The organism is Roseateles sp. GW821-FHT09G09, assembly GCF_059415965.1.
This window is the reverse complement of sequence record NZ_JBWKOG010000005.1, coordinates 459965-515845: the sequence shown is the minus strand read 5'-3', so window position 1 is coordinate 515845 and position 55881 is coordinate 459965. Positions and strand designations below refer to the sequence as shown.

53 protein-coding genes and 1 riboswitch (2 of these 54 only partly in view) are annotated in these 55881 nt (G+C 68.0%); of the genes, 28 read left to right on the top strand and 25 right to left on the bottom strand.

The window, feature by feature from the left end:
- Positions 1–1966, bottom strand: partial view of a lytic transglycosylase domain-containing protein gene (locus tag AC07O8_RS16380; RefSeq protein WP_495049037.1) — the 5' portion only. The gene continues 119 nt to the left of window position 1, outside the view; only the first 1966 of its 2085 coding nucleotides appear in the window; its start codon is at positions 1964–1966; the stop codon falls past the left edge of the window.
- A gap of 11 nt (positions 1967–1977) precedes the next feature.
- Between AC07O8_RS16380 and AC07O8_RS16375 the strand changes: the two genes are divergently transcribed.
- Positions 1978–2595: a 5-formyltetrahydrofolate cyclo-ligase gene (locus tag AC07O8_RS16375; protein ID WP_495049036.1), complete on the top strand. Its 618-nt coding sequence runs from the start codon at positions 1978–1980 to the stop codon at positions 2593–2595.
- 77 nt (positions 2596–2672) lie between these two features.
- Here AC07O8_RS16375 and AC07O8_RS16370 read toward each other — a convergent pair whose 3' ends face one another.
- Positions 2673–3656 carry a LysR family transcriptional regulator gene (locus tag AC07O8_RS16370; protein WP_495049035.1) on the bottom strand — a complete coding sequence of 328 codons (984 nt, stop codon included), beginning with the start codon at positions 3654–3656 and terminating at the stop codon, positions 2673–2675.
- A 126-nt stretch (positions 3657–3782) separates the two neighbouring features.
- On the opposite strand from AC07O8_RS16370, the gene AC07O8_RS16365 reads away from it, so the two are divergent.
- Positions 3783–4145 (top strand): DUF2917 domain-containing protein, encoded by a 363-nt coding sequence (locus tag AC07O8_RS16365; protein WP_495049034.1) that lies wholly within the window; start codon positions 3783–3785, stop codon positions 4143–4145.
- On the opposite strand, the gene AC07O8_RS16360 is transcribed toward AC07O8_RS16365, so the two are convergent.
- Complete coding sequence (locus AC07O8_RS16360) at positions 4090–4647, bottom strand: TfoX/Sxy family protein (protein WP_495049033.1); 558 nt, start codon at positions 4645–4647, stop codon at positions 4090–4092. The genes AC07O8_RS16365 and AC07O8_RS16360 overlap by 56 nt on opposite strands.
- A gap of 100 nt (positions 4648–4747) precedes the next feature.
- On the opposite strand from AC07O8_RS16360, the gene AC07O8_RS16355 reads away from it, so the two are divergent.
- Both AC07O8_RS16355 and pepQ read left to right on the top strand, forming a co-directional pair.
- The gene (locus tag AC07O8_RS16355) at positions 4748–5341 is read left to right on the top strand and encodes a 5-formyltetrahydrofolate cyclo-ligase (RefSeq protein ID WP_495049032.1); all 594 of its coding nucleotides are present in this window, start codon (positions 4748–4750) and stop codon (positions 5339–5341) included.
- Positions 5342–5349: 8 nt separating this feature from the next.
- Positions 5350–6684 carry a Xaa-Pro dipeptidase gene (pepQ, locus tag AC07O8_RS16350; RefSeq protein WP_495049031.1) on the top strand — a complete coding sequence of 445 codons (1335 nt, stop codon included), beginning with the start codon at positions 5350–5352 and terminating at the stop codon, positions 6682–6684.
- Positions 6685–6689: 5 nt separating this feature from the next.
- On the opposite strand, the gene AC07O8_RS16345 is transcribed toward pepQ, so the two are convergent.
- From AC07O8_RS16345 to ahcY, 4 genes are all read right to left on the bottom strand, one after another.
- Positions 6690–7331, bottom strand: coding sequence for an OmpW/AlkL family protein (locus AC07O8_RS16345; RefSeq protein ID WP_495049030.1), 642 nt, complete (start codon positions 7329–7331; stop codon positions 6690–6692).
- A gap of 129 nt (positions 7332–7460) precedes the next feature.
- On the bottom strand, positions 7461–8300 hold the full coding sequence (gene metF, locus AC07O8_RS16340) for a methylenetetrahydrofolate reductase [NAD(P)H] (RefSeq protein WP_495049029.1): 840 nt from the start codon (positions 8298–8300) through the stop codon (positions 7461–7463).
- A complete protein-coding gene (locus AC07O8_RS16335) occupies positions 8297–9028 on the bottom strand; it encodes a TlyA family RNA methyltransferase (RefSeq protein ID WP_495049028.1) in 732 nt (243 codons plus the stop codon). The genes metF and AC07O8_RS16335 overlap by 4 nt, the downstream gene beginning before the upstream one ends.
- A gap of 22 nt (positions 9029–9050) precedes the next feature.
- Positions 9051–10484: an adenosylhomocysteinase gene (gene ahcY / locus AC07O8_RS16330; RefSeq protein ID WP_495049027.1), complete on the bottom strand. Its 1434-nt coding sequence runs from the start codon at positions 10482–10484 to the stop codon at positions 9051–9053.
- Between the two features lie 114 nt (positions 10485–10598).
- Positions 10599–10697, bottom strand: a riboswitch (S-adenosyl-L-homocysteine riboswitch).
- Between the two features lie 30 nt (positions 10698–10727).
- On the opposite strand from ahcY, the gene AC07O8_RS16325 reads away from it, so the two are divergent.
- Positions 10728–11519: an HAD-IIB family hydrolase gene (locus AC07O8_RS16325; RefSeq protein WP_495049026.1), complete on the top strand. Its 792-nt coding sequence runs from the start codon at positions 10728–10730 to the stop codon at positions 11517–11519.
- Here AC07O8_RS16325 and AC07O8_RS16320 read toward each other — a convergent pair.
- From AC07O8_RS16320 to AC07O8_RS16305, 4 genes are all read right to left on the bottom strand, one after another.
- Complete coding sequence (locus AC07O8_RS16320) at positions 11447–11929, bottom strand: hypothetical protein (RefSeq protein WP_495049025.1); 483 nt, start codon at positions 11927–11929, stop codon at positions 11447–11449. The two genes, AC07O8_RS16325 and AC07O8_RS16320, sit on opposite strands and share 73 nt — an antisense overlap.
- 197 nt (positions 11930–12126) lie before the next feature.
- Complete coding sequence (locus tag AC07O8_RS16315; protein WP_495049024.1) at positions 12127–12336, bottom strand: oxidoreductase-like domain-containing protein; 210 nt, start codon at positions 12334–12336, stop codon at positions 12127–12129.
- 96 nt (positions 12337–12432) lie between these two features.
- Positions 12433–12690 carry a translation initiation factor IF-1 gene (infA, locus tag AC07O8_RS16310; protein WP_067278543.1) on the bottom strand — a complete coding sequence of 86 codons (258 nt, stop codon included), beginning with the start codon at positions 12688–12690 and terminating at the stop codon, positions 12433–12435.
- A gap of 85 nt (positions 12691–12775) precedes the next feature.
- The gene (locus AC07O8_RS16305; RefSeq protein ID WP_297531930.1) at positions 12776–12946 is read right to left on the bottom strand and encodes a hypothetical protein; all 171 of its coding nucleotides are present in this window, start codon (positions 12944–12946) and stop codon (positions 12776–12778) included.
- A 572-nt stretch (positions 12947–13518) separates the two neighbouring features.
- Between AC07O8_RS16305 and AC07O8_RS16300 the strand changes: the two genes are divergently transcribed.
- Together AC07O8_RS16300 and AC07O8_RS16295 are read left to right on the top strand one after the other, a co-directional pair.
- On the top strand, positions 13519–14358 hold the full coding sequence (locus AC07O8_RS16300) for an oxidoreductase (RefSeq protein WP_495049023.1): 840 nt from the start codon (positions 13519–13521) through the stop codon (positions 14356–14358).
- A 145-nt stretch (positions 14359–14503) separates the two neighbouring features.
- Positions 14504–15181 (top strand): hypothetical protein, encoded by a 678-nt coding sequence (locus AC07O8_RS16295; protein ID WP_495049022.1) that lies wholly within the window; start codon positions 14504–14506, stop codon positions 15179–15181.
- 15 nt (positions 15182–15196) lie between these two features.
- Here the strand turns inward: AC07O8_RS16295 and AC07O8_RS16290 are convergent, their stop codons facing one another.
- Together AC07O8_RS16290 and AC07O8_RS16285 are read right to left on the bottom strand one after the other, a co-directional pair.
- Positions 15197–16159, bottom strand: a complete 963-nt coding sequence (locus AC07O8_RS16290) for an AraC family transcriptional regulator (protein ID WP_495049021.1) — start codon at positions 16157–16159, stop codon at positions 15197–15199.
- 10 nt (positions 16160–16169) lie between these two features.
- Positions 16170–17111, bottom strand: a complete 942-nt coding sequence (locus AC07O8_RS16285) for an AraC family transcriptional regulator (RefSeq protein ID WP_495049020.1) — start codon at positions 17109–17111, stop codon at positions 16170–16172.
- Positions 17112–17301: 190 nt separating this feature from the next.
- On the opposite strand from AC07O8_RS16285, the gene AC07O8_RS16280 reads away from it, so the two are divergent.
- Positions 17302–18330 (top strand): aldo/keto reductase, encoded by a 1029-nt coding sequence (locus AC07O8_RS16280; RefSeq protein ID WP_495049019.1) that lies wholly within the window; start codon positions 17302–17304, stop codon positions 18328–18330.
- A gap of 10 nt (positions 18331–18340) precedes the next feature.
- Here the strand turns inward: AC07O8_RS16280 and AC07O8_RS16275 are convergent, their stop codons facing one another.
- The 4 genes from AC07O8_RS16275 to metK all read right to left on the bottom strand — a co-directional run bounded on the left by AC07O8_RS16275 (position 18341) and on the right by metK (position 23219).
- Entirely contained in the window at positions 18341–19438 is a 1098-nt protein-coding gene (locus AC07O8_RS16275) for a DNA glycosylase AlkZ-like family protein (protein WP_495049018.1), read from the bottom strand.
- Between the two features lie 304 nt (positions 19439–19742).
- A complete protein-coding gene (locus tag AC07O8_RS16270; protein ID WP_495049017.1) occupies positions 19743–20765 on the bottom strand; it encodes a GGDEF domain-containing response regulator in 1023 nt (340 codons plus the stop codon).
- Positions 20766–20850: 85 nt separating this feature from the next.
- A complete protein-coding gene (locus AC07O8_RS16265) occupies positions 20851–21921 on the bottom strand; it encodes a GGDEF domain-containing response regulator (protein WP_495049016.1) in 1071 nt (356 codons plus the stop codon).
- Positions 21922–22040: 119 nt separating this feature from the next.
- Positions 22041–23219, bottom strand: a complete 1179-nt coding sequence (gene metK / locus AC07O8_RS16260) for a methionine adenosyltransferase (RefSeq protein WP_495049015.1) — start codon at positions 23217–23219, stop codon at positions 22041–22043.
- 178 nt (positions 23220–23397) lie between these two features.
- Here metK and AC07O8_RS16255 point away from each other — a divergent pair, with 178 nt between their 5' ends.
- The 7 genes from AC07O8_RS16255 to AC07O8_RS16225 all read left to right on the top strand — a co-directional run bounded on the left by AC07O8_RS16255 (position 23398) and on the right by AC07O8_RS16225 (position 31012).
- Complete coding sequence (locus AC07O8_RS16255) at positions 23398–24285, top strand: LpxL/LpxP family acyltransferase (RefSeq protein ID WP_495049014.1); 888 nt, start codon at positions 23398–23400, stop codon at positions 24283–24285.
- 12 nt (positions 24286–24297) lie between these two features.
- Entirely contained in the window at positions 24298–25173 is an 876-nt protein-coding gene (gene dapF / locus AC07O8_RS16250; protein WP_495049013.1) for a diaminopimelate epimerase, read from the top strand.
- Positions 25170–25892, top strand: coding sequence for a DUF484 family protein (locus AC07O8_RS16245; RefSeq protein ID WP_495049012.1), 723 nt, complete (start codon positions 25170–25172; stop codon positions 25890–25892). The genes dapF and AC07O8_RS16245 overlap by 4 nt, the downstream gene beginning before the upstream one ends.
- Complete coding sequence (locus AC07O8_RS16240) at positions 25870–26799, top strand: tyrosine recombinase XerC (protein WP_495049011.1); 930 nt, start codon at positions 25870–25872, stop codon at positions 26797–26799. The genes AC07O8_RS16245 and AC07O8_RS16240 overlap by 23 nt, the downstream gene beginning before the upstream one ends.
- A gap of 13 nt (positions 26800–26812) precedes the next feature.
- The gene (locus AC07O8_RS16235; protein WP_495049010.1) at positions 26813–28510 is read left to right on the top strand and encodes a hypothetical protein; all 1698 of its coding nucleotides are present in this window, start codon (positions 26813–26815) and stop codon (positions 28508–28510) included.
- Between the two features lie 103 nt (positions 28511–28613).
- On the top strand, positions 28614–29801 hold the full coding sequence (locus tag AC07O8_RS16230) for an AAA family ATPase (protein WP_495049009.1): 1188 nt from the start codon (positions 28614–28616) through the stop codon (positions 29799–29801).
- Between the two features lie 29 nt (positions 29802–29830).
- A complete protein-coding gene (locus AC07O8_RS16225; RefSeq protein ID WP_495049008.1) occupies positions 29831–31012 on the top strand; it encodes a class I SAM-dependent rRNA methyltransferase in 1182 nt (393 codons plus the stop codon).
- A gap of 284 nt (positions 31013–31296) precedes the next feature.
- On the opposite strand, the gene AC07O8_RS16220 is transcribed toward AC07O8_RS16225, so the two are convergent.
- Positions 31297–31782, bottom strand: a complete 486-nt coding sequence (locus AC07O8_RS16220) for an Lrp/AsnC family transcriptional regulator (protein WP_495049007.1) — start codon at positions 31780–31782, stop codon at positions 31297–31299.
- A 161-nt stretch (positions 31783–31943) separates the two neighbouring features.
- On the opposite strand from AC07O8_RS16220, the gene glmS reads away from it, so the two are divergent.
- On the top strand, positions 31944–33818 hold the full coding sequence (gene glmS, locus AC07O8_RS16215; RefSeq protein ID WP_495049006.1) for a glutamine--fructose-6-phosphate transaminase (isomerizing): 1875 nt from the start codon (positions 31944–31946) through the stop codon (positions 33816–33818).
- Between the two features lie 465 nt (positions 33819–34283).
- Here the strand turns inward: glmS and AC07O8_RS16210 are convergent, their stop codons facing one another.
- The 7 genes from AC07O8_RS16210 to AC07O8_RS16180 form a co-directional block, all read right to left on the bottom strand.
- Positions 34284–35084: a GIN domain-containing protein gene (locus AC07O8_RS16210; RefSeq protein WP_495049005.1), complete on the bottom strand. Its 801-nt coding sequence runs from the start codon at positions 35082–35084 to the stop codon at positions 34284–34286.
- Positions 35085–35352: 268 nt separating this feature from the next.
- A complete protein-coding gene (locus AC07O8_RS16205; protein ID WP_495049004.1) occupies positions 35353–35613 on the bottom strand; it encodes a hypothetical protein in 261 nt (86 codons plus the stop codon).
- Positions 35614–35879: 266 nt separating this feature from the next.
- Complete coding sequence (locus AC07O8_RS16200; RefSeq protein ID WP_495049003.1) at positions 35880–36128, bottom strand: hypothetical protein; 249 nt, start codon at positions 36126–36128, stop codon at positions 35880–35882.
- A 130-nt stretch (positions 36129–36258) separates the two neighbouring features.
- Positions 36259–38232 (bottom strand): ATP-binding protein, encoded by a 1974-nt coding sequence (locus AC07O8_RS16195; protein ID WP_495049002.1) that lies wholly within the window; start codon positions 38230–38232, stop codon positions 36259–36261.
- A gap of 155 nt (positions 38233–38387) precedes the next feature.
- The gene (locus AC07O8_RS16190; RefSeq protein WP_495049001.1) at positions 38388–38816 is read right to left on the bottom strand and encodes an Hsp20/alpha crystallin family protein; all 429 of its coding nucleotides are present in this window, start codon (positions 38814–38816) and stop codon (positions 38388–38390) included.
- Between the two features lie 28 nt (positions 38817–38844).
- On the bottom strand, positions 38845–39297 hold the full coding sequence (locus AC07O8_RS16185; protein WP_495049000.1) for an Hsp20/alpha crystallin family protein: 453 nt from the start codon (positions 39295–39297) through the stop codon (positions 38845–38847).
- 505 nt (positions 39298–39802) lie between these two features.
- Positions 39803–41359 carry a cryptochrome/photolyase family protein gene (locus AC07O8_RS16180; protein WP_495049108.1) on the bottom strand — a complete coding sequence of 519 codons (1557 nt, stop codon included), beginning with the start codon at positions 41357–41359 and terminating at the stop codon, positions 39803–39805.
- Positions 41360–41781: 422 nt separating this feature from the next.
- Between AC07O8_RS16180 and AC07O8_RS16175 the strand changes: the two genes are divergently transcribed.
- The 12 genes from AC07O8_RS16175 to AC07O8_RS16120 all read left to right on the top strand — a co-directional run.
- Positions 41782–43233, top strand: a complete 1452-nt coding sequence (locus AC07O8_RS16175; protein ID WP_495048999.1) for a c-type cytochrome — start codon at positions 41782–41784, stop codon at positions 43231–43233.
- A gap of 12 nt (positions 43234–43245) precedes the next feature.
- The gene (locus AC07O8_RS16170; RefSeq protein ID WP_495048998.1) at positions 43246–43869 is read left to right on the top strand and encodes a sugar dehydrogenase complex small subunit; all 624 of its coding nucleotides are present in this window, start codon (positions 43246–43248) and stop codon (positions 43867–43869) included.
- Positions 43866–45497, top strand: a complete 1632-nt coding sequence (locus tag AC07O8_RS16165) for a GMC family oxidoreductase (RefSeq protein WP_495048997.1) — start codon at positions 43866–43868, stop codon at positions 45495–45497. Before AC07O8_RS16170 ends, AC07O8_RS16165 begins: the two co-directional genes overlap by 4 nt.
- A 283-nt stretch (positions 45498–45780) precedes the next feature.
- The gene (locus tag AC07O8_RS16160) at positions 45781–47562 is read left to right on the top strand and encodes a glycoside hydrolase family 16 protein (protein WP_495048996.1); all 1782 of its coding nucleotides are present in this window, start codon (positions 45781–45783) and stop codon (positions 47560–47562) included.
- Between the two features lie 215 nt (positions 47563–47777).
- A complete protein-coding gene (bufA2, locus tag AC07O8_RS16155) occupies positions 47778–48065 on the top strand; it encodes a BufA2 family periplasmic bufferin-type metallophore (protein WP_297525446.1) in 288 nt (95 codons plus the stop codon).
- A 7-nt stretch (positions 48066–48072) separates the two neighbouring features.
- Entirely contained in the window at positions 48073–48948 is an 876-nt protein-coding gene (gene bufB / locus AC07O8_RS16150) for an MNIO family bufferin maturase (protein ID WP_495048995.1), read from the top strand.
- A complete protein-coding gene (locus AC07O8_RS16145) occupies positions 48945–49781 on the top strand; it encodes an HvfC/BufC N-terminal domain-containing protein (protein ID WP_495048994.1) in 837 nt (278 codons plus the stop codon). Before bufB ends, AC07O8_RS16145 begins: the two co-directional genes overlap by 4 nt.
- Before the next feature lie 134 nt (positions 49782–49915).
- Positions 49916–50959: a TRAP transporter substrate-binding protein DctP gene (dctP, locus tag AC07O8_RS16140; protein WP_495048993.1), complete on the top strand. Its 1044-nt coding sequence runs from the start codon at positions 49916–49918 to the stop codon at positions 50957–50959.
- Positions 50943–51530, top strand: a complete 588-nt coding sequence (locus AC07O8_RS16135) for a TRAP transporter small permease (RefSeq protein ID WP_495048992.1) — start codon at positions 50943–50945, stop codon at positions 51528–51530. Before dctP ends, AC07O8_RS16135 begins: the two co-directional genes overlap by 17 nt.
- Positions 51527–52888: a TRAP transporter large permease gene (locus tag AC07O8_RS16130; protein WP_431287913.1), complete on the top strand. Its 1362-nt coding sequence runs from the start codon at positions 51527–51529 to the stop codon at positions 52886–52888. Before AC07O8_RS16135 ends, AC07O8_RS16130 begins: the two co-directional genes overlap by 4 nt.
- Before the next feature lie 670 nt (positions 52889–53558).
- Positions 53559–54758 (top strand): reverse transcriptase domain-containing protein, encoded by a 1200-nt coding sequence (locus tag AC07O8_RS16125; protein WP_495048991.1) that lies wholly within the window; start codon positions 53559–53561, stop codon positions 54756–54758.
- Positions 54759–55597: 839 nt separating this feature from the next.
- Positions 55598–55881, top strand: the 5' portion of a protein-coding gene (locus AC07O8_RS16120; RefSeq protein ID WP_495048990.1) for a DNA-processing protein DprA. The gene runs 637 nt beyond the window's last position; the window shows 284 of its 921 coding nt (coding positions 1–284); its start codon is at positions 55598–55600; its stop codon lies off the right edge, out of view.

Below are 55881 nucleotides of genomic sequence, written 5' to 3'. Positions count from 1 at the left end.
TCGCGTTGGACAGCACCTTGCGCACGTAGTCGCGGGTCTCCCAGATCGGGATGTTCTCGGTCCAGATCGCGGCGTCGAGCTGCGGACCGTCGCGCCAGCGGCGCGGCCGGTTCGGGCCGGCGTTGTACGCCGCCGCCGCCATCGCCTGCGAACCCTCGAAGCTGTCCATCACCAGCTTCAGGTAGCCGGTGCCCAGGCGCAGGTTGGTGTCGCGGTCATGCAGCATGTCGGGCCGGAAGTCGACGCCCAGCTTCCTGGCCGTCCACTTCGCGGTGGCCGGCATCACCTGCATCAGGCCCCCGGCGCCGACGTGCGAGCGCGCATCCATCATGAAGCGCGACTCCTGCCGGATCAGGCCGTAGACATAGGCCGGGTCCAGGCCCACCGCCGTCGACTGCTTCAGCACGTCCGCGCGGTACGGCATCGGGAAGCGCTGGGCGAGGTCGATCTCGGTCCTGGTCCGCTCGCTGGTCTGGATGCAGCGCTCCCAGAGCTCGCGCTCGCAGGCCGCCTGCGCGATCGACAGCAGCTCGCGATCCGACAGGCCCCGCAGGCTGAAGTTCCATTCGCGCTGGCCCTCGCTGCGCAGGCCCACGGCGAGCAGCATCAGCGCGCGCTGGATCCCGGGATTGGCCAGGCCCTGCGCGCGCTCCGGCGCGGTCAGGTCGGCGGGCGTCGGCGGCAGCGGCAGTCGCAGCTTCAGCTCGTCGGCGGCCAGCTTGCCGTAGAAGCTCAGCGGCGAGGCGATCGCGCGCAGCGTCTCCTGGGCTTCGCGGCGCTGGGCATCGCCGGATGGACCGGTCGGCGCCAGCTGCTGCTGCGCCTTCGCGCGCCAGTACTGCCAGGTGATGTCCTTCTGGTCCGACGGCTTCATCATCCCGATCGCCGACATCAGTTGCTCCGGGCGGCTCGCGCCCGCATCGCCGCGCAACGCGGCGCGCGCCATCCAGCTGATCGTGTCGTCGCTCCACTCGACCGGGCCGAGCCTGGCCTGCAGTTTCATCGCGCGATCGAAATGCTCGTTGGCCTCGTCCTTCAAGCGCAGCGCGGCCTGTCTGCCGTACTGGGCCCAGAGCCACGCGGACAGGTCGTTGGGCAGCTTCGCGGCCCAGCGGCGCACGTCGTCGTCCGCCTTGTCGTAGTCGGTGGCCAGCAGGCGCATCAGCGCCAGCATCGTCAACTCCGCCTTCGCGCGTGGCGAGGCCGCGGCCTTGCGCTTCAGGTAGCGGTCCGGCTTGTCCATCAGCTCGGCCAGCGCGTCCTGGTCCGGCTTGGACAGCAGGGCCCCGGCCTGCTTCACCGCGCGCGGCTTGTTGGTCTCGACGACCAGACGCAGCTTGCGCCAGACGTCCGAGTCCTTGAACTGGCCGTTCTCGTGCAGCGTGGTCGCCAGCATGTGGCAGCCCTCGTCCGCGTCGCGCTGCGCGAACCAGGCGGCGCGCGCGGCGTCGCGGAGCTCGCGCCCCGGCGGATCGGCGAGCAGCGCGTAGCAGGCGACCTCGCGGTCGTCCTGCATCTTGTAGGCGGCGTGGTCGCGTCGGAAGTTGGTCCAGTCGCGGCGGTGTCCCAGCTCCAGCAGCCAGTCGTTGCGCAGCCGGTCTTCGACGTAGGCGCCCGGCCAGCGGGCATAGAACGCGTTGAGTTCGGGCTGTTGGGCCTCGGACAGGCGGGCGTTCAGCTCCCAGTAGTCGAACCACGGGGCGAGCGGGTGCTGCTGGTCGAAGGCGGCCTGGCGCATCGCGGCCAGCCGCGAGCGGTCCCGGACGCGCCAGGCCTCGCGGGCGTCGGTGACCAGGTCCGGCAGCGGCGGCAGCGCGTTGGGCACGACGTTGAAGGTCGTGCTCGACTGCGCGAGGGCGGGCAGCGCCGTGGCCAGGGTGGCGAGCATCGCCGCGCCGAGGGTCCCGAGGGTCCCGAGGGCGCCGACGGTGGCGAGGGCGGTTACAGTGATCCGAGCGAACTTCATGCCGACCTGCGATGAGTGACTCCCCCACGGCCCCCGAAGCCCCCGGCACGACCGGCAAGACCTGGCCCCATGAGCGGAGCGAGTTGCGACGCGCCTTGCTGGCGCGCCGCCGCGAATGGTGGGCCGGTGCCGAGGCGCGTCTGGCGGCCGACCGGTTGGGCGAGCAACTGCTGCCGTTGCTGCGCCAGCTGGAGCCGCTGACCCTCGGCCTCTATTGGCCCCTGGAGGGGGAATTTAACGCAGCGGCCTGGGCCTCGACGCACAAGCTCGGGGGGGAAATGCAACTGGCGCTGCCCTTTGCGCGTAAAGCCGGCGACCGTGGCCCGGCCTCGATGGATTTCCGGCGATGGGACGGCCAGGAGCCGACGGTGAAGGACGAATGCGGCATTCCCAGTTCGACCGGGCCGGTGCTGGTGCCGGAGGTGTTGTTGGTGCCCTGTCTGGGCTACACGCGCGAAGGCTTCCGGCTGGGGTACGGCGGCGGTTATTTCGATCGCTGGATCGAGGCGCACCCCGGGGTCACGACGATCGGCTTGGGTTGGAGTTGCTGTGAAGCTGCTTTCGAGGTGCAGCCGCATGACCAGGCACTGACCGTGGTGCTGACGGAGCGCGAGCTGATCGCGCCCTGACCTTCTTGCACCCTCTCCCGCTTGCGGGAGAGGGAGGGGTGAGGGCCAGCGGCGGTCGACGTACTGAAGCCTCTTGCTCAGCCCGAGTTCTCATCCACCGGCGGATCCGGCTCGCCGATCGCGCGGCGCGTGAGCGCGGCGTGCTCGCCGATCCAGCGCGCGAATTCCACGACCTCGGGCCGCGCCCGGCCATGCTCCGACATCATGAGCCAGTACACCGTCGGACAGTCCGTGCGACCCGCCTCGCCGAAGGGCTCGACCAGCTCGCCGCGCTCCAGCGCCTCATAGATCAAGGGCAGCCGCGCCAACGCCACCGCCTGGCCGGACACCGCCGCCTGGATCTGCTGATACGTGAAGTTCAGGTACATCCAGCGCCGCGGCTGCAGGTCGGGCGCGCCATGCAGCGCCAGCCAGCGCCGCCAGCTCAGGAACAGGCCGCTGGGCCGCTGGTCGTCCTCCTCGGCCAAGGTGTACTGGCGCAGGTCGGCCGCCTGGCTCAGCGGCGGTCCCTGGCCCTCCTGGGCCTGCTTGGCGACCCACGGATTCACGACCGGCGTCAGCATCTCCCCGAACATGCGCTGCGCTGACGGCGCCACCCGGTTCGGCGCGGCGTAGCGCAGCGCGACGTCGAATTCGCTGTCGTCGATCTCGACGAGCTGATCCAGCGCCGAGACGCGGATGTCCATGTCCGGATGCTCGCGCTGGAAGGCCTCCAGCCGCGGGATCAGCCACAGCGAGGCGAACGAGGCGAAGGTCGTCACGTTGACGACGCGCCGGCCGCGCGTCGAGCGGATCTGGCGCACGGTGCTGTCCAGCCGCTCCAGCATCGGCTCCACCGCCGACAGCAGCAGCTTGCCGTCCGGCGCCAGTTCGACGTGGCGCGTGCCGCGCAGGAAGAGCGTCGCGCCCAGTTCCTCCTCCAGCGACCGGATCTGCCGGCTGATGGCGGACTGGGTCAGGTAGAGCTCCTCGGCGGCGGCGCTGAAGCTCAAACGCCGGGCCACCGCCTCGAAGGCACGCAGCGGACCGACGGCGAGCGGGCGATGGCGGGGCGCATTCATGCGTGAATGGTATCAATCGACGCGACAAGACTCATTGGACCAATGTCCGGGTCAACCCTAGGATTGCACCATGTCCACGAGGAAGGCCGCCAGTGCGCGGACCGCCCGGGGGACAAGGAGTCGATCATGAATGTCATGCAAAAGTCATCAATCCAGGTCAGCCGCGACGACGCTGCGTGGACGTTGTCACAGGGCGAGGCCATGAGCCTGCCGATCGGCCCGGGCCGGCGCGAACTGCATGTGCTCGACGGTCGCGTCTGGGTGACGCAGCGCGGCGACCTGAACCTGCCGGCGCAGGACTTCTGGCTGTCGGCCGGTGAAACGCTGGAAGTGGCCAGCGGCACCGAGCTCGTCGTCGAAGCCTGGCCGACCGCCCGCTTCCAACTGATGGTGCCGCCGCAGGCCTGCGCCAAGCAACTGGCGCGCAGCGTCGTCAGCCGGCTGCCTTCTTTCGGGCAACTGTTCGGCCAGCGCCTGGCGAACGCTTGACCGCGGGAGCCGTCGTCGTGACACCCTTCAGCGCCTTGGCCGGTTTCTCGTTCGTGACGGTCCTCGGCTCGGCGCTGGTGCCGGCGCTCTTCTTCGGCGTCCTGGCCTTCGGCTTCGCGTTGGCGGAGCGCAAGGCCGACTCCATCGCCAGCCGCCCCCAGGGCAGCATCAGCGCGGGCGATTCGAGCGTCTCCTCCGGCGGTCGGAAGTAATTCAGGCTGGCGACCTCCTGTCGCCCGCCCTTGCCGGTCTTCTCGTACCGGAACGGCTCGCAGCCGGCATCCACGTAGCGGGACTGGCTGACCGCGTCCGCCTTCAGGTAGAGCTCGTCGCGGCTGAGGATGGCCACGAACAGGCCGTCCACGTACAGCCCGAAGCCGCCGAACATCCGGCGCGCCAGTACCGGCCCGAGCGGCGCCAGCAGCTCCATGCAGTGATTCGCGAAGTCCGCGCCGGCGCCGGTGATGCGGTGGACGGTGCCCGAGGTGGTGGTGCGTGCCATGGCGTCGACTCTAGATCAGCGCTGGCGCCCTGTCCGCGAGGCGGCCACAATGGTCCGCTCCAGGGCCCGCCGGGTCCGCAAGGGAAGGCGAATGGGCTGGATGGATCCGAACGACAAGCTGCCGATCTCCGAAGACCGCCAGGCGCTGCGCGAGCGCCTGATCCGCGAACGCCTGGACCTGCCGGGCCGCCTCGAGCTCGCCGACGTCGTGCAGAGCGTGCTGCGCGTCTGGCTGGTCGGGCGCAAGGAAAAGCGCATCGCCGCCTACTGGCCGATCAAGGGCGAATTCGATCCGCTGCCGGCGCTGTACCGCTGGAGCGAGGTCGATGGTGACCGCCGCATCGGCCTGCCCGTCGTCGATCGCGAGGAAGGCCGGCTGCGCTTCCACGTCTGGTACCCGGGCTGCCCGATGGAAGAGGACGCCACCGGCATCACCAAGCCCAAGGACACCGAGGCCTTCGATCCGCAGTTGCTGCTGCTGCCCTGTGTCGGTTACGGGCCGGGCGGCATCCGCATGGGTTACGGCGGCGGCTTCATGCTGCGCACGATCTCGCAGATCCAGCCGCAGCCGGTGGTCGTCGGCGTCGGCTTCAGCCACGGCTTCCAGCCGACGCTGACCGCCCAGCCCAACGACGTGCGACTCGACGCGATGCTGACCGAGATGGGTGTCGTCTGGGAGAATTCCCGCGCATGAATGCCGCCATGAGTTCCGTTGACGCCCACGCCCTGAACGCCCTCTACACCGCTCACCTCGCGGAGCAGCAGCGCCGCACCGACCACGCGCTGCAGCGCGGCGGTTTCGATGCGCTGCTGATCGCCTCGGGCATCGAGAAGTTCGCCTTCCTCGACGACCGGCCCTACGTCTTCCAGCCGAACCCCCACTTCAAGCTGTGGGTGCCGTTGATCCGTCACCCCGACAGCTGGCTGGTGATCCGCCCCGGGCACAAGCCGCGTCTCATCTACGTGCAGCCCGAGGACTACTGGCACGTGCCGCCGGAAGCGCCGAGCGGCTTCTGGGTCGAGCACTTCGAACTGATCATCGTCCGCAAGCCGGAGGAGGCGTTGCCCTACCTGCAGGTGCCGGGCACGCTGGCGATCGTCGGCGAGGCGGATGCGGCGCTGGGCGACATCGTGCCGAACAACCCGCCCGAGGTGCTGAACCCGCTGCACCACGCGCGCGCCGTGAAGACCGGGTATGAACTGCTGCGCCTGCGCGAGGCGTCCGCGCTGGGCGCGAAGGCGCACCTCGCGTCCCAACGCGCCTTCCGCGAGGGGCTGTCCGAGGCGGCGATCCACAACGCCTACCTCGATGCCTGCGGGTTCGCCGAGCGCGACCTGCCCTACGGCAACATCGTCGCGCTCAACGAGCACGCGGCGGTGCTGCACTACCAGTACCAGGACCAGCGCGCGCCGGCGCAATCGCTGTCCCTGCTGGTGGACGCGGGCGCGCACAGCTGCGGCTACGCGTCGGACATCACCCGTACGACGGGCAACGGCGACGCCACGTTCCAGGCGCTGATCGATGCGATGGAGGCGGCCCAGCTGCGACTGGTCGACCGCGTGCGCGCCGGCGTCGACTACCGCGACATCCACCTGGCCGCGCACCGCGAGACCGCCGGCGTGCTGCGCCAGCTCGGCATCGTGACGATGGACGAGGAGGCGATGCTCGCGCAGGGCGTGACGTCGATCTTCCTGCCGCACGGCATTGGCCACCTGCTGGGGCTGCAGGTCCACGACATCGGCGGTTTCATGGCCGGCGAGGATGGCGGCACGATCGCCAAACCCGAGGGCCATCCGTATCTGCGCCTGACGCGCGTGCTGCAGCCCGGCATGGTCGTGACGATCGAGCCGGGGCTGTACTTCATCCCGATGCTGCTGGACAAGCTGCGCGCCACGCCCGCCGCGGCGAACGTGGACTGGGCGCTGGTGAAGCACCTGAGCGCGTTCGGCGGCGTCCGCATCGAGGACGACGTCGCCTGCCGCGAGACAGGCGCGCCGGAGAACCTCACGCGCGAGGCGTTTGCGGTGTTGAGCTGAGCTGATCAGAACCGGTAGCCGACGCCCACCCCCACCAGCAGCGGATCGATCTTGAACTTCCCGACGTTCGTTCCCTTGGAGCGGACCTCGGTGTCCATCTGGATTTTCTTCACGTCGACGTTGATCGACCACTGCTTGTCGAGCATGACGTCGAAGCCGGCCTGCGCGGCCAGGCCGAAGCTGTTCTTCTTGAGGCTCGGCGCCAGCGCCGTCTGCACCGCGGGTTCGAAGCGGGCGTCTGAGAAGTTCGTGTAGTTGACGCCCGCGCCGACGTAGGGGCGGAAGCTGCCTTCCGGATTGAAGTGGTACTGCAGCGTCAGTGTCGGCGGCAGATGCTTCACCGAGCCGATGCGCGTGCCGTTGCTGTAGAGCTTGTGACGCTGCGGCACCGTCAGGACCAGTTCGGTCGCCCAGTTCGGCGTCAGGAAATAACTGAAGTCGAGCTCCGGGATGGTCTTGCGGCTCAGCGACAGGCCGAGGCCGGTCTTGTCCTTGTCCGCCGGATCGATGTTCACCGCGCGGGCGCGGAACACCCACGGGCTGCTCTGCGCGTGGGCCGATGGCGCCATCGCGGTGGCCAGCGCGGCGAGCGCCACGCCGACGGCGATCGCTGGGCGGAAGAGGGCGGGGGTGGGGATGTGGGACATGCGGTCACTCCGGGTCAATGGGATGACCGGGATTGAACGCGGACCGCTCCGCGAGCACCTTGACCGTTCACAAGGAACGGCGGCGAACCGGAGCGGTTCCCTGCAACGGCGCGTAGCGCTTGCGCCTTATCAAGCTTTCGCAGCGAGACCGAGGCGTTCACACAACGCCAGCGTGAGCGCGCTCTGGTTGAGCGAATAGAAATGCAGCGCCGGCACGCCGCCGGCGATCAGCCGTTCGCACAGCCGCGTGACGACGTCCAGGCCGAAGGCGCGCACCGAGGCGGCGTCGTCCATGTAGCCTTCCATCTTCAGCGCGACCCAGCGCGGGATCTCGATGCCGTCGCGCTGCGCGAACTGCGCGATCCGCGCGAAGTTGTTGATCGGCATGATGCCCGGCACGATCGGCACGTCCACGCCGATCGCCCGCGTCGCATCGACGAAGTGGAAGTAGGCGTCGGGGTTGTAGAAGAACTGCGTGATCGCGCCGCTGGCGCCGGCGCGCACCTTGTCGGCGAAGAACTGCAGGTCGCGGGCCGCGTAGCGCTGCTGCGGGTGGTACTCGGGATAGGCGGCGACCTCGATGTCCCAGTCCGCGCCTTGCGTCTCGCGGATGAAGCGCACCAGCTCGGCCGCGTAGCGGAACTCGCCCGCCGTCGCCGTGCCGCTGGGCAGGTCGCCGCGCAGCGCGACGACGCGCCGGATGTTCTGGGCCCGGTAGGTGGCCAGGATCTCGGCGATGTTCTCGCGCGTCGAGCCCACGCAGGACAGGTGCGGCGCCGCGTCGAAGCCTTGCGACGCGATGTCGGCGACGGTCGACAGCGTCTTCTCGCGCGTCGATCCGCCCGCGCCGTAGGTGACGCTGAAGTACTGCGGATCGACCGCGCGCAGCTCCTGCACGACGGTCTTCAGCTTCTCGGTGCCGACGGGCGTGTTGGGCGGGAAGAATTCGATGCTGACGGGCGTCGTCATGGTTTCTGGACCCAAATGAAGAATTCGGTGTTGCCGTCGCCGCCGGTGACGGGACTTTCGAACCAGCCTTTGACGACGAGGTCGCGCTTCTCGGCGGCCGCCACGGCCTGCTCCTTGAGCACGGCGTATTGCGCCTTGTCCTTGACGATGCCGTTCTTGTTCAAGGCCTTCGGCCCCAGCTCGTACTGCGGCTTGATCAGCAGCAACGCCTGGCCCTGCGGCTTGAGCCAGCCGACCATGTGCTTGAGCGTGCCGATCATCGAGATGAAGCTCAGGTCGCCCACGACCAGATCGAAGGGCGCGTCGGGGACATAGTCCTTCACGTGCATGCCTTCATGGGCGGTCACGCGCGGGTCCGCCTTCAAGGTCTCATGCAGCTGGCTGTGGCCCACATCGATGCCGGTCACGTGCGCCGCGCCCGCCTTGAGCAGCACGTCGGTGAAACCGCCCGCGCTCTGGCCCATGTCCAGCGCCGTGAGGCCCGCCACCGACACGCCGACCTTGGCCAGCGCGCCTTCGAGCTTGAGCCCGCCGCGCGAGACGTAACGCAGCTCGGCGTCGTCGGTCACGCGCAGCGGGGTGGTGTCGGGCAGGTCCTCGCCGCACTTGCGCACGACGGTCCAGCCCTTGGGGCCTTCCCACTCGACCGCACGCGCGTCGATCAGCCGCTGGGCGGCCGAGCGCGTGGGCGCCAGGCCAAGGGAGAGAAGCAGCTGGTCAGCACGCATGGTCGGATCTCGGGTCGGTCAATCAATAGCGGTAGGTATCGGGCTTGTACGGGCCCGACTTCGACACGCCGATGTAGGCGGCCTGCTCGTCCGTCAGCTCGCTGAGCCGCGCGTTCAGCGTCTTCAGCTGCAGGCGGGCGACGTGCTCGTCCAGGTGCTTGGGCAGCACGTAGACCTGGCCCACGGCGTAGGCGTCCTTGTGCGCGAACAGTTCGATCTGGGCGATCGTCTGGTTGGCGAAGCTGGACGACATCACGTAGCTCGGGTGGCCGGTGCCGCAGCCCAGGTTCACCAGACGGCCCTTGGCCAGCAGGATGATCCGTTTGCCGTCGGGGAAGATCACGTGGTCCACCTGCGGCTTGATCTCCTCCCACTCGTACTTCTCGATCGAGGCGATGTCGATCTCGTTGTCGAAGTGGCCGATGTTGCAGACGATGGCGTTGTGCTTCATCGCGGCCATGTGCTCATGGCGGATCACGCCCTTGTTGCCGGTCGTGGTGACGAAGATGTCGGCCTTGTCGGCGGCGTATTCCATCGTCACGACGCGGAAGCCTTCCATCGCGGCCTGCAGCGCGCAGATCGGGTCGATCTCGGTCACCCAGACCTGGGCCGACAACGCGCGCATCGCCTGGGCCGAGCCCTTGCCCACGTCGCCGTAGCCGGCGATCACGGCGATCTTGCCGGCGATCATCACGTCGGTGGCGCGCTTGATGCCGTCCACCAGCGACTCGCGGCAGCCGTACAGGTTGTCGAACTTGCTCTTGGTGACCGAGTCGTTGACGTTGATCGCGCGGAACAGCAGCGTGCCCTTGGCCGACATCTCCTTCAGGCGGTGCACGCCCGTGGTCGTCTCTTCCGTGACGCCGATGATCTCGGCGCTCTTGCGGGTGTACCAGGTGCCGTCCTCGGCGACCTTCTTCCTGATCGCGGCGAAGAGGATGCGCTCTTCCTCGCTGCCCGGGTTGGCCAGCACGGACAGGTCCTTCTCGGCCTTCTGGCCCAGGTGCATCAGCAGCGTCGCGTCGCCGCCGTCGTCCAGGATCATGTTCGGGCCTTCGCCCGGCGTGCCCTTGGCGCCGAAGTCGAAGATGCGGTGCGTGTAGTCCCAGTAGTCTTCCAGCGTCTCGCCCTTGTAGGCGAAGACGGGGGTGCCCGCGGCGACCAGCGCGGCGGCGGCGTGGTCCTGCGTCGAGAAGATGTTGCACGAGGCCCAGCGCACTTCGGCGCCCAGCGCCTGCAGCGTCTCGACCAGCACGGCCGTCTGGATCGTCATGTGCAGCGAGCCGGTGATGCGCGCGCCCTTGAGCGGCTGCGCGGCGGCGTATTCCTCGCGGATGGCCATCAGCGCGGGCATCTCGCTCTCGGCGATCTTGATCTCCTTGCGGCCCCAGTCGGCCAGCGACAGGTCTTTGATCAGGTACTGGTCTTGGGCCAGCGGCTTCAATTGGGCGTTCATGCGGACTCCTGCGAGGAAGGGCCGTCGACGCCAGCGGTCAGGGCATGGGGAGAAGTGCGGAGGGCAATTGCAGGGGCATTTGCCGCTCGGTCCTCACCCGGCCTGCGAAGGGTCGACGGGTGAGCGCGGTTGCCATTGCCGCGGGCGTGTCGCCGCGCGGCGGTTCCGAGCCTGGCCTCGATGGGATGGGAGGTCGCAACGCTCCTCGGAACAGGGCGCGATTGTAGTCAACAATCGCCTCCCATGCGAACGATTCCCCCGCTCAGCGACTGTCCCCGCGCGACCTGGCTGCCCCTGCGCGGCGTGTTGACGGACATCGACGACACCCTGACGGCGGACGGCGCCGTCGCGCCGGCGGCGCTGGAGGCGCTGCGCCGGCTGCACGCGGCCGGGGTGCCGGTCATCGCGATCACGGGGCGGCCCGCCGGCTGGAGCGAAGCCTTCGCGATGACCTGGCCCGTCCGGGGGATCGTCGCGGAAAACGGCGGGGTGCTCCTCCACCGGGAGGCGGAGGCGCTCTCCACGGAATTCGCCCAGGACGACGCCACGCGTCTGGCGAACTTCGCGCGACTGCAGGCCTGCGCGCGGGACATCGTGGCGACCGTTCCGGGGGCCGTGCCCGCGCGCGACAGTGCCGGCCGCCTGACCGACATCGCCATCGATCACAGCGAATTCACGACGCTCGACGATGATGCGATCGCCGCCGTCTGCGACCGCATGCGCACGCACGGGCTGGTGGCGACGGTGAGTTCGATCCACGTCAACGGCTGGATCGGGGACCACAGCAAGTGGACCGCGGCGCAGTGGGCGGTGAAACGGTTGACGGGCCTGGACTTCGATCCGGCCGAGTGGGTGTATGTCGGCGATTCGACGAACGATCAACTGATGTTCGAACGCATGCCGCTGTCGGTGGGCGTGGCCAACATCGCGCGGTTCCTGCCGATGCTGGATCACCCGCCTACCTACGTCACCGCGACCGAGCGCGGCGACGGCTTCGCGGAAGTGGCCCGGGCACTGCTGCTGGCGCGCGGGTAGGCCGGCTCGTCGACGACGGGGCGGTGGGGGCGCGGCTGGCGTCCTTCGACCGGATCCCAGGCATGGCGGCCGACCAGCGCCGAGATCCCCGGCCAGTCATGCCCGCGCGGCAACACGCGGGCCAGCGCCGCATGGCTGACCCGGCCACCGACGGCGACCAGGCGCTCCGCGACCTCGATCCGCCGGCGGCGCAGGCGTGGCAGCAGCCAGCGGTTGGTCGGACGCTCGCGCAACACGCTGGGATGCGGCATGCAGCGGTGTTCCGCCATCAGCAGGTGGCGCAGCAGGATTTCGAGCCCGAACGGGTCGAGGCTGCGCCAATCCGTGCTCAATCGCGCCAGCGCGAAGCGCAGATTGGCCTGCGCGTCGGAATGCGCGACATGGAAGCGGGTCGGGCCGGTCATGAACATCGAGACCTCCGGAGGGCGGGAGCACCGCGCCGCTGCGGCAAGCGCGGCGCCTGTCCTTGATGTCGGCCTGGGGCTCGGACTTCTGAATCCGGGGATGTCCCCCAAAACGTCACGAAACGAAATCCCCCCGGACGGCGGCCGGTTCCCCAAAAGGAAAGGGCCGCGTCAGCGGCCCTTCGGGTGGATTCGGAGCGTCGTCAGATGGCGTCCGGATGACGCGACTTCCAGGCACGCAGGGCCTGTCGGTACGCGTCCATCGCCAGATCGTGCAGATCGAAGATGCACGGATCGCAGCCGTTGCCGCAGCACGCATCGATGTCCGGCTGCGGCGGCGGCACGGGCATCGGATCGCCGCCCGCCTCGAGCGAGGTCGGGACGGCGGCGGTGTCGGACGGGACGTCGGTCATGCGTCGGTCATGCGCCGGTCATGTGTCGACCAAGCGGCGTCGATCAGGTCTGGCGATGCTCCCGCGGTGGGCCGGAGCCTCCCGCGGTCAGGCGCGTCAGCGACGGACCGGCGGCGGGCCCGAGTGGTTCGAGCGCTGCAGGTGACGGAAGGTGATCCGGCCCTTGGTCAGGTCGTACGGCGACATTTCCAGCGAGACGGCATCGCCGGCCAGGATGCGGATGTGATGCTTGCGCATCTTGCCGCCCGTGTAGGCGATGACCTGATGGCCGTTTTCCAGCGTCACGCGGAAGCGCGAGTCCGGCAGGATTTCGTTGACGACACCCTGCATTTCAATCAGTTCTTCCTTGGCCATACGGCTTGCTCCATGCTTGAAGATGAAAAGGGCGCCAGCCGCGGTCTGCCGCAGGCCCTCGCCTCGGAAATCAGCGGCGCGCGGCTCAGTTGCTGCGCGCCCAGGCGGTGCCTTCGGTCTCCGCATAGCGCAATGCGGCGCGGCGGGTCTCGAAGGTCGGCACGAATCGCATGACACGATCAATGCTGGCCATGCCGCGTCCCGACTGGATCGAGACAGCCGCGGCGAATCCGCCGTCGGCATGGGGTTTGGTCATCGGTGAGACAAGGAATCGCCCCACCTCAATGCGTTTGTTATGCATCATTATTTTGAGGTGTGCGCCTTGACAGGCAATCGCAATAAGCAACCGTCTTGGCGCGGTGTGTGAAGGTGTGTCACTTCGATCCGATGATACGAACAGAAGGGGCACGGAAAGTGGCTCCAGAGGTCGGTCGGCCGAAGGGCGAACAGACAAGCTGAAACCAGAAACGCTCAAGCGCACGAACCGGGGGGTGATGCTGGTGCGAGCCGCTCGCAGAAGGGTCCTTGGGAGGGACCGGAGGGGCTGCAGAAGAAGACCTGAAGAGGGTGGTCTTGTGCGAGTCAAGCGGCGATTGTAGCCCAAGCGACGGATTCGCGCATCGGGTTGCGATCACACGGGTGCGGGGAGGCCGACGAGCGGGGCTCGAAGACCGCTTCGGCGGATCGTGCAAGCGCTGTACCGGAACCGGCACGTGCGATCGCCGCCCCGTTCCTAGGATTCATCCGTCCCCCGTACCGGCCCCGGCATCCCGCCGCCGGCCGGCCCTGAATCCCCTGAACCCCTGAACCCCTGAAGGACGGAACTCCATGAGCAAGATCTGGTTCATCACCGGCGCAAACCGCGGCTTTGGTCTCGAGATTGCCAAGGCGGCGCTGGCCGCCGGCGACCGTGTCGTCGCCACCGGGCGCAACGTCGACGCGCTGAAGGCGGCGTATGCCGACCACGGCGAGAACGTGTTGTGCCTCCCGCTGGACGTCAGCCACGAGGCCGAGGCCGCCGACGCGGTCGAACAGGCGGTGGCACGCTTCGGGCGCATCGACGTGCTGGTCAACAACGCCGGTTACGGGCAGCTCGGCCTGTTCGAGGAGATCAGCGCCGCCGACATCGAGCGTCAGTTCGCCACGAACGTCTTCGGCCTGATGCACGTCACCCGCGCGGTGCTGCCGGTGATGCGCCGGCAGCGCGACGGGCACGTCATGAACATCGCCTCGGTCGGCGGCTTCCGTGGCTTCGACGGCGCGACGGTGTACTGCGCGACGAAGTTTGCGGTCGACGGCTTCACCGCGTCGCTGGCGCCCGAGCTCGCCGGCTTCAACATCCGCGTGACGGTCGTCGAGCCGGGCTTCTTCCGCACCGACTTCCTGGATGCCAGCTCGGTCCGTTACGGCACGGCGTCGATCGCGGACTACGCGACGCTGCCCACGCCGCCGTTGTCCACCTACGAGGCCTACAACCACCAGCAGCCCGGCGATCCGGCGAAGCTGGGCCGCGCCTTCGTCGAACTGGCCGCGATGCCGACGCCGCCGCTGCACTTCGTGGCCGGATCGGATGCGCTGGGCATGGCGCGGGAGACTTTCGGGCTGCGGACGGCGGAGATCGAGGCGCACGCCGCTTTGTCCGCATCGCTGGACCGCGACGACCTCTGATCCGCGACGGCGTTGGGTCGAGGTCTGATCGAGGGCGGCTCGACCTCTGAGCGGACCTCCGGCGGCGGTCACCGGGCGCGGATACCATCCCGCCCCGGGACATGTCCGCCGGGGAGGGCGCGATGGATCGAGGCAGCGCGCCCGCATGACGGCGTCGCATTGGGAGCGTCCCGCGGACCGGCGGCGATGGATCGGGTTGAGTGCGGCGCTGCTGGTGCAGGTCGCGTTCCTGTCGATGCTGTGGATGGACCTCGGCTGGCGGGGACGGTCGACCTCCGAGGGACCGCGGTTGACCGAGGTGCGCCTGCTGCCGCTCCCGATGAGCCGCGAGAAGCCGCCCGCGGCCCGGCCTGAGCTTGAGCGACGTCGGTTCGACCGTCCATGGATGCCGGCGCCTGTCGTCGTGGCGCCGCCCGAGGTGACGATCACCGCCGCGCCGGCGTCGATGGCTGTCCAGACAGTCGCGGCGCCCGCCTCACCCGCCTCGGGCGCTTCAGCGCCGCTCGGCAACGGCCGCACGACGCTCAACCTCGCGCTGCCGAAGTCCGGTCCCGCGTCCGATCCGCGCGTGCGCATGGCCGAGCAGATCCGCAACGACGAACGCTCGCACAGCGCGCCGCGCACCATCGAGTCCGCGATCGCCGACGCCGCCGGGACGCTTCCCATCGTGTCGGCGGTCTCGACGAGTGGCTCCGGCTCCAAGGTGATCCGTCAGGGGAGCAAGTGCACGCGGGTCTATGAGAACCGCGTCGCCGCGCTCAACCCGACGGACGACCGCCTCAAGGACGCGCCGGCGATGATGGGGAACTGCTTCGGAAAATGAGGGTCGCGCCGACGCTCAGGCCGTGAACCGCGCCGCCGGCGTGTCGCGCCGCTTCGCCGCATCCCGCGACGGCGGCGCGCCGTAGAGGCGGCTGTACTCGCGGCTGAACTGCGACGGGCTTTCGTACCCGACCGCATGTCCGGCGCGCGCGACTTCGAGGCCTTCGGCGATCAGCAGCCGCCGCGCTTCCTGCAGCCGCAGCTGCTTCTGGTACTGCAACGGGCTCATCGCCGTCAGCGCCCGGAAATGGTGGTGCAGCGACGACGCGCTCATGTGCGCCTCCTTCGCCAGCGACTCGATGCGCAGCGGCTGCGCGTAGTGCGCCTTCAGCCAGCGGATCGCGCGGTGCACGCGTTGCGTCTGGCTGTCGGCGCGCGCGACCTGCGCCAGGCGCTCGCCCTGCTCGCTGCGCAGCACGCGGTAGACGAGCTCGCGCATCGCCATCGGCGCCAGCGCCGCATGGTCCTCCGGATGGTCGAGCAACTGCATCAGACGCGCGGAGGCGTCGAGCATCTCGGACGTCACCGCGCTGACGAACAGACCGCGACCGAGGTCGTCGCCGTCGGCGGTACCGGTGCCGGTGCCGTTGCCATTCGCCGGTTCGGCGGGTGCCCGCGGCGGACCGCTGCGCGCGACCAGCTCCGCGACCTCCTCCGGATCGAAATCCAGTCGCAGGCAGAGGTAGGGGCGTTCCGGCGTCGCCTCGGTCACGCGGCCGCTGACCGGCAGGTCGGTCGTGAACACCATGAAGCGGGCGGCGTCGTAGACGTAGCGCTCCTCGCCGAGCAGGACCTCCTTCGCGCCCTGCGAGATCAGGCACAGCGAGGCCGGTTGCACCGCATGCGCGAGTTCGCCGCCGGGCGCATCGAGCCGGATGATCCAGAGCCGCGGCAGGGCCGTCGGCCAGACGCCTTCGCGCGGCGCATGGCGCGCCAGCAGCGCGCTCAGCGCCTCGGTGTCGGGCATGAGGGCGTTCATGGGAAGCCGCTCATCCCGCGCGCAGCAACTGCTCGATGTCGGCGCGCGGCGGCGTGCCGAAGAGGCGGCGGTACTCGCGGCTGAACTGCGAGGCGCTCTCGTAGCCGACCTGGTGCGCCGCGGCCGCCGCATCCAGGCCTTCGCCGAGCATCAGGCGGCGCGCATGCTGCAGCCGCAGCTGCTTCTGGTACTGCATCGGCGACATGCTCGTCAGCTGCTTGAAGCGCTGATGCAGCGTCGAGGCGCTCATGTGCGCGACCTCGGCCAGCTCGTCGATGCTGATGGCTTCGCTGAAGCGGCGGTTCAGTTCGTCGATCGCGCGCGACAGGCGGCGTGTCGCGCTGTCCTGCTGCGCCAGCGCGCGCAGCCGCGGACCGAGCGGCCCCGTCAGCACGCGATAGAAGATCTCCCGCTGCAGCAGCGGTCCCATGACGCGCTGGTCCGACGGGCTGTCCAGCAGCTGCATCAGGCGCAGCGCGGCGCTGAGCAGCGGCTCCGACACCGGCGCGACGTTCAGCCCCGACTGCGCCGACGGCGATGCGTCGGTGCTCGCCGGGCCGACCTCGAGCATCAGCTCCGCCAGCGTCGCGGTCGAGCAGTCGATGCGCACGCACAGGTAGGGCTTGTCCGGCGTCGCCTCGATGACGCCGCCCTTGGGCAGCATCGGCATCGACACCAGCAGGAAGTGCAGCGGGTCGTAGTACAGCGTCTCGTTGCCGAGCTCCACCTTCTTGCGCCCCTGCAGCACGATGGCCAGGCCGGGCTCGTAGAACGCCGGCGCGGTCTTGGGCATGCTGCAGCTGGCCTTGATCAGGTGCAGGCAGGGGATGGCGGTCGGGCGGGAGCCTTCGCCGTCGATGTGCCGGAGCGTCAGATCCACCATCTGCGCGCGCAGGGCCTGCAGCGCGTCGGGGAAGCCGTCGGCGAGGGGAATCGGAGTGGGGGCGACCATGCATCGGATTGTGCAAGTCCGTCGCGCGCGCCGCCAGCGCCCGCGAGCGCGGCGGACGGGGTTCCGGAGGATCGGGCAAGGATGGGCGAGCATTGCGCTGGTTCCGGAGGGGGGCGGATTTCTAAGCTCTGCCTCATCGCGGCGGCCGTCCGGGTCGTCGCGCTCCCACCGCTTTTGAAGGAGTGCCGCCATGACCCCCATGTCCAGGGAACCGCTCAACAACCTGCCCCAGCTGCCGCGTCGCCGGCTCGGCGCGCATGGACCGGAGGTCTCCGCGCTCGGCCTCGGCTGCATGGGGATGTCCGATTTCTACGGCCCCGCCGACGAGGCCACGTCGATGGCCGTCCTGCACCGCGCGCTGGACCTGGGGATGAACTTCCTCGACACGTCCGACATCTACGGCAACGGCGCCAACGAGCGGCTGCTGTCCGGGCTGCTCGCCAACCGCCGCCGCGAAGTGGTGCTCGCCACCAAGTTCGGCATCGTCCGCAACGCCGACGGGCTCTCGGCCGGCGTCAACGGTCGGCCGCTGAACGTCCACGCGTCCTGCGACGGCAGCCTGCGCCGCCTCGGCGTCAACCACATCGACCTGTACTACCTGCACCGCGTGGACAAGTCGGTGCCGATCGAGGAGACGGTCGGCGCCATGGCCGCGCTGGTGCGCGCCGGCAAGGTGCGTCACATCGGCCTGTCCGAGGCGTCCGCCGAGACCATCCGCCGCGCCCACAAGGTGCATCCGATCGCGGCGGTGCAGTCCGAGTACTCGCTGTGGACCCGCGACGTCGAGGCCGAGGTGCTGCCCACCTGCCGCGAGCTCGGCATCGCCCTGGTGCCGTACAGCCCGCTGGGGCGCGGCTTCCTGACCGGCGCGATCCGCAGCGCCGACCAGTTGGCGGCGAACGACTGGCGGCGCGTCAATCCGCGTTTCCAGGACGGCCACCTGGCGCAGAACCTCGCGCTGGCCGATGCGATCGTCGCGCTGGCCCGCGACCACGGCCTGACGCCGGCGCAACTGGCGCTCGCCTGGTTGCTGGACCGCGGTCCGGACGTCGTGCCCATCCCCGGTACGCGCTCGATCGCGCGGCTGGAGGAGAACGCGATGGCCGCACGCCTGCGGCTCAACGACGTGCTGCGCGAGGACCTGCGGGACCTGCTCGACGAGTTCCCGGTCGCCGGGGACCGTTACCCCGAGGTGTCGATGGCGCTCGTGAACGCGTGACGTCCTTGATTCATTCCTCGAGTCCGAGGAACACGGCCATCCCGTAGTACGCCTCGTCCAGCGCGGCGCGGAAGGCCGCGTCGCGCGGACGCCTGTCGATGAAGCCGAGGTCCGGGACCAGCGTCCCGGCCTCGACCTTCAGGTTGGCCCAGCCGATCATCCGGTCGCCCCAGAGCATCGGCAGCGCGTAGTGGCCCATCGTCCGCTTCGCCGGCGGCGTGTAGGCCTCGAAGCGGTAGGCCCAACCCCACAGCCGCTCGAAGCGGCGGCGGTCCCACACCAGCGGATCGAAAGGCGCGAGGAAGCGCAGCCGTTCCGCCTCGACCTTGTGACCCCGCGACGCGGGGTTCTCGTCGGCCGGCCAGTACCAGGTCTCGCCGTCGACCTTCGCATGGCCCCAGCGGGTCTTCGCTGCCTTCAGCACGTTGCGCGCCTCGACGCGCAGGTGCGGGGCGCCATAGCCCAGCAGCGAGGTCAGGTAGCCGAGGCTGGCCGACGGCAACGGTGCATACAGCGCCACGATCAGGTCGAGCAGCGCGGCCGCCCGGGCGTGGCGGGCCTCAGGGCTGTCGTCTTGCAGCAGGTGCTCGATCGCCTCGTAGACCCGCGTGCCGGAATCGCGCCGCGCCACGCGCAGCAGGCCGCGATAGTGCATGCCGTCGAGCAGGTGCGTGCTCGCGTTGAGCTCGCCGCCCCAGTAGCCCTCGACGCGTCCATGGCTGAAGGCCTGCTGCACGTGCTGCGGATGGGTGCGGCCGCGGGCGCGGATGAACGCGAGCACCTCGGCCGCGCGGGCATTCATGGCGTCGTCCCACGCGCTCTTCGCCACGCGGGGGTGCAGCAAGGCCAGTGTCTCGCGCGGCAGGAAGCCGTAGTTGACGAGGGCGTCCTCCTCCACTGCCAGCTTCGCGTAGCGGGCTTCGAGCTGGCCGGCGCGGTAGTCCTTCACCCGGTGCATCAGGATGAGGTCCTGCGCCCGCGCCGGCGCGCGGATCGGATCGGCCTGCACGAAGCCCAGGCGCTGGATCGCGCGCAGCAGCGTGGTCGGCTTGAAGAAGGTGCGGGCGATGGCGTGACGCCGCAGCGCGTCATGGTCGATCACGGGCATTCGGAAGCAGTGGTCGTCGAAAGCCGTGACGGTACCCCGGCGCGGCGCCGGATGTGGCAGCAGAGCGTGCTTCTCTGACTGCGGAGGCTGCTGGCCCTCACCCCCACCCTCTCCCGCAAGCGGGAGAGGGAGTAAGAGGAGCCAGCGCTACGAGGAGACTCGATCGGACTTCCTCTTCCGCAAGCGGGAGAGGGACCAAGAGGAACCAGCGCTACGAGGAGACTCGGTCGGACTCCCTCTCCCGCTTGCGGGAGAGGGCAGGGGTGAGGGCCAGCGGCGGCGGCAGTACGGGAGCCTCTGCGGCTCACAGCGGTGCGAAGCCGCTCGGCGCCTGCTCGACGGTGTCCATCTGCATCTCGAAGCTGAAGAAGCGGTTGCGCCCGCGCGACTTCGCCGTGTAGAGCGCGTCGTCGGCGCGCCGCAGCAGGCCTTCGACGGAGGTCTCCGCATCCGGCACGCAGGTGGTGATGCCGCCGGACAGCGTGACGTGGGATTCGACCGAGTCCGGATGGCGCATGTTGCAGTTGCGCAGCGTGCGCATCACCGCCCGCGCGAAGGTCATCGCGCCGGAGCGCGGCGTGCCCGGCAGGATCAGCGCGAACTCCTCGCCGCCGTAGCGGGCCGCGCAGTCGCGCGGGCGCCGGCAGGTCTCCTGCAGCAGCAGCGCGACGCGCTGCAGGCAGGCGTCGCCGGCCAGATGACCGAAGTTGTCGTTGTAGCGCTTGAAGTGGTCGATGTCGCACAGCACCAGGGTCAGCGGCGTCTGGTCGCGGCGCGCGCAGGCGATCTCCTGGGCGAGCCGGGCGTCGAAGGCGCGGCGGTTCAGCAGGCGCGTCAGCGCGTCCTCGCCGGAGAGCTTTTCCAGCCGCTCGTTGCTGTGCCGCAGGTCGTCGGAGACCTCCTGCAGCCGCGTCTGCATCCGCCGCAGGCGTTGCATCGCGCGCAGCTTGGCCTGCAGCACGGTGTTGGACACGGGCTTGACCAGGTAATCGTCGCCGCCGGACTCGATGCCCTGCCAGAGGTCCTGGTCGCGGTCGCGGCTGGAGAGGAAGATGATCGGCGTCCAGCCGCCGTTCTCGTGCGCCCGCATCTGGCTGGCGACCCAGTAGCCGTCGTGGTCGGGCATCTCGACGTCGAGCAGCACCAGGTCGGGATGGTCGCCGTCGAAGCGGGCCAGGGCGCTGTCGCCGCCGTCCGCCTCCAGCGTGTGGTGTCCGATCGCCTGCAGCTGGCTGCACAGGAAACCGCGCGTGCTGGCCTGGTCATCCACGACCAGGATGCGCAGCGGAGGGAGCGAGGCAGGCGGCAGCGAGGCGGAAGCGTCCATGGCCGGGCATCGTCGACGGCGGCAACCAGATGTGCCGGAGCCGATTATGCGGGGCCGGTCCCGCCGAGGGCAGTTCGGGTATGCCTCAAGTCGGGGACGAGGGCGGCACGCCGGGTGCCGGGGGCGCGGCCGCGGCCGCGGCCGGCGCGGTCGGCGCAGCCTGACGGCGCTGTTCCGCCGTGTCCATCTGCATCTCGTAGCTGAAGAAGCGGTTCCGGCCGGTGGACTTGGCGTTGTAGAGCGCGTCGTCGGCCCGGATGATCAGGCCTTCGGCGCTGGTGCTCTCGTCGGGCAGGCAGGTCGTGATCCCGCCGGAGAGCGTGATCGTGGCACCGGTCGGCGAATCCGGATGCGGGATCGCGGCCAGTTCCACGGTGCGCATCAGCGCGCGGGCGTAGGTCATGGCGCCGGAGCGCGGCGTGTTGGGCAGCACGAGCGCGAATTCCTCGCCGCCGTAGCGGCCGGCGCAGTCGCTCGGGCGGCGGCAGGTTTCCTTCAGCAACTGGCCGATGCGGCGCAGGCAGGCGTCGCCGGCGACGTGGCCGGCCGCGTCGTTGTAGCGCTTGAAGTGGTCGACGTCGCACAGCATCAGCGTCAGCGGCTTGCCGTCGCGGCGCGCCAGGTCCAGCTCCTGCTGCAGCCGCGCGTCCAGCGCGCGCCGGTTCATCAGGCCGGTCATGGCGTCGACGCTGGAGAGCTCCTCCAGCTGCGCGTTGGCGGCGCGCAGTTCCTCGGACATCTGCACCAGCCGCGCGCGCATCTGCGCCAGGCGCTGCATCGCGCGCAACTTGGCGTGCAGGATCATCGCGGAGGCCGGCTTCACGAGGTAGTCGTCGCCGCCGGACTCGATGCCCTTCCACACGTCCTCGTCCTGGTTGAACTGGGACAGGAAGATGATCGGCGTCCAGCCGCCGGGCTCGGCGGCGCGCATCTCGCGGCAGGTCCAGTAGCCGTCGTGGCCGGGCATCTCCACGTCCAGCAGCACCAGGTCGGGCCGGTAGCGGCGGAACAGCTCCAGCGCCCACTCGGCGCTGTCGGCTTCCAGCACGCGGTGGCCGGCGCGATCCAGTTCCGCGGTCAGCGCCACGCGCGTCGCGCTTTGATCGTCGACGATCAGGATGGTCAGCGGGGACGGCGAGGTCGGCATGGCGTGCATGCGGTCATTCTGCCGCGATGCCCGCCTTCCTCAAACGACCAGGGCCGCGCGAGGCGGCCCTGAGTCGGGGGATCAAGTTTGCGCGCGTGCGGCAAATGACCGGTTTGGAGAGAGGGGGATCACAGCCCGGCCGCTGCGCGCAGCGCCTTCGCCTTGTCCGTCCGTTCCCAGCTGAACTCCGGCTCCTCACGGCCGAAGTGGCCGTAGGCCGCCGTCTTGCCGTAGATCGGGCGCAGCAGGTCCAGCATCTGGATGATGCCCTTGGGGCGCAGGTCGAAGTGCTCGTTGACCAGCGCGGCGATCTGCTCGTCAGGGAGGACGCCGGTGCCTTCGGTGTAAACCGTGACGTTCATCGGACGCGCGACGCCGATCGCGTACGCGACCTGGATCTGGCACTGCTTGGCCAGTCCGGCGGCGACGATGTTCTTCGCCACGTAGCGGGCCGCGTAGGCGGCCGAGCGGTCCACCTTGGTCGGATCCTTGCCCGAGAACGCGCCGCCGCCGTGCGGGCAGGCGCCGCCGTAGGTGTCGACGATGATCTTGCGGCCCGTCAGGCCGCAGTCGCCCTGCGGGCCGCCGATGACGAAGCGGCCGGTCGGGTTGACCAGGTACTTCGTGTCCTGCAGCCACTCCTTGGGCAGCACCGGCTTGATGATCTCCTCGATGACGGCCTCGTAGAACTCGGGCTTCATCTTGTCGCCCAGCGACATCTCCGGCGCATGCTGGGTCGACAGCACGACGGTGTCGATGCTGTGCGGCTTGCCGTCGACGTAGCGCATGGTGACCTGGCTCTTCGCGTCCGGGCGCAGGAAGGGCATGCGGCCGTCCTTGCGCAGCTGGGCCTGGCGCTCGACCAGGCGGTGCGCGTAGTAGATCGGCGCGGGCATCAGTTCCGGCGTCTCGTCGCAGGCGTAGCCGAACATCAGGCCCTGGTCGCCGGCGCCGGTGTTCAGGTGATCGTCGGAGGCCTGGTCGACGCCCTGGGCGATGTCATTGCTCTGCTTGTCGTAGGCGACGAGCACGGCGCACCCCTTGTAGTCGATGCCGTACTCGGTGTTGTCGTAGCCGATGCGCTTGATCGTGTCGCGGGCGACCTGGATGTAGTCGACGTGGGCGTTGGTCGTGATCTCGCCGGCCAGCACCACCAGGCCGGTGTTGCAGAGGGTCTCGGCCGCGACGCGGGAGCGCGGGTCCTGCGCCAGGACGGCGTCGAGGATGGCGTCGGAGATCTGGTCCGCCACCTTGTCGGGGTGGCCTTCAGATACGGATTCCGAGGTGAAGAGGAAATCGCTCGCCAATTTAAACTCCTGTGATTCAGTCTTCGGGCACGGCCTTCTGGCGTTGCCGAGACGGGAGTCAGGCGGCGAACGCTTTAGCGGGATTTATGAGTCGCCCCGCAAGTTGTCCAGATTAACTCGGCGACTGGGGCGGCATTATAGGAAAGACCAAGGCCCGAGCGGGCCCACGGACGGGCGGATGGGAAAACTGGGTACATATGCGCTGATCAGCCTGCTGTGGCTGCTGCACTGGCTGCCGCTGCGCTGGCTGGCCGCCCTCGGATGGGGCCTGGGCGCCCTGCTGCACCGCGTGGCCGGATCGCGGCGGCGCGTCGCGCTGCGCAACGTGGAACTCTGCTTCCCGGACAAGCCCGTGGCCGAACGCCAGGCGCTGGTGCGCGAGCACTTCGGCTGGCTGGGGCGCAGCCTGCTCGAACGCGGCCTGCTCTGGTTCGCGTCGGACCGGCGGCTGCTGAAGCTGATGCGCATCGAGGGCAACATCAAGCTCTCCGAACAGGTCGACCGCCCGGTGATGTGGCTGATGCCGCACTTCGTGGGCCTGGACTGGATCGGGCCGGCGCTGATGCTCAACCAGGCAAGACCCGGCGCCAGCATCTACCAGCGGCAGAGCAACGCGCTCTTCGACGAGGCGCTGCGCAAGGCGCGCTCGCGCTTCGGCACGACCAAGCTGGTCGACCGCCACGAGGGCGTGCGCAGCGTGCTGCGGGCGATCCGCGACGGCTACTCCTTCCTGAACCTGCCCGACATGGACTTCGGCCCGAAGGACTCGGCCTTCATCCCGTTCTTCGGCGTGCCGGCCAACACCCTGCTGGCGCCGGCCAAGATCGCGCAGACGATGAAGATGGTGGTGCAGCCGGTGGTCGTCACGATGCTGCCCAAGGGCGAAGGCATCGTCATCCACGCGCACGAACCGCTGGACGGCTATCCCAGCGGCGACATGGAAGCCGACGCGAACCACTTCCACCGCTGGCTCGAGGACCGGATCCGCGAGCACCCGGCCCAGTATTTCTGGGTCCACAAGCGATTCAAGACCAGACCGCCCGGCGAGCCGTCGCTGTATTCCTGATAATCCGCTCCCATGAAACTGCGCTTCACCAAGATGCAGGGGGCCGGCAACGACTTCGTCGTGCTGGACGCCACGCGCCACCCGATGCCGCTGACCAGCGATCAGCTGCGGCGCGTCGGCGACCGCCGTTTCGGCGTGGGCTGCGACCAGATCCTGGTGATCGAGGCATCGAAGACGCCTGACGTCGACTTCGGCTATCGCATCTTCAACTCGGACGGCTCCGAGGTCGAACAGTGCGGCAACGGCGCGCGCTGCTTCGTGCGCTACGTCGTCGACAAGGGCCTGACCGACAAGCGGACCATCCGCGTGCAGACCCTCAACGCGCTGCTGGAGCTGCGCCTGCAGGACGACGGCCGCGTCACGGTCGACATGGGCGCGCCGGTCTTCGACCTGCCGCGGATCCCGTTCGACCCGAAGGAATCCGCGCCGCGCCACGAGAACGGGTTCGAGCGCTGGCCGCTGGACCTGGGCGACGGCATGACGGCGGATGTCGCCGTGCTGTCCATGGGCAATCCGCACGCGGTGCAGCGGGTCGACGATGTCGACCGGGCGCCGGTGAGCATCGTCGGGCCGCTGGTCGAGCACCATGCGTCGTTCCCGCGCCGTGTCAACGCCGGCTTCCTGCAGGTCGTCAACCGCGGCGAGGTGAAGCTGCGCGTGTTCGAACGCGGCGCCGGCGAGACGCTGGCCTGTGGCACCGGCGCGTGCGCGGCGGTGGTGGCGGGCATCCGGCTGGGCTGGCTGGACGCTGCGGTCGAGGTACACACCCGCGGCGGCGACCTGCGCATCGAATGGGCCGGCATGACGCCGGGCGGTCCGGGGCTGTCCGCCCCGGTCTACATGACGGGGCCGGCACAGACGGTCTTTGAAGGAGAAATCGAACTGTGAGCGGCATCGAAGGCATTACCGAACAAGACATCGCCGACTACTTGGCGAATGACCCGGCGTTCTTCGAACGTCACGCCGAACTGCTGGCCAACGTCCGGATCTCGCATCCGCACGGGCAGCGCGCGGTCTCGCTGCAGGAGCGCCAGGCGGAGTTGCTGCGTGACAAGATCCGCGGCCTCGAGAACAAGATCATCGAGATGATCCGCAACGGGCAGGAGAACGTCGCGATCGCCGACCGGCTGCACCGCTGGACGCTGGCGCTGATGCTGACGCGCGACGACCGCCAGCTGCCGGAAGTGCTGCTGCGCGAGCTGCGCCACCAGTTCCTGATCCCGCAGGCGGGCCTGCGGCTGTGGAACGTGGACGCCGGCCATGCGCTGGCGCCGTTCGCGGCCGAGGTCAGCCCGGACGTGAAGGCCTTCGTGGGCAGCCTGAACCAGCCGTACTGCGGCATCAATTCGGGCTTCGAGGCGGCGCGCTGGCTCGAGGACGACGTGGCCTCGCTGGCGCTGGTGCCGCTGACCACGGGCGCGCCGGCGCAGCCCTTCGGGCTGCTGGTGCTGGGCTCGCCGGATCCGACGCGCTACACGGCCGAGATGGGCACCGAGTTCCTGGCCCGCGTCGGCGAGATCGCCAGCGCGGCGCTCTCGCGCCTGCTGGACGCCGACCCGCACGCCGTTCCTCCGGTCGCTCCCCATGTCGTCGCCCAGCCTGACTGACGAGCAGCAGCGCTACCTGGAACACCTGCGCGTGCAGCGCCGCCTGGCGGAGCGCACGCTGACGCTCTACACGGACGCGCTGCAGCGGCTGACCGGGCTCGCCGCAGCGGAGGACCTGAACCTGCTGCGCCTGTCGGCGCATCAGGCGCGGCGTTTCCTGGCGAAGCTGCACGGAGAGAAGCTCAAGCCGCGCACGCTGGCGCTCATCCTGTCCGCGTGGCGCGGCTGGTACCGCTGGCTGGGCCAGAACGGCCTCGTCGAGGCGAACCCGATCGCCGACCTGCATGCGCCCAAGCAAGGCCGGCCGCTGCCGAAGGCGCTGGGCGTCGACGACGCGGTGCGGCTCGCCGAGCATCAGCAGGACGCGGCCGATCCGGTCGCCGAGGCGCTGGAGCGCTGCATCGTCGAGCTGCTCTACGGCAGCGGGCTGCGGGTCTCCGAACTCGCGGGCCTGGACCAGCGCCATCAGGCCTCGTCGGCCGGCTGGATCGTGCTCGAGGGCGCCGAGGCGCAGGTGCTCGGCAAGGGCTCGAAGCGCCGCGCCGTGCCGCTGGGCGGCCCCTCGATGACGGCGCTGCAAGCCTGGATCGCGGTACGCGGCCAATGGGCCGCGGCGGACGAGCCGGCGCTGCTGGTCGGACCGCGCGGCGGCCGGCTCAGCGCCGACCAGATCCGCAAGCGCCTCAAGCAGCGTGCGCTCGCGGCGGGCATGCCCACGCACGTCCATCCGCACATGCTGCGCCACTCCTTCGCGTCGCACCTGCTGCAGAGCAGCGGCGACCTGCGCGCGGTCCAGGAACTGCTGGGCCACGCCAACATCAGCACCACGCAGATCTACACCCGGCTGGACTTCCAGCACCTGGCCAAGGTCTACGACGCGGCGCACCCCCGCGCCCGCAAGAAATAACCGATCGACAACGATGCTCCGCTCCGTCCTGAACGCTTCGAACGCTCCGTTCCCGTCCCGTCCGCTGCTGTTGTGCTCGGCGCTGTTTGCGGCTCACGCGCAGGCTCAGGCTCAGACGCAAAGCCCGCCGACGAAGTTCTCGACGCCCGTCGAGGTGGAAGAAGCGAACAAGTACGGCGGCGTCACGACGACCGACATGAGCAAGGGCGAGGTCCGCGTGACCATCCATGTGAAGGAGCCGCCGCGGGTCGTCACGGCCACCGACAGCCGGCCTGCCGCATTCGAGCTGAACTGGTCGCCGGTCAAGATGCCCACGGGGCAGAAGACGGCCTTCCTGGGCGCGCACTACATGGTCGCGATCAACGAGGACTGGGGACTCGGCCCGGCTGCGTACGGCGCCGCTAAGGGCGAATTCGGCGGCCTGTTCACGGTCGGCTTCAACGTGCAGCGGCGCTTCCGCATCGCGCAGGACGTGCACCTCGCGGCGAGCCTCTACGCGGGTGCGGGCGGCGGCGTGAGCTCGGACAAGGTGCGGCCGGGCGGCGGGCTGATGCTGAGGCCGGAGCTGTCGCTGCGCGGCGAGTTCGGCAACTGGTACGCCGGCGTCGGCGTGTCGCACATCACCTTCCCGAACGGCAACGGAAACATCAAGGACACCGGTGTCGCGTTCACGCTCGGTCGGATGGACAAGTTCCTGAGCTTCAATCCCAGCGATTCGGGATCGCCGGGACGCGCGGGCGACCGCACCGGCATGGGCTTCGACGAGATCGCGCTGAGCGCGGGTGTCGAGAAGCCGCGCAGCGGCAGCCGCACGCGCGGCGGCGTGCCGCTGACGGGCCGCAAGGGCAAGGCCGGCGGCGACCTGCGGCAGTACTTCGGCGACGGGTCGTCGTGGTGGGGCCTGGAAGCGTCGGGCGCCGCGTCCGGCGGACACGACGGCTACATGGAGATCCTCGCCAACGCCGGCCAGGACTGGGGCATCGGCAGCGAGCGGCTGCGCATCGGCGGCCAGTTCTCCTTCGGCCTGGGCGGCGGCGGCGACATGGACACGGGCAACGGCTGGCTGGTGCGGGTCGGTCCGACGCTGCGCTGGATCACCCCGTGGGGCCCGACCTTGCGGCTGGACGCCGGCTACATGAAGGCGCCGTGGGGGAACTACGACTCCTTCCAGGTGCGCGGTTCGCTGGCGCTGCCGCTGGAGAAGGTGTCGCGCATCCTGGACTCGCCGCCGCTGGAGTCCGGCACGGTGCGCGCGCAGGCGCTGTACCTGAGCATGCCCTACTTCAAGGAATTCAAGTTCAAGGACGGCTCCAAGGACAACGTGACCGGTCTGGGCATCGGCATGACGCGTGACTTCGGCGGCCCGTGGTACGGCGTGGCGCAGGCGGGCAGCGCGGCGCTGGGCAAGGCGGGCGCGTTCTCGTACGGCATGTTCGGTCTCGGCGCGCATTCGCCGAAGTGGAACGGCGTGCGCGTCGGCGCGGAAGCGCTGGTCGGCGCGGCGGGCGGCGGCGGCGTCGCGGTGGGCGGCGGCGCGGTGTCGCAGGGCGAGCTGTGGGCGCAGTGGGAAGGCACCGGCCGCGACCGCCTGCGCGTGAAGGTTGGCGTGGGCCAGTGGAAGGCGCTCGGCGGCGAGAAGCAGAGCACCCCGATGGTCAGCCTGAACGTCGGCTGGGCGTTCGGGACGCTGGGGCCGGCGGCGAAGCGCTGACCGCCCGTCGAGCAGTCGGCGGCCGCCTGACTCGAACGAATCATTGAGTTTTATCGGTCCAACCGATAAATTATCGGTTTTCCGATAATTGACCGATAAAACGATGATCTCCTTCCCGCGGACCGATCTGGCCGAACAGTTGGTGCCCGCGCTGATGGGGAAGTCGCTGTTCGGGGATGCGCACAACGGCCTGTTCTTATCGGCGCCCCGTCGCACCGGCAAGTCCACGTTCCTGCAGAGCGATCTGAAGCCGGCGCTGGAGGCGGCCGGCGTGGTGGTGGTCTACACGGACCTCTGGACCGACACGGGGCGCGATCCTGCGGTCGTGATCGCAGAGGCCATCGGGCGCGCCCTCCAGCCGCAGCTGGGACTGGTCGCCCGCACCGCGAAGAAGGCCGGTCTGGACAAGCTCAGCATGGCGGGGTGGCTGCAGATCGACACCAGCAAGATCGGAACGCTGGAGGGGCTCACCCTCGTCGACGCCTTGCGTGCGTTGCATGAGACCGCGGGCAAGCCGGTCGCATTGATCATCGACGAGGCCCAGCACGCGCTCACCAGCGAGCGGGGCGAGGCGGCGATGACCTCCTTGAAATCCGCACGCGATCAGTTGAACAGCCGTGACGCGGTGAATCTGATGCTGGTGATGTCCGGCTCGGACCGCGACAAGCTCATGCGCCTGGTCAACGCCAATGCCGCGCCGTTCTTCGGATCTCACGTGCAGGCGATGCCGCCGCTGGGCGCCGACTTCATCGCTCACGTGGCGTCCCTGATCGAGGCGCAGCGTCCGTCGCTGGCCCCCGTCGATCAGGATGCGCTTCAGCGGGCCTTCGAGGCGATCGGCCATCGGCCGCAGCTGTTCATGGCGGCGCTCGGAGAGGTGTTGAGTCCGTTGTCGGGCATCCGGGGTCGTTTTGAGGAAGCGCTCCTGAACGCGTCCGGCGAGCATCAGCGCAAGGACGAATCGCAGATGGAGGCGGACTTCCTCGGGCTCAAGCCGATCGAGCAGGTCGTGCTGTGGCGGATGCTGGAGCAGGCCGGCAGGTTCCGTGCGTTCGACTCCGAAGCCCTGCGCTTCTACAGCGAGTTGCTGGCGCAGCCGATCAGTGTGCCCATGGTGCAGAGAGCCCTTGATTCGCTTCGGCAACATTCGCCCGTGCTGGTGTGGAAGTCGGCGCGCGGCGAGTACGCGGTGCAGGATTCGGCCATGCACAGCTGGTTCGATCAGCGCCGCAAGGCCGGGGAGTGGCCGCCCGTACCGCCTCAAGTGCGATGGGGCGGCGACGACGACTGACCCTGCGCCATCGCGGACAATCCGTCCCCATGAAATCCATCCGTCTCCGCGAGGGTAAGGAGCGCTCGCTCCTCCGCCGCCATCCCTGGGTCTTCGAGGGCTCGATCGCGAGGGGCAAGGCCGACGCCGGCGAGACCGTGCGCGTGGAGGCGGCCGACGGCAGCTTCCTGTGCTGGGCCTCGTTCAGTCCGGAGTCGCTGATCCGCGTGCGCGCGTGGAGCTTCGATGAGCAGGAGCGCATCGACGCCGCCTTCTTCGAGCGCCGCATCGCCGCGGCGCTGGCGCTGCGGGCGCGCATGCCGATCGCCTCCGACGCGGTGCGGCTCATCCACGGCGAGGCCGACGGCCTGCCCGGCCTGATCGTCGACCGCTACGGCGACACGCTCAGCGCGCAGTTCCTGTCCGCCGGCACCGAGCGCTGGAAACAGACGATCGCCGACCTGCTGCTCGCGCAGACCGGCCTCACGCGGCTGTACGAGCGCTCCGACGCGAACGTGCGCACGCTTGAAGGCATGGAGCCCGTCACCGGCTGGCTGCGCGGCGAAGGCGCCACCGAGATCGTCATCTCGGAGAACTCTTGGAAGCTGAGCCTCGATGTGGCCGAGGGCCACAAGACGGGCTACTACCTCGACCAGCGCGACAACCGCCGCAAGTTTGGCGAGGCTGTGAAGCAGTACGGCTGCCAGTCGGTGCTGAACTGCTTCAGCTACACCGGCGGCTTCTCGGTCGCCGCGCTGGCAGGCGGCGCGACGGACGTCATCAGCGTCGATTCGTCCGGTCCGGCGCTGGCGCGCGCCACGGCGCACGTCGCGCTCAACGGCTTCGATCCGGCGCATCACACGGCGCTGGATGCCGACGTCAACCACACGCTGCGCGACATGCTCAAGCAGGGCCGCAGCTTCGACGCGATCGTGCTGGACCCGCCGAAGTTCGCGCCGACCGCCGCGCATGCGGAACGCGCCGCGCGGGCGTACAAGGACATCAACCGCCTCGGCCTGATGCTGCTGAAGCCGGGCGGCCTGTTGTTCACCTTCTCGTGCTCGGGCGGCGTGGGGCCGGAGCTGTTCCACAAGATCGTGGCCGGCGCCGGCATCGATGCGGGCGCGGACGGCCTGATCCTCGATCGCGTCGGCGCGACGCCCGACCATCCGCAGACGATCTACTTCCCCGAGGGCGAGTACCTCAAGGGCCTGCTGATCCTCAAGCGCTGAAGCCTCCGGTCTGCCGAGGCCGCTGGCCCTCACCCCCACCCTCTCCCGCAAGCGGGAGAGGGAGCAAGAGGAGCCAGCTCCCTGAGTCGAGCCGGTCGGACCCCTTCTCCCGCAAGCGGGAGAGGGGGCAAGAGGAGCCAGATCCCTGAGTCAAGCCGGTCGAACTCCCTCTCCCGCAAGCGGGAGAGGGGGCAAGAGGAGCCAGCTCCTTGAGTCGAGCCGGTCGGACTCCCTCTCCCGCTTGCGGGAGAGGGCAGGGGTGAGGGCCAGCGGCCGTGTGAGTCTCAGGACCGCGCCGCAGGCAGAGCCAGGCGCGGCTCGAACTTCGCGCGTTTGACGCTGAAGAAGGCCTTCACGTTGCGGACGTTGGCCTGCTGCGTGAACAGCCGCTGCACCAGGGCGTGATACGCCGGCATGTCCGGCACCTGCAGCACCAGCACGAAGTCCGGCCCCGGCGCGACACGCCAGCACTGCTGCACCTCGGGCGCCGCGACGGCGATCGCCTCGAACGCATCGAGATGCTCCGCGCCTTGCCGGTCGAGCGTGATCTCGACCAGCGCCGACAGCCCGGCGCCCAGCTTCTCCGGCGACAGGATGGCGACCTGCTTCTCGATGACGCCGGTCTCCACAAGCCGTCGCACACGACGCAGGCAGGTGGCGGGCGACACATGAGCGCGCTCGGCCAGCGCCTGGTTGGACAGCGAAGCGTCCTGCTGCAGCAGATCCAGCACCCGCAAGTCGATGGCGTCCAATGTGATGGAATATTCCATAGAGAATCTTCAGATGGAATAATCCATCACGATCAGTCAGTGATGACTGATTCTTTCATGAACGATCAAACGTTGAAAGCATCCACCTCGCCAAGCTGCCTAGCATTCCGCCATTCGCAAATTCGTCCGGGCGTCCGGGCAAACTCACGGGGAGACACCACATGTGCGGCATCGTCGGCGCGGTCAGCCAGAAAGACATCGTTCCCATCCTCATCGAGGGCCTGAAGCGGCTCGAGTACCGCGGGTACGACTCGTGCGGGGTGGCGGTTCACCAGGACGGTCAGCTGCGCCGGGCGCGCAGCACCTCGCGGGTGGCGGAGCTGCAGGCGCTGGCGGCGCAGGACGGCGTCGCGGCCGGCACCGGCATCGCGCACACGCGCTGGGCGACGCACGGCGCGCCGGCGGTGCACAACGCGCATCCGCACTTCTCGCACGGCCCGGGCGCCGAGGCGCACCAGCAGCCGGGCCGGGTGGCGCTGGTCCACAACGGCATCATCGAGAACCACGATGAACTGCGCGCCGAGCTGAAGTCGCGCGGCTATGTCTTCCACAGCCAGACCGACACCGAGGTCATCGCCCACCTGGTCGATTTCCACTACCACGGCGACCTGCTGGAAGCGGTGCAGACGGCGGTGGCGCAGCTGCGCGGCGCCTACGGCATCGCGGTGTTCCACAAGGACGAGCCGCACCGCGTGATCGGCGCCCGCGAGGGCTCGCCGATGGTGCTGGGCGTCGGCAAGGACGAGTACGCCGGCGCGAACTTCGTCGCCTCGGACGCGATGGCGCTGGCGGGCGTGACCGACCAGATCGTGTACCTGGAGGAGGGCGACGTCGTCGACCTGCAGCTGGGCCGGTACTGGATCAGCAACAAGGACGCGACGACGGGCCGTTTCGTCAACGTCGAGCGCGAGGTGAAGACGGTGCACGCGCACAGCGGCGCGGCCGAGCTGGGCCCCTACCGGCACTACATGCAGAAGGAGATCTTCGAGCAGCCGGTGGCGATCGCCAACACGCTGGACGCGGTGACGGGCATCAGCCCGGAGCTGTTCGGCGACGGCGCGTTCCGGGTGTTCAAGGACGTCGACTCGGTGCTGATCCTGGCCTGCGGGACCAGCTACTACGCGGGCTCGACGGCGAAGTACTGGCTGGAGAGCATCGCGAAGATCCCGACCAGCGTGGAGATCGCGAGCGAATACCGCTATCGCGACAGCGTGCCGAACCCGCGCACCCTGGTGGTGACGATCAGCCAGAGCGGCGAGACGGCGGACACGCTGGCGGCGCTGAAGCATGCGCGCTCGCTGGGGATGCTGCACACGCTGACGGTGTGCAACGTGTCGACGAGCGCGATGGTCCGGGAGTGCTCGCTGGCCTACATCACGCGGGCGGGTGCGGAGATCGGCGTGGCCTCGACGAAGGCGTTCACGACGCAGCTGGTGGGCTTGTTCCTGCTGACGCTGGCGCTGGCGCAGACGCGCGGGCATCTGACGGAAGCGCAGGAACAGGAGCATCTGAAGGCGCTGCGCCACCTGCCGGTGGCGGTGCAGGCGGTGCTCGCGCTGGAGCCGCAGGTGATCGCGTGGAGCGAGGAATTCGCGCGCAAGGAAAACGCGTTGTTCCTCGGCCGCGGGCTGCATTACCCGATCGCGCTGGAAGGCGCGCTGAAGCTCAAGGAGATCAGCTACATCCACGCCGAGGCCTATCCGGCGGGTGAGTTGAAGCACGGCCCGCTGGCGCTGGTGACGGCGCAGATGCCGGTCGTGACGGTGGCGCCGAACGACACGCTGCTGGAGAAGCTCAAGAGCAACATGCAGGAAGTGCGCGCGCGCGGCGGCGAGCTGTTCGTGTTCGCCGACGGCGATACGAAGATCGACAGCGAACCGGGACTCCACGTCATCCGCATGCCGGAGCACTACGGTGCGCTCAGCCCGATCCTGCACACCGTGCCGTTGCAGCTGCTGGCGTATCACACGGCCTGCGCGCGCGGGACGGACGTGGACAAGCCGCGGAACCTAGCGAAGAGCGTGACGGTGGAGTGAGGCCCGGGCGCTCACCGCCCGGCTGTTCCTCACAATTAAAGTCGTAAACACTCAATTAATGTCGTAAACGATCTGGAACTCTAAAGTCGTAAACGACAACACCTGACCCCTTGGCCGGCCCGTCCCTGTACGGGCTGGCCGCATTTGGGGCTTCCCAACGCGGCCATCCCCCGCTACGGTGCTGCCACGATGAGCAACCGTAGCTACGACTTGATCGAGCCGGTGCAGCCGGATGGGCATGTTATGCCGTCCGTGGCGACAGACGTCGCAGCATCCAAGTCGAACTGGCCAGGCGCGCCCACACGCAGGGGGCGAGGTTGCAGGTGTCGCTCGGCACGGTGGCTGATTACGCCCCAGGTCGAATGGAGCCACGCTCCGCCTCGCACCCACTGACATCCTCAATTGAATAGGGCTCTGCGGGGCCCTTTTGCATTTGATCGTGTCGTCCGCTCCGCCGCTATGCCCCTACGGTGCGGCGCGCCAGCGACGAATCCACGCAGCAATGCCCTTGGCCGGTGGCGCCTCAGTGCTAGCGCGCGGCTCCTCGCAATCCACGGGTGGCGGCGTGTTGGCTCGGGCCCGCCCACTCTCAGGAAGCACACGCACACGTCCGAGACCGCTGACACGAGACTCAACCTGAGACGGGTTCCCGGCAACAGTAATCTCGCCAACGCCACGGACAGTGGCCACGACGCTGGCCGTCACATGAGCGTAGACGTTCCCAGCCCCTCGGACGTCAAGCTGAGCCTCGCGGCAGATTAGACGCTCCGCCTGCACATTGCCTGCACCAGAGATAGTCGCCACTAGGCGGTCCACCTTACCGCTCACCCGCACGTTGCCTGCTCCACGAACCGACAAGCGAATCTCTTGTTGGGCGACTTCGAGGATTTCGAGCTCGCCGGAGCCCTCGACAACGAGCTCATCGAGTTCTGGCAGCGTGAGTCCGACGTAGCCGCGGGTTCCACCTGCCACCGTCTGGCCGTTGACGATCACCGACCCCTTCACGTTCGCCGTCAGCAGGCCCGGGATGTTGACCGCGATGCTGGCGGTATCAACGGTGAGCGTTGAGCCGTTCACCCAGACGTGGAGTCCTTCGAGAGCTTCCTCGTCCTTCGCCGCGAGGTGCACATCCCCTGCAGGCCCAGTCCGAACGAACACATTTGCCGAGCCGTCGAGGACGATTCGGCGGATGTCGCCCAAGGACACTCGTCGGTGCACGAAGTGCGGCCCAACGCGGGCGTTCGTCATCTCTTCCCAGAATTCCATCTGCCTTCCAACCGGGCCGCGCCCTGCACGGCCAACCACCGCACCCTGAAGTCTAGGTTTCGACCAGCGGTGCCCAGGGCTGTAACGCCCCGCGGATGGGTGCTCCAGTGCGGCAATGGACCACGCTCGCACAGTCTCAGTCGGCTCCGAAGGACCGTCGCACCTGGCGGAGCTGCCTCGGCAGAACTACAGCGGTCGCTCCGGCAACCGCACAAATCGACGCGCCAGAGACGGGCGAATAAGTGAGTTGGCTACAGGAGTCTCCTTATCAACGGTTGTGAAAACCATGTTCTTCTGTCTCCTCTTCTGCCCGCAATTCCGAGCCATGCTGGTCGTCCAGCTCACCCACGCCTACGACCGCTGGCTTGGCTTTCTTGCGCTGGTCTACCTGACCAAGTTCAGGCGTCGCGTCGCTGCTGCCGTTCTTTGGGCTGGTTGGCTCCCCTTCGACAAACGCGTCGTTCGCCGCTATACGCCGCAAGCGGTGGTCGGCCGCTGGAGGGGTGTGGGTGGTGGATGCGGGGACCATGAGGGACTGTACAAAATAACAGCCCCTGCTGCATCTTTTCCCGTTTGCCGCCCCCTGCGGCGACGCGTCAGCGGTCCGACGTCCCTCCGAAGTGGCGCATCGTTGATCCGGACAGCGCGTGGAGCTCTGGGCGTTCCCGCACGGCCCGGAGGAGGGTTAGTTTGGCCTGTAGACGGGGATGAAAAGGCGTTTCCGACTTTGTGCTTGCGCGGGGCGAGCACGAGCAGCGCTAAGTCGTTGTCGCAGCTAAAGCGACGTTTCCGACTTTAATTGGCAGGAACACCGGCAACGAGGCGCAGCGCCATCTCCAGCGCGTGCCGCCCGGAAGCGCTGAGCAGGAGCGCGTGACTGTCGCGATCGACGTCGATGAGCGCGCGCGCCTGCAGATCCGCCAGCATCGCGATGGCCTTGGGATTGGCGCGACTGGGGTCCAAGGGAAGTCCGCCCAGCACCTGCAGCTGACCCTCCGACAGCTTCCCGGTGGACGGCACCGGCCTCGTTACTGGATCTGCCATCCGGACTCCGGATTCAAGTAGAGCGCGAGCGTGACACCTCGCAAGTCCTTCAGGTGAAGTTCAGGCATCTGGGACGACGTCGGGTTGTCCGCTGCTCTGGCAATGCGCATGCCGACGCGCCAGACGCTCCCTAGCTCAGGGCCTGCAGCAGCGTCGGCAGGTCGTAGGGCTTCGCGATGACCGGGAAGCCCTCGTCCGTCGCGACCTGCGCAACGTCGCTGTGCCCCGTCACCAGCACCGGCTGGATCAGCGGGCGCATGCGACGCACCTCGCGGACCAGCTTGACCCCGTTCATGCCTTGAGGCATCACGATGTCGCTCACCAGGATGTCGGGATCGAATCCGCGGCTGAGCAGCTGCAGCGCCTCCTCCCCGCTGTCCACCGCCTTCACCACGAATCCGCTGGACTCGAGCAGCTGCTGGGTGGCTTCCCGGACGTCATGGTTGTCGTCGACCAGCAGGATCACCCTGCCGGCCGTGACGACCGTGTCCCCCTGGGGCGCGGTCGCCTGCGCCGCGTCTTCCGCCTGCCGGGAGGGAATCATCAAGCAGATGGTGGTGCCGTCGCCGGGGACGCTGTCCACGCGGATCGCGCCGCCCGAAGCCTCGATGAAGGCCGCGACCTGCGGCATGCCCAGCCCGCTCCCCTTGCCCTGCGGCTTGGTCGTGAAGAAGGGCTCGAAGATCCTGTCGATCACTTCGGCGCTCATGCCCTCGCCGTCGTCGGTCACGCGCAGGACGCAGACGGCGCCTAGCCGCGGGTCCTCCCCGGCCTCCGCCGACATCCGGATCACGCCGCCGGCGGGCATCGCATCTCTCGCGTTGGTCACCAGGTTGGTCAGCGCGATTTCCAGTTCCAGGCCGTCCACGGCGACCCGCCCCAGGTTCGGCTCGGCGCGCAGTTCCACCGTGTGCCGGGCGTCGAGCAGTTGCCGGACGTTGTCCGCGATGCGTTCGAGTTCGATCCTCGTGTCCAGGGGGCGAGCCACGAGCGCCCGACGGGCCGACAACAAGGAGAGCTGGCGCGTCAGCGCTTCCGCCTTGGTGACGCTGCGCCTGATCGCGGCGACATCGGCATCGGCCGCTGCGCCGACACGGCGTTGGAGGATGCTCAAGCGGCCGGTGACCACCTGCAGGATGTTGTTGAGGTCGTGGGCGAGACCGGCGCCCAGTTGACCGACCATCCGCAGCTTCTCGGCCTGGGCGAGCTTCTGCTCCGCCCGTTCCCGTTGATGGACGGCGGCTTGAAGCTCCTCCGTGCGTCGGAGCAGTTTCGTCACCGTGTCCGCGAGGCCGCGCTGGACGCGGCGGAAATGATGGGCCAGCAGGACCAGCACGACCGAGCTCGCGATCAGGCCTTCGACGCGCACCGAGTACCAGGCCAAGGTGTAGCGCGAACCGCTGTAGGTGCTCAGCCACACGCCGCCGGCCTCTGCGGTGAGCACGACGACCAGCCAGATGAAGATGGAGCGCCGATGGAGTCCGCGCAGCCCGATGAGCACGACGGCCAGGACGGCCAGGACCGCCGCGCTGTAGGAGCCGTAGACGCTGAAAAGTCCGAAGGCCTGCCGCCCGCCCTGGTCGACGGTGGCTGCGGCATCGGTCCACTGGGAGGCGAAGCCGGCCATGACCGCCGCCGCCGTGGCGACCAGGGGCGGCCAGTAGGTGAAGGTCCGGGGCTCCTTGCTCGGTTGCATCGCGGACAGCGCCGCCCAGATGATGAAACACGCGAACCCCGCGCGCCACGCGATGAACAGCCAGCTGACCGCGTGCGGTGAACCGAGCAGGGGCCGGTCGGAAAGCACGGCCCCTGGGAAGGCCAGGACATGCAGCACCGCCATCAGCCCCGCGTAGAGGTAGGCGGCGGCGATGACCGAATGCGATCGCGGCTGGCTGGGCGCGGAGATGAGCAGCCAGAACGTCGCCAGGTTGATCATCGCCGCGGCCGCGCCATACATGCCGCTGATGTGGGGCAGCGGGACGAGGGGCTCGGAGGCGTAGGGCAGGACCGCGGCGATGCCCACCAGCAGCGCCACGGCAAGCGTCAGTGCGGCACGGCGCTGCGCGGTGCTCGCGATCTCCTGAACGACCTCCCTGAACGGCATCCCGGTGCTCCGGCCCTGTGTTGACGGCGCGCGATTGTCCCTCGCGCGCCGCATCCCATGGGCCGTCGGGGCGGCAACGTGAGCCGCAGGTCAGCGCCAGCGGCCAGCAGCCAGCAGCACCAGGTACTGCCCCGTCGCGTCAGCCCGTCAGACCGTCAGCCCGTCGACACCGCGATGCGCCGCGGCTGCGCATGCGCCTGCTTCGGGATCCGCAGCGTCAGGACGCCATCCTTCATGCCGGCTTCGATGCGTGCGGCATCGAGTTCGCGGCTCAGCGTGAACGAGCGGCGGTAGCGCGGCACGTTGACCTCCGCCCAGAGGCCGCGCATGCCGTCCGGGCTGGCCACGGCGACCTCGCCTTCGATGACGAGGGTCTCGCCGTCCAGCCGGACATCCAGCTTCTCGCGCGGCACGCCGGGCATGTCGGCCAGCAGCGTGATGCCGGCACCGTCCTCGAGGATCTCGACCGCCGGCTGCGCCGTCGCACGTGCGCCCGGGGTGGGGCGGCGCGTCGACGACGCGTCGTTGGCGGCCACGGCGTCGCGTTCAGCCTCGCTGCGGGTCAGTTGGTTCTGTTGAGTCATGACAAGCTCCTTGCGATGGGTCATCCAGTCATTGCACGTTGATGCGTTGCGGGCGGGCCGCCTCGCGCAGACCGACGCTGACGCGCAGCACGCCGTCGCGGTAGCTGGCCTCGACGCTGCCGGTGTCGGCGTCGTCCGGCAGGGTGACGGCGCGGTTGAACCGGCCATGCCAGCGCTCCGCGGCATAGACCTGCACCGTCTCGGCACTGCGGCGTTCGGTTGGCCGTCGTTCGCCGGAGATCCTCAGTACACCGCGCTCGACCGTCACGTCGATGGTCTGCGCATCCAGGCCGGGCGCGAAGGCGTAGACCTCGACGGACCGCTCGGCCCGCCCGACGTTGATCGGCGGGAAGCTGCCCGCGGCCGCGGCGCGGATGCCGTCAGGGAAGCCCTCCGATGTCAGCGAGCGCGAGAGCGACTGTTGCAACTGGGAGAGTTGCTCCAGCAGGCCGTGAGGACGATGGAATGTCGTATCGAACATGAGAGAACTCCTTTCCGTGGTCGATGAAGGATGTCGACGCGGCACCGCGTCGGTCTTTGAAATCCGCCTTCCCGGCCCGACCGCTCAGCGGTCCTGAGGCGAGGGCCCGGCGTCTGTCTGTCGGCTGGAGGGATCGCGCGCGAAGACGGGGCGCGACGGGCCTTTGAGGCGTCGCAACGTCTCGCGTGCGAGCAGGTAGGCCTGGAGTTGCGACGGGCTCAGGGGGAGCCGCGAACGTCGCGCGGAGCGCTTCGTGGAAACGCCGGAGGTATCGAGCTGCTTGGCCATGATCCAGTCCTCATCCGAATCGATTGATGGCGGGTCGAGACGGATTTAGGAGCTCTGTCCGGGACGTTCAAGGGCATCAAGAATCAGTGAAAACCCTAATGCAGCAAGGTCGCGAACGGCGCCGACAAGGCCAGGATCCAGGCGGGCGCCCACAGGATGAACGGCCCCGGCCCCGGCCCCGGCCCCGGTGACGCGTAGTGCATCCAGCCGGCTTTTTCTAACCTTGTTCGGCGAAGTGGGCGCGGAGCTGGCCCGCCTGCGCCTGGATCGCCAGCACGTCCTCGTCCGCGAGGCGATCGAGGTGGCGGACCTGCGCCCCCAGTCGCGGATGGCGCGCGAAGCGCGCACGGTGCTTCAGCAGGAAGTCCCAGTAGAGGGTGGTGTACGGGCAGGCCTGCGGGCCGACGCGGAGCTCGGGCCGGTACCGGCAGCGTGCGCAGTACTGGCCGCTGCTCATGCGCTCGATGTACTTGCCGCTGGCGACGTAGGGCTTGCTGGTCATCGCGCCGCCATCGGCGTACTGGCTCCGGCCCAGCGTGTTGGGCAACTCCACCCATTCCACCGCGTCCACGTAGACCGAGAGGTACCACTCGTGCACCGCGGCAGGCCGCACGCCCAGCAGCAGCGAGAACAGCCCGGTGACCATCAGCCGCTGGATGTGATGGGCATAGCCCCGTTGCAGCGTCTGCCGCAGCGCATCGGCCAGGCAGACCAGGTCCGTGTCGCCGGTCCAGAAGAAGCGCGGCAGCGGCGCTTCGGCGCCGAGTGCATTGGCCTGCGCCAGCGCCGGCATGCGTGTCCAGTAGAGACCGCGGACGTACTCCCGCCAGCCCAGCACCTGTCGCACGAAGCCCTCCACGCTGGCGAGCGGTGCGTGGCCCGCGCGCCAGGCCTGCTCGGCGCGCGACACCGCCTCCCGCGGACCGATCAGTTTCAGATTCATGGCCGCCGACAGCTGCGCGTGCCACAGCCGCGGCGTGTCCGGCCACAGCGCATCCTGCCAACAGCCGAACTCCGGCAGGCGCTCCGCGATGAAGCGGTCCAAGGCCAGCAGGGCCTGCTCGCGCGTCACCGGCCAGTCGAAGTCGTCCAGCGAGCCGGGGTGGTCGGGGAACGCCCGCGCCACCAGCGCGATGACCTCCCGGGTCACGGCGTCCGGCGCGAAGCCGACCCGCTCCGGCAGGAAGACCGGACCGCCGCGCGGGAAGGGCTGCTGGTTCTCCGCGTCGAAGTTCCAGCGGTCCCCGGCGGGTTCGTCCCCTTCCATCAGGACCTCATGCCGCCGTCGCATCTCTCGGTAGAAGGTTTCCATCCGCAGCTGCCGACGCTCGCCGGCGAAGGCCGAGAACTCGCGGACGGTGCAGAAGAAGTGGCGGTCGTCCCGCAGCTCGAGCGTCCAGCCCGACTGCGCGGCCGCGGCCCGGAGCGCCTTCAGGACACGCCAGTCCCCCGGCGCGGTCATCAGCACGCGCAGCGGCTGCCAGCGCTGCAACGCGCGCGACAACTCGGTGCCCAGACTGCCCGTGTTGTCGGCGTCGTCCAGCGCCACGTAGTCGACGTCCCGACCCAGGCGGCGCAGGAGGTCGGCGTGATGGCGCATGGCCGCGAGAAACAGCGCAATGCGGATCCGGCTGGACCACACGTGCGTCGACTCTTCGCGCACTTCCGCCATCCACACCCGGTCGACGCGCGGGTCGAAGTCGTCGAAGGCGGAGGACTGGGCGTCGAGCTGGTCGCCGAGGACGACGACGAGGGACCGCACGGCGCCCCTCATCGCGCTCATCCCGGTGCGGCCGGCGAGCCCGGGATCGATGCGGGCAGCACGGCCGCAGGAAGCCGCCGCATGCGGCGACGCGAGTCGATCGAGAGAAATCCAGCGGTCGGACGAAGGGACGACGACATAAGCGATGGGCGTGCGGGGAAGCCGGCGTTGCACGCCGGTGAAGCCATGGGGGGCCTTCGCCTGTACGTGCGCCGCGCCGTTTCGGATCACAGCGAGTGGCCCCCTGGAATTCCGTGCGAGCAGAGGCTGCGCATCGTCGACAGTGCGACTGCCGCTCGTTCTCTTCGCTTTGGTGAACCCATTCGTATGCAAAATCCGTCGATACGGATTGGTACCGGTACCAATCCAGTGGGCGTGGGGCACCGGCGAGGCATCGGTCGTCCCCGCACGAGCAACGGACTGGGGTCGAACGGATGAATTTCACGAGGTGGATACCGCGTGGCGCGGCAGCGCGCTCGCTCTCGATGCTGGCGCTGTGCGCCTGCCCGGGCTGGGCGCTGGCGGAACAGCCGCCGGTCGATGCGGCGCTCATCGCGCGCGGCAGGCAGCTGGCGATCGCGGCCGACTGCGCGGCCTGCCACACCACGCCCAAGGGGGGCGCCCCCTTCGCGGGCGGTTACGCGATCGAGTCACCGATGGGCGCCATCGTCGCGACCAACATCACGCCGTCGACGACGCACGGCATCGGTGGGTACACGCTGCCCGAGTTCCAACGCGCGTTGCGCCAGGGCGTGCGCCGCGACGGCCGCCATCTCTACCCGGCGATGCCCTACACCGCGTACACGCAGCTGTCGGACGACGACACCGCGGCGCTCTACGCCTACTTCATGCACGACGTGAAGCCCGTGGACCAGCCGGTGGCCGAGACGCATCTGCCGTTCCCCTTCAGCGTGCGGGCCTCGATGGCGGTGTGGAACGCGCTGTTCCTGAAGGACGAGCGCTTCAGGCCTGACCCCGCCAGGTCCGAAGCGGTCAATCGCGGCGCTTACCTCGCGGGTGCGCTCGCGCACTGCAGCACCTGTCACACGCCCCGCAACCCCTTGATGGCGGAGGACCTCGGCCAGCCGTTCCTGTCGGGCGCCAATGTCGGTCCCTGGTTCGCGCCGAACATCACCTCGGACCCGGTGCACGGCATCGGCGGCTGGAGCGACGACGAGCTGGTGCAGTACCTCAAGACGGGTCAGGTCCATGGCAAGGCGCAGGCGGCCGGCCCGATGGCGGAGGCCATCGAGCACAGCCTGCAGCACCTGCCGGAATCGGACCTGCGCGCCATCGCGGCCTTCCTGAAGCGGACGCCGGCGGTGGCCGACGCCGCCGCGGCGGCCGGCGGCAAGGCGCGTCACGCGTTCGGCGAGGCGTCCCGCGATGAAGTCGCGCTGCGCGGGCTCCAGGACGTCGATCCCGGCTGGCGGGTGTTCAGCGCCAGCTGCGCGCACTGTCATCAGGAGAACGGGACGGGGACCTCGAATGGGGAGTACCCCTCGCTGTTCCACAACAGCGCGACCGGCGGGGACCGCGCCGACAACCTGATCGCGACCATCCTGCACGGCGTGGACCGCACCGTCGCCGGCAAGCCGCATTTCATGCCGGCTTTCGGCGATGCCGCCTCCTTCACCGACCGCCTCGACGACCAGGAGATCGCCGACCTCTCCAACTACGTGCTGGGCCGCTACGGCAACGCCGCGGTGAAGGTCAGCCTGGAGGATGTCCGCGTCGCCCGCGCCGGTGGACCCAAGCCCTTGCTCGCGAAGGCGCAGCCCTTCATGGTGCCGGCCGTCGTGCTGGTGCTGCTGGTGCTGATCGCCCTCGTGCTGCGTCGCCGACGCCGCGTGCAACGCGCCCGGCGTCTGCGCGGCGCCTTCTGAACGGAGCCCTCCATGATCCATGAACACGATCCCTCGCAGACCTTGAGCCGCTCGCTCTCGCGCCGCAGCCTGCTGGAGATGGCCTCGCTGGCCGGGACCGCGCTGGCCCTGGGCGGCGCCGGGCTGCTGGCCGCGCGGGAAGGTCTCGCAGCGACCGCCGCCAGCGCCGCCGGCACCGCTGGCGCGACACCCGCCGCGGCCGCGCTGCCGGTCACCGACTTCCTGCGCCTCTCGGTCTTCCTGACCGGCGGCCAGCCGCTGGATGCGACGCTCGCCGGCCGCTACCAGGTGGCGCTGGCCAAGCGCGATCCGCAGTTCGGCGACAGCGCCCGCGCGCTGCTGGCGCTGATCCGCAGCACCCAGGCCGCGACCGTCGAGCAACTCCTCGACACGCCCGAGTTCCAGGACACGCTGCGCGCGGCGACCACGCGCATCGTCTCGGCGTGGTATCTGGGCATCGTCGGCCAGGACGCCGACGCCGAGCTGATCAGCTACGCCGAAGCGCTGATGTACCGCCCGACCAAGGACGTGCTTGTGGTGCCGACCTACGGCGCCGGCCCCGATTCCTGGGGCGACAAGCCGGGCGTGACCACGCCTGTGACCCCGGCCGCAACCAACGAACGCAAGACCGCATGAGCACACAGTACGACGCCGACCTGATCGTCATCGGGTCCGGGGTGATGGGCGGGCTGATCGCCAGCCGCGTCGCCAAGGCGGGCAAGTCCGTCATCATTCTCGAAGCCGGTCCGCGCGTGCGCCGCGCCGACATCGTCGAGACCTTCCGCAACGCGCCGGTGAAGCTCTCGCTGGCCAACATGAAGCTGCAGGGCGCGGGGTCCCCGTTCCCGAATCCGCCGCACATCCCGTCGACCTACGGCGACTACCTGCGCCAGACCGGGCCGGTGTCCTATCCGACCAAGTACCTGCGCGTGGTCGGGGGCACGACCTGGCACTTCGGCTCGGCGCTGTGGCGGATGATCCCGAACGACTTCAAGCTCAAGTCGCTCTACGGCCGCGGCCGCGACTGGCCCATCGGCTACGACGAGCTCGAGCCCTACTACTGCCAGGCGGAATCGGAGCTGGGCGTGTCCGGCGTCGACGGCCAGGACGAGAGCGGCCACGGCGGCGAGGCCAGCCCGCCGCGCTCCGAGCCCTTCCCGATGAAGCCGCTCAACGAGCCCTACTTCATGAAGCGGGTGGCGGAGATGCTCAAGCCCGGCGGCTACCACCCGGTGATCGAGCCGCATGGCCGCGCGTCGCGCCCCTACGGCAACCGGCCGGTCTGCGCGGGCAACAACAACTGCAACCCGGTCTGCCCGATCGGCGCGAAGTACGATGGCTCCATGCACATCGACGTCGCGGAACGCGCCGGCGCGAAGCTGCTCGACAACGCGGTGGCCTATCGCATCGAGGCGGGTCCGGACGGCAAGATCACGCGCGTGCATTACAAGAAGCCGGACGGCAGCTCGCATGCGCTGACGGCGCGGCACTTCGTGCTGGCGGCTTACGCGATCGAAGGGCCGAAGCTGCTGCTGATGTCGACCTCGGAGAAGTATCCGAACGGCATCGCCAACTCCTCCGACCAGGTGGGCCGCAACCTGATGGGGCACACCGGCATCAGCATGAACATCATGATGAACGAGGATGTCTGGCCGGGGCAGGGCCCGACGGAGCTGCTGGTCTACCTGAACTACCGCGACGGACCGTTCCGCAAGGACATCCCCAGCTACAAGACCAAGTTCCGCAACACCGTGACGACGCAGCAGATCGCGTCGGAGCTGCTGGCCAAGGGCGTGATGGGCGCCAAGCTGGACGAGGAGATCCGCAAGCGCTCGGCGCGCTCGCTGAACGTGGCGGTGGACTTCGAGACCGAGGCGCAGCCGCAGAACCGCATCGTGCCGAGCAAGACGCACAAGGACGCCATCGGCATCCCGGTGCCGGAGATCTACTACAGCGTCAACGACTACTGGAACGCGGGCCGCGACTTCGCGGTCAAGGATCTGGAGCGCATGGCCAAGCTGATGGCAGCGGACGTCCTGAAGATGGACACCAAGCACCAGGACCGCCAGCACATCATGGGCACGACGCTGATGGGCGACGATCCGAAGGACTCGGTGGTGGACCGCGACTGCCGCACGCATGACCATCCCAACTTCTTCATCGCGGGGACGGGCGTGATGCCGTCGGCCTCGTGCATGAACCCGACGCTCACCGGCGCGGCCTTGAGCCTGCGCATCGCGGACACGCTGCTGAAAGAAATCTGACCGGCCAATGAGATCCGCCTGCCGCAGGCTGGCGTGTCCGTCCGGGCCTGCGCGCCCCGATCCTTCCGGGCCGCGCGCCGGCCCCCCAGCGCCCACCGCTGCTTTCAAGCCGTTGCAATCCAAAACCCCAATTTTATGAAAGCGCTTTCAGAATCCGGGTTTCTTGCCTAGGATGGTTGGCGCAGGAGACAAGTCACGGACCTGGACGAGCGACGACAGAGCGCTGGCCGGACCGCGCCCATCGGTGCCCTGCACACACCATCGACACCTCTTGGAGACATGAATGGGATTGCAGAACCGCTTCGACGCGCAGGGACTCCTGCGCGCTACCGCGCTGGGCTTGTTGGTCACTGCCGCCGCGCAGGCCGACGCCAGCGTGACCAACCCGACCATCGGCCGCCTGTTGTGGTCGGAGGAGTTCAACGGGGCCTCGTTGAACACCTCGCTCTGGACGCCGTACGACGGCAACGGCTGCCAGATCAACCTGTGCGGCTACGGCAATGCCGAGCTCGAGTACTACAGCCCGAACAACCTCTCCATCGCCGACGTGCCGTTTGAAGCCGGCACCCGTGCGCTGGCGATCCGCGCGCTGAGGCAGACCATCGGCAGCAACGAGTTCACCTCGGGCAAGCTCGACACCTTCAACAAGGTGCAGGTCAAGTACGGGATGATCGAGATCCGCATGGCGACGCCGCAGCTGCAGACGGGCCTGTGGCCGGCGGCCTGGCTGCTGGGCACCAGCCCGCAGGTCTGGCCGCGCAAGGGCGAGATCGACATCGCCGAGCTGGGCCACAAGTCCTCGGCCTGGGCCGCCGCGGGCGCGCCGGGGCCGGACTACTTCGTCGGCGCCAACGTGATCACGTGGGCGCAAGCGGCCTGCGTGCCGGGCAATGAATCGTGCGCGGCATCGACGGCGTGGCAGACCAAGAACTGGTACAAGCCGACGACCTCGTTCGCGAACCGCTTCGTCAAGTACCGCTTCTACTGGACCGAAAGCCAGATGCGGTTCACCGTCGTCGACAACGACGGCGAGCACGACATGTACGACCAGCCGCTGCCGGTGAACACGGACGCCTTGCGCGCGCCGTACTACTTCCTGCTGAACCTGGCGGTCGGCGGCAATTTCACCGACGCGGCGAATCCCTCGCAGGTGACGGCGCCGCTGCCGGGCACGATGTACGTGGACTACGTCCGCGTGTACGAGCTCGACGGCAAGGGCGAGGTGAAGCTGGGCAACCAGACGGTGCCGGAAGCGGCGGGCAAGTTCGGCGTGTTCACGGACAACACGGCGATCAGCAACAAGCTGGTGGCGGGCAGCACGTCCGACATCTTCCTGTGGAACGGCGCGTCGACCGGCGCGGGCAACATCCAGCCGGCCGAGGGCACCAACGTCATCGCGTGGAGCTACAACACGCCGGGGCAGTGGTTCGGCGGCGGCATCCAGGCGCGCCAGCTGCGTGACCTGACCAACTACCGCAACGGGAATCTGAAGTTCAAGATCAAGATCCCGGCGAACGTGTCGTTCAACATCGGCATCGGCGATACCTACACCAACCAGAACTGGGTCAATTTCCCGGCGAACACGACGGCCTTCGGCCTGGTGCGCAATGGCGAATGGGCGACGGCGACGGTGCCGGTGTCGACGCTGATCGGACCGAAGGTCGCGCTGCAGTCGATCGCGGACATCTTCATGTTCTCGGGCGACAACACCAAGCTGCCGGCGCAGGCCTTCCAGTTCGCGATCGACGACGTGTACCTGGACACGGGAACGACGACGCCGACCGATCCGAACCCGCCCACCACGCCGACCACGCCGGATGGCATCAGCCAGCCGACGGCGACGACGGTGAAGTTCTCGCAGGCGACGGGCACCTGGGCCGACGTGCATTACACGGTCAACGGCGGTGGCCAGCTGAACGTGCGCATGCTCAAGGAAGGCAGCGGCAACGCGTACACGGTGTCAGGTCTGAAGAAGGGCGACATCGTGCGCTTCAACTTCACGTACTGGGATCCGGCGCGCAACGGCGCGTATGACACGGCGCAGCAGAGCTACACGCTGAAGTGAGCGTTTGAACCGGGCGCCTCGGACCCCTCCGAGGCGTTCCATACGAACGATGTCTGGTCATAGAGCCGCCTTCGGGCGGCTTTGTCATTGGGCCTCGGACAAAAGAAATTTTCCGGGCGCTGTAACCTCCGCCGTGGTGGCTACGAATAGAAGGGTGCGGAACGCGCAGGAGCGCTCCGCTTCATCAACCTGAACCTTCTTTCGGAGTGCACCCCATGATCACCAAGACCCAATCCGCCGCCCTGGCCGCTGCCGCCGCCCTGTTCGCCCTGTCCGTCCAGGCGGCGCCCGCCCCGCAGGGCAGCAGCGGACTGGCCGTGGCGGCCAGCGACAAGGTGCATTGCTACGGCGTGCACGAGTGCAAGGGCAACGCGGACTGCAAGACCACGGAGAACGCCTGCAAGGGCCAGAACGCCTGCAAGGGTCACAGCTTCAAGGGCATGGACGCCGCGTCGTGCCTGAGCGCCGGCGGCACGATCGGCGATCTGGCCGCGAAGAAGTGACCCCGTGATGCCCGCGAAGCCCGGACCCGCATCGCGCGTCGCGCAGACCAGCCCGGGCTTCGGCCTGGGTCTGCGCAGCACGCACTATCGAGATTTCCTCGAGGCGCCCCAGCCGGTCGACTGGCTGGAAGTGATCTCGGAGAACTACCTCGTGCCCGGCGGCAAGCCCTTGGCCATGCTGGACGGCATCCGCGCGAAGGTTCCGATGGTGATGCATGGCGTCTCGATGAACCTGGGCGCCGTGGCGGGCCTGGACGCGGACTACCTGCGGCAGCTGGCGTCGCTGGCCCGTCGCGTCGAGCCGCTCTGGGTCTCCGATCACCTCTGCTGGACGGGCGTCCACGGTCGCCATCTGCACGACCTGCTGCCCCTGCCCTACACGGACGAGGCCCTCCGGGTGGTGGTGCGCAACATCGGTCAGGCGCAGGACGCGCTTGGCCGCCGGCTGGTGGTGGAGAACGTCTCCAGCTATCTCGACTACGCGGACTCGAGCCTGACCGAGGCGCAGTTCGTGGCCGAGGTCGCGCGACGTGCCGACTGCCTGCTGCTGGTCGATGTGAACAACATCCATGTGAGCGCGGTGAACCATGGATTCGATGCGCTCGCCTACCTCGATGCGTTGCCCGCCGATCGCGTGCAGCAGATCCACGTCGCCGGCCACAGCGACCACGGCGACCATCTGATCGACACGCACGACCAGCCGGTGGCCGAGCCGGTCTGGCAGTTGTACGCCGAGGCCCTCCGGCGATTCGGCCCGGTGGCGACGATGATCGAACGGGACGACCACATTCCGCCGCTGTCGGAACTGCTGGTGGAACTCGACAAGGCCCGCGTGATCACCGCAACCACCTGGCCCGGCGACGCCGGAAGGAAGGCCGCATGAACGCCATCGAGCAGTCCCTTCAGCCCCTTCAGTCCCTCCGGCGGCTGCAGCCGCTTCAGCCGCTGCAGCCACTTCAACTCCTGGACCTGCAGCAGTCGCTGCAGGCCTACCTGATCGGGCAACCCAGCCAGATCGACACCCAGCTGCGTCGTGGTCCCGGCATCTCCGCGGAGCGACGCTTGGACATCTACCACCATGCCTATCGCGCGCGGCTGCACGAGACGCTGGCGGACAGTTACGGTCATACGCGGCGATACCTCGGCGACGACTGGTTCGAGCGCGAGGCGCTGGCCTTTGTCGAACTCCGCGGCTCGCAGCACTTCAGCTTGCGCTGGTACGGGATGGACTTCGCCCGGTGGCTGTCGCAGCGGTGGCCGGACGACGGAGAGATCGCCGAGCTGGCCGCGCTGGACTGGGCGCTGCGCAGCGCGTTTGACGCCGCCGATGCGCCCCCGCTCACGATGTCCGACCTGGCGTCGCTGGCGCCCGAGGACTGGGCGGACCTGCGACTCCAGCTGCCGCCCAGCTACGCGCGCCTGACGCAGTCCTTCAACACACTCGCGCTGTGGCAGGCGCTCGACGGCGACGAGACGCCCCCGGCCGCGCAGCCGCTGGCGGTGCCGCTGGACCTGCTGATCTGGCGGCGCGGCCATTCCCCGCACTTCAGAAGCCTGGGCTCGCTCGAGTCCCAGGCGCTGAACGCCTTGTCGTCAGGTCGCACGTTCGCCGAAACGTGTGCAGATCTGGCCGAAGCGCAGCCCGAGCTGAACGTCGCCGCGGAACTGGGCCTGCTGCTCCGCCGCTGGGTGGACGAGGAACTGCTCGTGCGTTGAGCAGGCCCCTCAGGGTTAGCCCGCGATCCTTCCGTCGGCGGTAAAGGTCGCAACGCCAGGTTGATTGATCGCGCCGGGGGCCGCTTTGACACTCCGCCCGCATACCGCCACCCATGGCGGACCTGGAGACAAGCATGACCCTCACCCGACGCCAATGGATGGGTGCCGCCGCAGGCACTGCCGCAGCCGCCTGGCTGCCCACCGCGCACGCCCAGGCGGGCGCGCTGAAGATCTCGCACCAGTTCCCCAGCGGGACGCTGACCGAAGGCGACTTCCGCGACCGGCTGTGCCGCCGATTCGCCGCCGAGGTGGAAAAGCGCTCCGGCGGGGCGCTCAAGGCCGCGGTCTATCCGGGCTCGTCGCTGATGAAGACCAACGCCCAGTTCTCGGCCCTGCGCAAGGGCGCGCTGGACATGAGCCTGGTGCCGCTGTCCTATGCCGGCGGCGAGGTGGCCGAGACCAATGCCGGCCTGATGCCGGCGCTGGTGCCCAGCTACGAGCAGGGCGCGGCCTGGAAGACGGCGGAGGTCGGCAAGCTGCTGTCCAAGGTGCTGGACGACAAGGGCGTGATGATCGTGAGTTGGGTCTGGCAGGCGGGCGGCGTGGCCAGCCGCGCGCGGCCGCTGGTGACGCCCGACGATGCCAAGGGCCTGAAGGTGCGCGGCGGCAGCCGCGAGATGGACATGATGCTGAAGCAGGCCGGCGCGTCGGTCATCACGCTGCCGTCCAACGAGATCTACGCGGCCATGCAGACCGGCGCGATGGACGCCGCGATGACGTCGTCCACCAGCTTCATCTCCTTCAAGCTGGAGGAGATCGCCAAGCACCTGACCTCGGGCCGCGAGCGCACCTACTGGTTCATGCTGGAGCCGCTGATGATCTCCAAGGAGGTCTTCAACAAGCTGCCCAAGGCGCAGCAGGACATCGTCATGGGCGTGGGGGCCGAGATGGAGGTCTTCGCCCGCGAGGCCGCCAAGGCCGATGACAAGGCCGCGGCCGCGATCTATGCGAAGGCCGGCGCCAAGGTCTACGACATGGACGAGGCGACGCTGAAGAAGTGGCAGGTCATCGCGCGCGACACCGCGTGGAAGGACTTCGCCGAGAAGAACGAGTCCTGCGCGGCCATCCTCAAGGCCGCCCAGAAGCTGCTGTTAGGCCGGGATGAGCCACGGCTTTGAACTGAAGCCGGCCGTCGCGGGCATCGACCCCGACACGCCGGCCGCCCTGCTGCCGCTCGCCAGGCTGCTGCACGTCATCAACCAGGCGGTGGTCGTGCTGGGCATGCTGGCGCTGCTGGTGGCGTCCATCGTGCTGACCTACAGCGTCGTCTCGCGCTACGTGATGAAGGCGTCCACCGACTGGCAGGACGAGGCGGCGGTCTTCTGCCTGGTCGGGGCGACCTTCCTCAGCGGCGCCTTCGTCCAGTCCTTGCGCGGGCACGTGGGCATCGAGGCCATGGCCGGCCTGCTGCCGCGTTCGGTCAACCGCCTGCGCCTGGCGCTGGTGGACCTGATGTGCACGGCCTTCTGCGCCTTCTTCGCCTGGAAGTCCTGGACGCTGTTCCACGAGGCCTGGGTCGAGGGTCAGACGACCTCGTCGTCCTGGGCGCCGCCGCTGTGGATCCCCTACGGGCTGATGGCGATGGGCATGACGCTGCTGAGCTTGCAACTGCTGGTTCAACTGACCGCCCGCATCAACGGGCTCTTCAAGAAAAACAACTTGGCAAATCAATCGGGAGTGGGCGCATGAGCATGCTCGTCCTCGGCTCGCTGTTCGGCATCGTCACGCTGTTGTTCATGTTCTCGGGCGCGCCGATCGCGTTCGCGCTCGGCAGCGTGGCGGTGCTGTTCATGGCCCTCTTCATGCCGGCGTCCGCGTTGGACACGGTCACGCAGAACGTCTACGAGGAGATGGCCAGCATCACGCTGCTCTCCATTCCGCTCTTCATCCTGAAGGGGGCGGCCATCGGCAAGTCCCGCGCGGGGCAGGACCTGTACGCGGCGATGCACGTCTGGATGGGGCGCATCCCCGGCGGCCTGGGCATCGCCAACGTCTTCGCCTGCGCGCTGTTCGCGGCCATGGCCGGCTCCAGCCCGGCGACCTGCTCGGCCATCGGCAGCGCCGGCATCCCGGAGATGCGCAAGCGGGGCTACTCCCCGGGTTTCGCGGCCGGCATCATCGCGGCCGGCGGCACCTTGGGCATCCTGCTGCCGCCGTCGATCACGATGATCCTGTACGCGGTGGCGGCGGAGCAGTCGCTGGGTCGCTTGTTCCTGGCGGGCATCGCGCCGGGCGTGCTGCTGGTGGTGCTGTTCGCCGTCTACGCGGCGCTGCGCTATCGCAAGGAGTACGCGCTGGCGGAGGCCGAATACAAGCGCACGGGTGCAGCGTCAGCGCTGCTGTCGAAGGAGACCTTCACCACGCGTCAGAAGTTCGAGATGCTGCCGCGCGTCGTGCCCTTCGTGCTGCTGCTGATCGGCGTCATGGTGGCGCTGTACGGCGGCTTCGCGACGCCGTCGGAGACGGCGGGTCTCGGCGCGCTGCTGGCGCTGGGGTTGATCGCGGTGATCTACGGTGTGTGGCGGCCGCGGGACGTGGCGCCCATCCTCACGTCGACCTTGAAGGAGTCGACCATGCTGATGTTCATCATCGGCATGTCGCTGCTGTTCTCGTACGTGATGAGCTACCTGCACATCAGCCAGGCGGTGGCGGAGTGGATCGTCGGCATGCACCTGTCCAAGTGGGTGCTGCTGGCGGCGGTGCTGCTGATGGTCATCCTGCTGGGGTTCTTCCTGCCGCCGGTCAGCATCATCTTGATGACCGCGCCCATCATCCTGCCGCCGCTGAAGGCAGCGGGGTTCGACCTGATCTGGTTCGGGATCCTGATGACGATCGTGATGGAGACGGGGCTGATTCACCCGCCGGTGGGGTTGAACATCTTCGTGATCAAGAACATCGCGCCGGATATCGACCTGAGGGACATCATCTGGGGCGTGCTGCCGTTCGTCGTGCTGATGCTGCTGGCGGTGCTGTTGATTTGCATCTTCCCGAGCATCGCGACGGGGTTGCCGGATTTGGTGATGGGGAAGGTGGTGGCGGGGCATTGAAGATGAACCAACAGTCGTAGTGGGCCTACGTCCACCGCGTGTACCGGGCACATCGACGCGATCGCCGCGTCGATTGTTCGACGACCAATACTGATTTAATATCCAGTCGTGTTCGGGGCTCCATGGCATCACCGTGGTGGCCGCTGAACGGCGAACCTCGGCCGGCATGTGCCACGCGCCCTTGGGCGGGGAGCACTTGTGCCAGCGCCGGGCTGTCTGCCTTGCTTCTCGAAGCAGGCGACGCCAAGGCGACGTGCGAGGTGCAGCCCCCTGTCCCCAATAAAACTTGGGGGGCTGATAGAAGCCGTGAGGCGGACCGCTGGAACGGTGAGGCGGAGCTCGGAGCATCGCGTCGGCGGCCCCGCGGGGCCGAGCAAATCGCGATGAAGGGGCATGTCTCCCTGTCCATGAACGTGCAACTGCACATGAAAGGGATGTTGATGAGATCTGTCGTTCTTCTTTGCGCGGTGCTGGGCGTCGCCACGGAATCACCGTGGTGGCCGCTGAACGGCGAACCTCGGCCACAATGTGCCACGCGCCCTTGGGCGGGGAGCACTTGTGCCAGCGCCGGGCTGTCTGCCTTGCTTCTCGAAGCAGGCGACGCCAAGGCGACGTGCGTTATGCGGGCTGGATGGGGACCTTGTAGTGGCCGGCATGCTGAAAACTCCGCATGAGCAGATCTGCGCTTCATGCGCTCTCGGATAAGGCACACCTATCCCAAGCGTGGTCGGAGTTGGCTGGCCCAAAACGGCGGCTACCGTCTTACCGACGTTTCGACCTGCTAGGCGAGTCGCTTGAATCCTTTGAACGGCGGCGCGACCAAAACCTCAAGGAATTGTCGGCAGACTTGCGAGAGGGGCGATACAGGTTCAACGATTTGGAGCCGGTTTTCGTTCCAAAAGCTAACGGCAAGCAACGGCTTATATGTGTACCTCCGGTTAGAGATCGGCTGGTGCAGCGTGCGATCCTCAATGTCTTGCGCCCACGATCAGGATGGATGGCTAACGGCGTGAGCTATGGATTTGTCCCCGACCGATCTGTGGTCGATGCGGTCGACGTTGCTGTCGCGCTACGTGCAGATGCTCCATGGGTGTTCAAGACAGATATCGCTGCGTTCTTTGACAACATCGACCGGCAGTTGCTTTGGCCTCTGGTCGTTAAGCGAGTACGGCAGTCGTCACTGCTGCCGCTGCTTAAATCCGCAATAAACTGCGAGATCCGCACTTCAAGCGAGGCCGAGCTCGCAAAGTTAAGGAAGATCGGCTTAAGACGCGGCAGAGGCGTGCGCCAGGGAATGCCGCTATCCCCCTATTTCGCGAATGTGATGCTTGAGCCATTCGATTTAGCTTGTGAAAGTGCTGGTCATAGCGCATTGAGATATGCCGACGACCTTGCATTCTTTGCAAAAACAGAAGCTCTTGCACGGGACTGTGAGCGATTCTGCCGAGAGCAGCTTCTGCAACTGGAGCTAAATATTCCCGACTTGGGTGCCGCGAGTAAGAGCCAAATCTATGCCCCGCATGAGGCTGCTGAATTTCTGGGCGTTGAAATAGTGCGGGGCGATGCGGGCTACTCACTCCGCATCTCATCGCGGCAAATGGACTCCATCAAAGGGCGTATCCACGCCCTGGGGAGCCTGAGCGAGCTTCGAGTGCGAAACCTTGACATCACTCGCTTCGGAAATGCGCTCCAGGCGACAGTTAGATCTTTTGCGGCCGCATACGAACATTGTTCGAACTTGCCCGACCTACAGCAGCATCTTGAAGCTTGTCGGGAGAATGCGATCAGGACTGCCGTGAAGTCGCTGGGTGTCAATGTCGATGCGTTGAGTCGCGATGCGCGTTGGTTTCTGGGATTGGAACTGAAGTGATGATCGAACAGTCCGCAGCTCACGCCTAGTGCGGAGGCGACCTGTCCTGGAGACCTGCTCGTGTAGAGCGGCGCTCAAAGCGGTAACGGGGACGTCCGCCTGATCGCAGTCATGCCGAGCGGCTTTGTTCGGCCGCTCCAAGGCTGTGACAAGGATGCGGGCCGGCAGATGCGACCGCGCCACGCAGTTGTTCGCCAGGTGGGCATTCTTCACTAATGGCTCTACACTGTTTTCCTGCGCCCATAGAGGCGAGGGAGGCAGTGTGACGACATCATTCAAAATTTCTCAGTTTCCCTATTCCATCGATTGCGTGATGCTTTCTGAGTACCACGTCTATTGGCTAAATAGAGCCAATAAAGTAAAGAATCCAAAATGCGATCGACATTCAAAACTCATTTTATCGCTGAAGGATCCAGCTAATCGGGACCACGCGACAGCCGTTCGACATTTTTCGCAAGCGGTAGGTGCGGCATTGCGACAGTGGCGACTCCCGCTCTCAGAATTTGTTGTGGTACCTGGGCATTCGGCAGGCTCTCGATCACCCGGCCTGAGCGAGGTAGCCCGGAATGTGTGTTCTAACGATAAGAGGATTCAGTTTAGAGAAGGCTCGCTATCACGGACTAGAACAATCGATAAATTGTCGAATGGCGGTAACCGCGCTCTTGATGTGCACATGCGGAGTTTGCGATACAGTCATCATGCGCTAGCACCAGCCCAGAAAATCATCTTGGATGATATCGCTACAACTGGGAACTCATTGCTGGCAGCACACAGACTCATCATGGCGGAGGCTCCTGGAGCCTCCGCCTTTGCTTTGGTACTTGGTAGGACGGCAGATCATGACTAACTCAGTCGAAGCGCAGCTGGCCGTTGCATCTTTAGGATTGATGAGGTCAAAGCGGAGTAGCCCCGGTGCAATCCGTGCCCTACTTGAAACGTTTGCTCGCACTCAGCCTGAATCCGATTCAATTAATGCATTCTTGGATCATGCAGGAATACCTCCGGCTGAAGTGAATGGGAGTGTTGCCCAAGCTCGCGCAGACATTGAACGTGGTCTAAATGCTGGAATTATTCCTATACTGATCGGTTCTAATGCGTACCCGAGAGCGCTGCAATTAATTTC

Bases quoted from the DNA above. Each gene is read 5' to 3' on its own strand.
- AC07O8_RS16375 (WP_495049036.1), top strand. From the start codon at position 1,978: ATGAGTGACTCCCCCACGGCCCCCGAAGCCCCCGGCACGACCGGCAAG.
- AC07O8_RS16370 (WP_495049035.1), bottom strand. From the start codon at position 3,656: ATGAATGCGCCCCGCCATCGCCCGCTCGCCGTCGGTCCGCTGCGTGCC.
- AC07O8_RS16365 (WP_495049034.1), top strand. From the start codon at position 3,783: ATGAATGTCATGCAAAAGTCATCAATCCAGGTCAGCCGCGACGACGCT.
- AC07O8_RS16360 (WP_495049033.1), bottom strand. From the start codon at position 4,647: ATGGCACGCACCACCACCTCGGGCACCGTCCACCGCATCACCGGCGCC.
- AC07O8_RS16355 (WP_495049032.1), top strand. From the start codon at position 4,748: ATGGATCCGAACGACAAGCTGCCGATCTCCGAAGACCGCCAGGCGCTG.
- pepQ (WP_495049031.1), top strand. From the start codon at position 5,350: ATGAGTTCCGTTGACGCCCACGCCCTGAACGCCCTCTACACCGCTCAC.
- AC07O8_RS16345 (WP_495049030.1), bottom strand. From the start codon at position 7,331: ATGTCCCACATCCCCACCCCCGCCCTCTTCCGCCCAGCGATCGCCGTC.
- metF (WP_495049029.1), bottom strand. From the start codon at position 8,300: ATGACGACGCCCGTCAGCATCGAATTCTTCCCGCCCAACACGCCCGTC.
- AC07O8_RS16335 (WP_495049028.1), bottom strand. From the start codon at position 9,028: ATGCGTGCTGACCAGCTGCTTCTCTCCCTTGGCCTGGCGCCCACGCGC.
- ahcY (WP_495049027.1), bottom strand. From the start codon at position 10,484: ATGAACGCCCAATTGAAGCCGCTGGCCCAAGACCAGTACCTGATCAAA.
- AC07O8_RS16325 (WP_495049026.1), top strand. From the start codon at position 10,728: ATGCGAACGATTCCCCCGCTCAGCGACTGTCCCCGCGCGACCTGGCTG.
- AC07O8_RS16320 (WP_495049025.1), bottom strand. From the start codon at position 11,929: ATGTTCATGACCGGCCCGACCCGCTTCCATGTCGCGCATTCCGACGCG.
- AC07O8_RS16315 (WP_495049024.1), bottom strand. From the start codon at position 12,336: ATGACCGACGTCCCGTCCGACACCGCCGCCGTCCCGACCTCGCTCGAG.
- infA (WP_067278543.1), bottom strand. From the start codon at position 12,690: ATGGCCAAGGAAGAACTGATTGAAATGCAGGGTGTCGTCAACGAAATC.
- AC07O8_RS16305 (WP_297531930.1), bottom strand. From the start codon at position 12,946: ATGACCAAACCCCATGCCGACGGCGGATTCGCCGCGGCTGTCTCGATC.
- AC07O8_RS16300 (WP_495049023.1), top strand. From the start codon at position 13,519: ATGAGCAAGATCTGGTTCATCACCGGCGCAAACCGCGGCTTTGGTCTC.
- AC07O8_RS16295 (WP_495049022.1), top strand. From the start codon at position 14,504: ATGACGGCGTCGCATTGGGAGCGTCCCGCGGACCGGCGGCGATGGATC.
- AC07O8_RS16290 (WP_495049021.1), bottom strand. From the start codon at position 16,159: ATGAACGCCCTCATGCCCGACACCGAGGCGCTGAGCGCGCTGCTGGCG.
- AC07O8_RS16285 (WP_495049020.1), bottom strand. From the start codon at position 17,111: ATGGTCGCCCCCACTCCGATTCCCCTCGCCGACGGCTTCCCCGACGCG.
- AC07O8_RS16280 (WP_495049019.1), top strand. From the start codon at position 17,302: ATGACCCCCATGTCCAGGGAACCGCTCAACAACCTGCCCCAGCTGCCG.
- AC07O8_RS16275 (WP_495049018.1), bottom strand. From the start codon at position 19,438: ATGCCCGTGATCGACCATGACGCGCTGCGGCGTCACGCCATCGCCCGC.
- AC07O8_RS16270 (WP_495049017.1), bottom strand. From the start codon at position 20,765: ATGGACGCTTCCGCCTCGCTGCCGCCTGCCTCGCTCCCTCCGCTGCGC.
- AC07O8_RS16265 (WP_495049016.1), bottom strand. From the start codon at position 21,921: ATGCACGCCATGCCGACCTCGCCGTCCCCGCTGACCATCCTGATCGTC.
- AC07O8_RS16255 (WP_495049014.1), top strand. From the start codon at position 23,398: ATGGGAAAACTGGGTACATATGCGCTGATCAGCCTGCTGTGGCTGCTG.
- dapF (WP_495049013.1), top strand. From the start codon at position 24,298: ATGAAACTGCGCTTCACCAAGATGCAGGGGGCCGGCAACGACTTCGTC.
- AC07O8_RS16240 (WP_495049011.1), top strand. From the start codon at position 25,870: ATGTCGTCGCCCAGCCTGACTGACGAGCAGCAGCGCTACCTGGAACAC.
- AC07O8_RS16235 (WP_495049010.1), top strand. From the start codon at position 26,813: ATGCTCCGCTCCGTCCTGAACGCTTCGAACGCTCCGTTCCCGTCCCGT.
- AC07O8_RS16230 (WP_495049009.1), top strand. From the start codon at position 28,614: ATGATCTCCTTCCCGCGGACCGATCTGGCCGAACAGTTGGTGCCCGCG.
- AC07O8_RS16225 (WP_495049008.1), top strand. From the start codon at position 29,831: ATGAAATCCATCCGTCTCCGCGAGGGTAAGGAGCGCTCGCTCCTCCGC.
- AC07O8_RS16220 (WP_495049007.1), bottom strand. From the start codon at position 31,782: ATGGAATATTCCATCACATTGGACGCCATCGACTTGCGGGTGCTGGAT.
- glmS (WP_495049006.1), top strand. From the start codon at position 31,944: ATGTGCGGCATCGTCGGCGCGGTCAGCCAGAAAGACATCGTTCCCATC.
- AC07O8_RS16210 (WP_495049005.1), bottom strand. From the start codon at position 35,084: ATGGAATTCTGGGAAGAGATGACGAACGCCCGCGTTGGGCCGCACTTC.
- AC07O8_RS16205 (WP_495049004.1), bottom strand. From the start codon at position 35,613: ATGGTCCCCGCATCCACCACCCACACCCCTCCAGCGGCCGACCACCGC.
- AC07O8_RS16200 (WP_495049003.1), bottom strand. From the start codon at position 36,128: ATGGCAGATCCAGTAACGAGGCCGGTGCCGTCCACCGGGAAGCTGTCG.
- AC07O8_RS16195 (WP_495049002.1), bottom strand. From the start codon at position 38,232: ATGCCGTTCAGGGAGGTCGTTCAGGAGATCGCGAGCACCGCGCAGCGC.
- AC07O8_RS16190 (WP_495049001.1), bottom strand. From the start codon at position 38,816: ATGACTCAACAGAACCAACTGACCCGCAGCGAGGCTGAACGCGACGCC.
- AC07O8_RS16185 (WP_495049000.1), bottom strand. From the start codon at position 39,297: ATGTTCGATACGACATTCCATCGTCCTCACGGCCTGCTGGAGCAACTC.
- AC07O8_RS16180 (WP_495049108.1), bottom strand. From the start codon at position 41,359: ATGAGGGGCGCCGTGCGGTCCCTCGTCGTCGTCCTCGGCGACCAGCTC.
- AC07O8_RS16175 (WP_495048999.1), top strand. From the start codon at position 41,782: ATGAATTTCACGAGGTGGATACCGCGTGGCGCGGCAGCGCGCTCGCTC.
- AC07O8_RS16170 (WP_495048998.1), top strand. From the start codon at position 43,246: ATGATCCATGAACACGATCCCTCGCAGACCTTGAGCCGCTCGCTCTCG.
- AC07O8_RS16165 (WP_495048997.1), top strand. From the start codon at position 43,866: ATGAGCACACAGTACGACGCCGACCTGATCGTCATCGGGTCCGGGGTG.
- AC07O8_RS16160 (WP_495048996.1), top strand. From the start codon at position 45,781: ATGGGATTGCAGAACCGCTTCGACGCGCAGGGACTCCTGCGCGCTACC.
- bufA2 (WP_297525446.1), top strand. From the start codon at position 47,778: ATGATCACCAAGACCCAATCCGCCGCCCTGGCCGCTGCCGCCGCCCTG.
- bufB (WP_495048995.1), top strand. From the start codon at position 48,073: ATGCCCGCGAAGCCCGGACCCGCATCGCGCGTCGCGCAGACCAGCCCG.
- AC07O8_RS16145 (WP_495048994.1), top strand. From the start codon at position 48,945: ATGAACGCCATCGAGCAGTCCCTTCAGCCCCTTCAGTCCCTCCGGCGG.
- dctP (WP_495048993.1), top strand. From the start codon at position 49,916: ATGACCCTCACCCGACGCCAATGGATGGGTGCCGCCGCAGGCACTGCC.
- AC07O8_RS16135 (WP_495048992.1), top strand. From the start codon at position 50,943: ATGAGCCACGGCTTTGAACTGAAGCCGGCCGTCGCGGGCATCGACCCC.
- AC07O8_RS16130 (WP_431287913.1), top strand. From the start codon at position 51,527: ATGAGCATGCTCGTCCTCGGCTCGCTGTTCGGCATCGTCACGCTGTTG.
- AC07O8_RS16125 (WP_495048991.1), top strand. From the start codon at position 53,559: ATGAGCAGATCTGCGCTTCATGCGCTCTCGGATAAGGCACACCTATCC.